This window comes from Streptomyces sp. bgisy100, assembly GCF_057709105.1.
In genome coordinates this window covers 1-57,671 of record NZ_JBYITE010000024.1, presented here as the reverse complement: position 1 = coordinate 57,671, position 57,671 = coordinate 1, and the positions used below count along the sequence as shown (strand labels likewise).

General features: G+C 72.3%; 39 protein-coding genes and 2 tRNA genes (1 of these 41 running past the window's edge). 22 read left to right on the top strand and 19 right to left on the bottom strand.

Annotation, left to right across the window (positions count from 1 at the left end; all coding sequences use genetic code 11):
* Nucleotides 1–519, top strand: the 3' portion of a protein-coding gene (locus AC3EQ1_RS17775) for an HAD family hydrolase (RefSeq protein WP_432095285.1). Its footprint begins 150 nt before the window's first position; 519 of the gene's 669 nt are visible here — the last part of the coding sequence; its start codon lies off the left edge, out of view; the stop codon is at nucleotides 517–519.
* Between the two features lie 189 nt (nucleotides 520–708).
* Here the strand turns inward: AC3EQ1_RS17775 and AC3EQ1_RS17770 are convergent, their stop codons facing one another.
* Nucleotides 709–1,572: a maleylpyruvate isomerase family mycothiol-dependent enzyme gene (locus AC3EQ1_RS17770; protein ID WP_432095284.1), complete on the bottom strand. Its 864-nt coding sequence runs from the start codon at nucleotides 1,570–1,572 to the stop codon at nucleotides 709–711.
* Between the two features lie 199 nt (nucleotides 1,573–1,771).
* Between AC3EQ1_RS17770 and AC3EQ1_RS17765 the strand changes: the two genes are divergently transcribed.
* Nucleotides 1,772–2,203 (top strand): hypothetical protein, encoded by a 432-nt coding sequence (locus AC3EQ1_RS17765; RefSeq protein WP_432095283.1) that lies wholly within the window; start codon nucleotides 1,772–1,774, stop codon nucleotides 2,201–2,203.
* A gap of 500 nt (nucleotides 2,204–2,703) precedes the next feature.
* Here AC3EQ1_RS17765 and AC3EQ1_RS17760 read toward each other — a convergent pair whose 3' ends face one another.
* The 5 genes from AC3EQ1_RS17760 to AC3EQ1_RS17740 form a co-directional block, all read right to left on the bottom strand.
* On the bottom strand, nucleotides 2,704–3,105 hold the full coding sequence (locus AC3EQ1_RS17760; RefSeq protein WP_432095282.1) for a hypothetical protein: 402 nt from the start codon (nucleotides 3,103–3,105) through the stop codon (nucleotides 2,704–2,706).
* 57 nt (nucleotides 3,106–3,162) lie between these two features.
* On the bottom strand, nucleotides 3,163–3,513 hold the full coding sequence (locus AC3EQ1_RS17755; RefSeq protein WP_432095281.1) for a hypothetical protein: 351 nt from the start codon (nucleotides 3,511–3,513) through the stop codon (nucleotides 3,163–3,165).
* A 150-nt stretch (nucleotides 3,514–3,663) separates the two neighbouring features.
* Nucleotides 3,664–8,700, bottom strand: coding sequence for a DUF6531 domain-containing protein (locus AC3EQ1_RS17750; RefSeq protein ID WP_432095280.1), 5,037 nt, complete (start codon nucleotides 8,698–8,700; stop codon nucleotides 3,664–3,666).
* Nucleotides 8,701–10,118: 1,418 nt separating this feature from the next.
* A tRNA-Ile gene (locus AC3EQ1_RS17745) sits at nucleotides 10,119–10,192 on the bottom strand.
* Nucleotides 10,193–10,369: 177 nt separating this feature from the next.
* Nucleotides 10,370–10,442, bottom strand: a tRNA-Asn gene (locus AC3EQ1_RS17740).
* 159 nt (nucleotides 10,443–10,601) lie between these two features.
* Between AC3EQ1_RS17740 and AC3EQ1_RS17735 the strand changes: the two genes are divergently transcribed.
* The 4 genes from AC3EQ1_RS17735 (at nucleotide 10,602) to AC3EQ1_RS17720 (ending at nucleotide 17,519) form a co-directional block, all read left to right on the top strand.
* A complete protein-coding gene (locus AC3EQ1_RS17735) occupies nucleotides 10,602–10,901 on the top strand; it encodes a YtxH domain-containing protein (protein WP_432095279.1) in 300 nt (99 codons plus the stop codon).
* A gap of 667 nt (nucleotides 10,902–11,568) precedes the next feature.
* Nucleotides 11,569–13,026: an FGGY family carbohydrate kinase gene (locus tag AC3EQ1_RS17730; RefSeq protein WP_432095278.1), complete on the top strand. Its 1,458-nt coding sequence runs from the start codon at nucleotides 11,569–11,571 to the stop codon at nucleotides 13,024–13,026.
* 900 nt (nucleotides 13,027–13,926) lie between these two features.
* A complete protein-coding gene (locus AC3EQ1_RS17725) occupies nucleotides 13,927–15,660 on the top strand; it encodes an ABC transporter ATP-binding protein (RefSeq protein ID WP_432095277.1) in 1,734 nt (577 codons plus the stop codon).
* A complete protein-coding gene (locus AC3EQ1_RS17720) occupies nucleotides 15,657–17,519 on the top strand; it encodes an ABC transporter ATP-binding protein (RefSeq protein WP_432095276.1) in 1,863 nt (620 codons plus the stop codon). Before AC3EQ1_RS17725 ends, AC3EQ1_RS17720 begins: the two co-directional genes overlap by 4 nt.
* Nucleotides 17,520–17,662: 143 nt before the next feature.
* Here AC3EQ1_RS17720 and AC3EQ1_RS17715 read toward each other — a convergent pair whose 3' ends face one another.
* Nucleotides 17,663–19,396 carry a S28 family serine protease gene (locus AC3EQ1_RS17715; protein ID WP_432095275.1) on the bottom strand — a complete coding sequence of 578 codons (1,734 nt, stop codon included), beginning with the start codon at nucleotides 19,394–19,396 and terminating at the stop codon, nucleotides 17,663–17,665.
* 152 nt (nucleotides 19,397–19,548) lie between these two features.
* Nucleotides 19,549–20,823 carry an MFS transporter gene (locus AC3EQ1_RS17710; protein ID WP_432095274.1) on the bottom strand — a complete coding sequence of 425 codons (1,275 nt, stop codon included), beginning with the start codon at nucleotides 20,821–20,823 and terminating at the stop codon, nucleotides 19,549–19,551.
* Between the two features lie 99 nt (nucleotides 20,824–20,922).
* Here AC3EQ1_RS17710 and AC3EQ1_RS17705 point away from each other — a divergent pair, with 99 nt between their 5' ends.
* The 4 genes from AC3EQ1_RS17705 (at nucleotide 20,923) to AC3EQ1_RS17690 (ending at nucleotide 24,221) form a co-directional block, all read left to right on the top strand.
* Nucleotides 20,923–22,008, top strand: a complete 1,086-nt coding sequence (locus AC3EQ1_RS17705; RefSeq protein WP_432095273.1) for a DUF5937 family protein — start codon at nucleotides 20,923–20,925, stop codon at nucleotides 22,006–22,008.
* Nucleotides 22,009–22,346: 338 nt separating this feature from the next.
* Nucleotides 22,347–23,078, top strand: coding sequence for an alpha/beta hydrolase family protein (locus tag AC3EQ1_RS17700; protein ID WP_432095272.1), 732 nt, complete (start codon nucleotides 22,347–22,349; stop codon nucleotides 23,076–23,078).
* A 202-nt stretch (nucleotides 23,079–23,280) separates the two neighbouring features.
* Nucleotides 23,281–23,832, top strand: a complete 552-nt coding sequence (locus tag AC3EQ1_RS17695; RefSeq protein ID WP_432095271.1) for a HEAT repeat domain-containing protein — start codon at nucleotides 23,281–23,283, stop codon at nucleotides 23,830–23,832.
* Nucleotides 23,833–23,933: 101 nt separating this feature from the next.
* Nucleotides 23,934–24,221 carry a hypothetical protein gene (locus AC3EQ1_RS17690; RefSeq protein WP_432095270.1) on the top strand — a complete coding sequence of 96 codons (288 nt, stop codon included), beginning with the start codon at nucleotides 23,934–23,936 and terminating at the stop codon, nucleotides 24,219–24,221.
* Nucleotides 24,222–24,269: 48 nt separating this feature from the next.
* On the opposite strand, the gene AC3EQ1_RS17685 is transcribed toward AC3EQ1_RS17690, so the two are convergent.
* The 6 genes from AC3EQ1_RS17685 to AC3EQ1_RS17660 all read right to left on the bottom strand — a co-directional run bounded on the left by AC3EQ1_RS17685 (nucleotide 24,270) and on the right by AC3EQ1_RS17660 (nucleotide 32,936).
* Nucleotides 24,270–25,634, bottom strand: coding sequence for an RNA polymerase sigma factor (locus tag AC3EQ1_RS17685; protein WP_432095319.1), 1,365 nt, complete (start codon nucleotides 25,632–25,634; stop codon nucleotides 24,270–24,272).
* 370 nt (nucleotides 25,635–26,004) lie between these two features.
* Nucleotides 26,005–27,927, bottom strand: coding sequence for a DNA primase (gene dnaG, locus AC3EQ1_RS17680; RefSeq protein WP_432095269.1), 1,923 nt, complete (start codon nucleotides 27,925–27,927; stop codon nucleotides 26,005–26,007).
* Nucleotides 27,928–28,062: 135 nt separating this feature from the next.
* Nucleotides 28,063–28,524 carry a GNAT family N-acetyltransferase gene (locus AC3EQ1_RS17675; RefSeq protein ID WP_432095268.1) on the bottom strand — a complete coding sequence of 154 codons (462 nt, stop codon included), beginning with the start codon at nucleotides 28,522–28,524 and terminating at the stop codon, nucleotides 28,063–28,065.
* Nucleotides 28,525–28,631: 107 nt separating this feature from the next.
* Nucleotides 28,632–29,894: an NAD(P)/FAD-dependent oxidoreductase gene (locus AC3EQ1_RS17670; RefSeq protein WP_432095267.1), complete on the bottom strand. Its 1,263-nt coding sequence runs from the start codon at nucleotides 29,892–29,894 to the stop codon at nucleotides 28,632–28,634.
* A 417-nt stretch (nucleotides 29,895–30,311) separates the two neighbouring features.
* Complete coding sequence (locus AC3EQ1_RS17665; protein WP_432095266.1) at nucleotides 30,312–31,667, bottom strand: deoxyguanosinetriphosphate triphosphohydrolase; 1,356 nt, start codon at nucleotides 31,665–31,667, stop codon at nucleotides 30,312–30,314.
* A 318-nt stretch (nucleotides 31,668–31,985) separates the two neighbouring features.
* The gene (locus AC3EQ1_RS17660; protein ID WP_432095265.1) at nucleotides 31,986–32,936 is read right to left on the bottom strand and encodes a sirohydrochlorin chelatase; all 951 of its coding nucleotides are present in this window, start codon (nucleotides 32,934–32,936) and stop codon (nucleotides 31,986–31,988) included.
* Between the two features lie 407 nt (nucleotides 32,937–33,343).
* On the opposite strand from AC3EQ1_RS17660, the gene AC3EQ1_RS17655 reads away from it, so the two are divergent.
* Nucleotides 33,344–34,180: a SanA/YdcF family protein gene (locus tag AC3EQ1_RS17655; protein WP_488187157.1), complete on the top strand. Its 837-nt coding sequence runs from the start codon at nucleotides 33,344–33,346 to the stop codon at nucleotides 34,178–34,180.
* Between the two features lie 375 nt (nucleotides 34,181–34,555).
* Entirely contained in the window at nucleotides 34,556–38,095 is a 3,540-nt protein-coding gene (locus AC3EQ1_RS17650; RefSeq protein WP_432095264.1) for an nSTAND1 domain-containing NTPase, read from the top strand.
* Here AC3EQ1_RS17650 and AC3EQ1_RS17645 read toward each other — a convergent pair whose 3' ends face one another.
* Nucleotides 38,096–38,395, bottom strand: coding sequence for an NIPSNAP family protein (locus tag AC3EQ1_RS17645; RefSeq protein ID WP_432095263.1), 300 nt, complete (start codon nucleotides 38,393–38,395; stop codon nucleotides 38,096–38,098).
* Between the two features lie 136 nt (nucleotides 38,396–38,531).
* Here AC3EQ1_RS17645 and AC3EQ1_RS17640 point away from each other — a divergent pair, with 136 nt between their 5' ends.
* Together AC3EQ1_RS17640 and AC3EQ1_RS17635 are read left to right on the top strand one after the other, a co-directional pair.
* Nucleotides 38,532–38,777 (top strand): hypothetical protein, encoded by a 246-nt coding sequence (locus AC3EQ1_RS17640; RefSeq protein ID WP_432095262.1) that lies wholly within the window; start codon nucleotides 38,532–38,534, stop codon nucleotides 38,775–38,777.
* Nucleotides 38,778–38,844: 67 nt separating this feature from the next.
* Nucleotides 38,845–40,938: a molybdopterin oxidoreductase family protein gene (locus tag AC3EQ1_RS17635; protein ID WP_432095261.1), complete on the top strand. Its 2,094-nt coding sequence runs from the start codon at nucleotides 38,845–38,847 to the stop codon at nucleotides 40,936–40,938.
* A gap of 286 nt (nucleotides 40,939–41,224) precedes the next feature.
* On the opposite strand, the gene AC3EQ1_RS17630 is transcribed toward AC3EQ1_RS17635, so the two are convergent.
* Together AC3EQ1_RS17630 and AC3EQ1_RS17625 are read right to left on the bottom strand one after the other, a co-directional pair.
* Nucleotides 41,225–42,205 (bottom strand): adenosine deaminase, encoded by a 981-nt coding sequence (locus AC3EQ1_RS17630; RefSeq protein ID WP_432095260.1) that lies wholly within the window; start codon nucleotides 42,203–42,205, stop codon nucleotides 41,225–41,227.
* A gap of 177 nt (nucleotides 42,206–42,382) precedes the next feature.
* Nucleotides 42,383–42,847 carry a gamma-glutamylcyclotransferase family protein gene (locus AC3EQ1_RS17625; RefSeq protein ID WP_432095259.1) on the bottom strand — a complete coding sequence of 155 codons (465 nt, stop codon included), beginning with the start codon at nucleotides 42,845–42,847 and terminating at the stop codon, nucleotides 42,383–42,385.
* A gap of 194 nt (nucleotides 42,848–43,041) precedes the next feature.
* On the opposite strand from AC3EQ1_RS17625, the gene AC3EQ1_RS17620 reads away from it, so the two are divergent.
* The 4 genes from AC3EQ1_RS17620 to AC3EQ1_RS17605 all read left to right on the top strand — a co-directional run bounded on the left by AC3EQ1_RS17620 (nucleotide 43,042) and on the right by AC3EQ1_RS17605 (nucleotide 48,350).
* Entirely contained in the window at nucleotides 43,042–45,390 is a 2,349-nt protein-coding gene (locus tag AC3EQ1_RS17620) for an ABC transporter ATP-binding protein/permease (protein WP_432095258.1), read from the top strand.
* 287 nt (nucleotides 45,391–45,677) lie between these two features.
* The gene (locus AC3EQ1_RS17615) at nucleotides 45,678–46,529 is read left to right on the top strand and encodes a hypothetical protein (protein WP_432095257.1); all 852 of its coding nucleotides are present in this window, start codon (nucleotides 45,678–45,680) and stop codon (nucleotides 46,527–46,529) included.
* The gene (locus AC3EQ1_RS17610) at nucleotides 46,529–47,578 is read left to right on the top strand and encodes a serine/threonine-protein kinase (protein ID WP_432095256.1); all 1,050 of its coding nucleotides are present in this window, start codon (nucleotides 46,529–46,531) and stop codon (nucleotides 47,576–47,578) included. The genes AC3EQ1_RS17615 and AC3EQ1_RS17610 overlap by 1 nt, the downstream gene beginning before the upstream one ends.
* A gap of 214 nt (nucleotides 47,579–47,792) precedes the next feature.
* A complete protein-coding gene (locus AC3EQ1_RS17605) occupies nucleotides 47,793–48,350 on the top strand; it encodes a GNAT family N-acetyltransferase (protein WP_432095255.1) in 558 nt (185 codons plus the stop codon).
* A gap of 207 nt (nucleotides 48,351–48,557) precedes the next feature.
* Here the strand turns inward: AC3EQ1_RS17605 and AC3EQ1_RS17600 are convergent, their stop codons facing one another.
* Complete coding sequence (locus AC3EQ1_RS17600; protein WP_432095317.1) at nucleotides 48,558–49,895, bottom strand: streptophobe family protein; 1,338 nt, start codon at nucleotides 49,893–49,895, stop codon at nucleotides 48,558–48,560.
* Between the two features lie 484 nt (nucleotides 49,896–50,379).
* Here AC3EQ1_RS17600 and AC3EQ1_RS17595 point away from each other — a divergent pair, with 484 nt between their 5' ends.
* Nucleotides 50,380–51,576, top strand: coding sequence for a DUF6777 domain-containing protein (locus AC3EQ1_RS17595; protein ID WP_432095254.1), 1,197 nt, complete (start codon nucleotides 50,380–50,382; stop codon nucleotides 51,574–51,576).
* 199 nt (nucleotides 51,577–51,775) lie between these two features.
* On the opposite strand, the gene AC3EQ1_RS17590 is transcribed toward AC3EQ1_RS17595, so the two are convergent.
* Nucleotides 51,776–52,555 carry a TSUP family transporter gene (locus AC3EQ1_RS17590; RefSeq protein WP_432095253.1) on the bottom strand — a complete coding sequence of 260 codons (780 nt, stop codon included), beginning with the start codon at nucleotides 52,553–52,555 and terminating at the stop codon, nucleotides 51,776–51,778.
* A 508-nt stretch (nucleotides 52,556–53,063) separates the two neighbouring features.
* Here AC3EQ1_RS17590 and AC3EQ1_RS17585 point away from each other — a divergent pair.
* The 3 genes from AC3EQ1_RS17585 to AC3EQ1_RS17575 are packed head-to-tail and all read left to right on the top strand — an operon-like array spanning nucleotide 53,064 to nucleotide 57,615.
* The gene (locus AC3EQ1_RS17585) at nucleotides 53,064–54,566 is read left to right on the top strand and encodes an NAD(P)/FAD-dependent oxidoreductase (RefSeq protein ID WP_432095252.1); all 1,503 of its coding nucleotides are present in this window, start codon (nucleotides 53,064–53,066) and stop codon (nucleotides 54,564–54,566) included.
* Between the two features lie 2 nt (nucleotides 54,567–54,568).
* Nucleotides 54,569–57,172 carry a nitrite reductase large subunit NirB gene (gene nirB, locus AC3EQ1_RS17580; protein ID WP_432095251.1) on the top strand — a complete coding sequence of 868 codons (2,604 nt, stop codon included), beginning with the start codon at nucleotides 54,569–54,571 and terminating at the stop codon, nucleotides 57,170–57,172.
* Nucleotides 57,169–57,615, top strand: coding sequence for a nitrite reductase (NAD(P)H) small subunit (locus tag AC3EQ1_RS17575; RefSeq protein ID WP_432095250.1), 447 nt, complete (start codon nucleotides 57,169–57,171; stop codon nucleotides 57,613–57,615). The genes nirB and AC3EQ1_RS17575 overlap by 4 nt, the downstream gene beginning before the upstream one ends.
* Nucleotides 57,616–57,671 lie beyond the last annotated feature (56 nt).

Here is a 57,671-nt window from a genome sequence, read left to right as displayed (position 1 = left end):
GCGCTGCGGACGCGGCCGATGGAGACCTTCGCGAAGGTGGCTCCGGACCAGGATCCAAGAGAGTGCCTGGCGGCGCTGCACGAACTGGAGGACGAGGATGTCCGGTCCGGCGTCTACGCGGCCTTCGATGGTGCGTCGGAGCTGCTGGGCGCTCTGCCCTCGGGGGCATGGGCGCTCGTGACCTCCAACTATGAGCACCGGGTGCGCGGGCGTTTCACTCGGACCGGTCTGCCGGTCCCGTGCGTCATCGTGGACGCCGCCGCGGTGGAGGAAGGTAAACCCTCGCCCGTGCCCTATCTGCAGGCCGCCGAGCAGCTCGGCGCCGAGCCGGCGAACTGCCTGGTCATTGAGGACGCCCCATCCGGAGTCGAAGCAGGGCTGCGAGCCGGCATGACGGTATGGGGCGTCAACACCGCGGCTGCGGTGGCTGGCGTGCACCGTCACTTCGCGAGCCTGCGCGACGCGGTCCCCGACATCCTCACCTTCGCCCAGCCGGAAGGGCCAGCCGAAATGGGATGACCACGTTGCGGCTGGTGTGATCACGGCACCGTCGAGCACGTCTTCGCGAGACGAAGCGCTGGAAGATGCTGCGCAACGTGGGGTGGGCGCCAGGCTGAAACCGCATTTGCCGAAGCTGGTCGCTGCGATCCGCCTGTGGCTTCGCACCTGAACTGCCATCCATAAGCCGCGGCCGGATTGGTGTCGGAGTCAGTAGACGATGGACACGATCTGGCAAGCGGCTTCGGCTAGTTGTCGGTCACCGTCGATCCGCGTCCTGGCGAAGGCGACCGCTGGCGAGATCCCACGGGTGCACAGCCGCCACGCGGTCCCCGCATCCAGGCTGACACGGGTGACGGGCCGACCAGTACCCGGCTCGGCCAGGGACCAGCGGCCGTCGATGGCCGTGGCGGTGACGGTCCAGGTGCCGCCGGCCGGGCCGCCGACGTGCACCTGGATCTGTGTACCGGACGGGGCAGGGGTGTTGCGCAGAGTGTGGGGCAGAGCTCGCATGAAGGTGTCCAGGACCACTGACAGGAAGCGCGGGTTGGGATCGGTGTCCTGACCGGTGGCATGGCGGATCTGCTGGCGATGAGTCCAGAACTCGGTGAAGTCCCGCGCACTGTCGAGCCACATGGGAGCGGGGTCGACACCGGCCCAGGACACTCCCAACGAAGCTTTCTCGGGGTCGGTGGTCTCGAAGAGGCGGACCACCTGCCCGCCGACCAGATCCAAAGTGTCGGTGAGCGCGGCGGCGCTGACCCGGCGGAAAGCGTCGACCCACTCCTGGTTGATGCGGTGGATGAACTCCTCCAGGGTATCGCCCGGTGCGAAGGCGAGTCCGCCCTGGTGGCCGTCACGGTCGCGACTGAGGCGTCCGTAGAAGTCGCCGAGAAGGTGCACGACAAGATCACGCACGGTCCAGCCCGGCACCGCCTCCTTACGCCAGTCGGCAGGTTCCAGCCCCCGCAAGGTGGCCATCAGCGCCGCCTGCTCCGGAGCGAACAGCAGACGGGCATCGATCGGCGAACCGAGCCACGAGTAGCCGGGAACCTCATTGAGCTGCGAGTTCATGGCCACAGGCTGCCAACCGGATGCTCGATCCACCAGTGATTATCACTCTTTGAGGCGACCTGGTTCGATCCATCGGTTCCAAGTTCCGTCAGGCACGCCTTGGCCTTGTAGCAGCCGGTGCTCGTCATGCTGTCCCTGCTCAGCTGGGTGCGATGTCGGCAGGGCTGTGCGACAGGTGTCGCGCACGTAGGGTTGGCCGGTGATAATCGAACTGCGGGAACGATGGGGCAGACAACCGTTATGGGTGAGATGGGCTCTCACCGCGTACTTGATCGGGTTCCTTGAAGGATTCTGCGCCCACGTTTTCGATCTGGCCCGTGGCGGCATCCACGCCTATACAGCGTTTGAGTGGATTCCCCTGCAGATATTCTTCGTCAGTCTGGTGGTTCTCGATCCATTGGTTGGCGTGTTGGTGGGACTCGTACGAAGGGAAGGCATCTGGCTGGCAGGCTCTGTGATGGGGATGGACGTGTGCGCGAACTGGATGGGCAACTGGCAGTGGCTGCGGGATGACCCTGCAGGGCTGTTGCGTCCTGACGGACTGCTGTTCATCAACCTATTCGGCCTGTTCGTCGCCGCGTTCTCACTTCCCTTGCATCACGCAATTTCCGGGACCGGGGCAACGCGCTAGAGGAATTCCAGCCTGCGTGTCACCAGCATCCCGGGGCAGCAGATCTGGAACGTCCCCCTGCAAGGCCCTTGGAGGGGGTCTCACGCAGTGAAGTGCTCAGCGGGGTAATACGCCTTGGCTTCCCGGATCTTCACCGGCCGCTGCCGACAAGGACCAAGCCGGGAACGGATGACGGGGATCAGCGGCTTGCGCCCTGCGGACGGACTTGAATCTTGGCGGCAACGAAGCAGCCATTCCCCACTCGTCAGGCACGAGCCGACGACAGATCACCACTTACAATCCGCATCATCCCGCAACAACCTGGCGCCATGTGAGCCACCTCGGAGGCCGGGGCTCGTCCTTGAGGCGAGACCCGGCCCTTGTGGCTGCCCGTCAGCGGGGCTGATTGGCCCTGCTCTTCCGACACCGCGCCGATGGCGACGAGCGGCACTCACCGTCCTCGTGGTGCTGGAACCACGGAGGAGTCCTCGCTATCCGAGCACTGTACGTACTGCAGGGGATCAGTGGCTGCACGCGAGCCGATCACGTGCCACGTCCCGGACTTCCTCCCAGCTATCCGTACGCAACTGTTCCAGAACGTCTCTCGGCACGCTCTTGTGGCGAGCGACGACGAGCCTGACCGACGCGTCAGGGTCCACCGCCAGTGCGGTCAGGAGGTCAAGGGTCAGCTTTCGCTTGCTCGCCACCATGGACCGCACCCTTGGATCAGGATCATCCGCCAGCACCCAGAGGATCTCCAAGGGAACCGTCTTGTTGTGCGCGACCCAGAAACGGGCCTCGGGATACCCTTCGATGACCTCCCGCCACACGTCGGGGGCCGCGGGCTCAGAACTCGCCCTACCGTATTCCTCAGGATCATCGCTGAAGCGCAGCCGGACGAACTCCTCGGCCGAATCGATCAACTCTCGATCCCCGCCTTTCCACGGCGTTCCCAAAGTCACTGCAGCCGAAGGAACAGATCACCCAACGAGGCCGCACACGGTCCGCAGTTGGGCCATGCGGTCGAGGTCGAGCCGCACATCGAACTCGACCAGATGTCCCAGTTCCGAGAATCCGAACACCGCCATCGGGTCACCGACGGCCCGAGCCGCACCCTCCTGCCCGAAGCGAACACGCAGCCCGTCCGCGTACAGGTGGACTCCACCCGCAGAGCTGACTTGGATGGACTCGTCGTACAGCATCAGTGGAACACCGGATTCCACGGCGCTGGGCACGAGCAGCGGGGCATCGCTGTCTTCCGGTCGGCCGACGTCGACCAGTACGAGTTCCACCACCTCGCCGCTGTCGCGATCCGTCTTGACCTCGACCAAGGATGCCCCTACATCCAGAACGACGGACTGCGGCGCCTCTCGAAGACGTGCGTAGCCCGGCCACTGAACGGTCAGAGGGACATACTCGTCAATTTCAACGGTGTGTCCTGCGCGGGGCTGTGCACCACGGATCGTGAACGACACCGGCCCTCACCCGAGCCTTCGAGCGTGCTTCAACACTGGGTTCTCCGTCAGCGTCCTGGGCTTGGCGATGATCAGCTCCCAACCATGACTCAACACCCTTCGACCGTACTGGACACCCTGCACGGTGGCGGCGTCGACTGCTCGAGTGAGACCGACCAGCATTTCCTCGGCTTTGAAGCTCTTGGAGAAGCCATTGTGCATGATCTCCTCGGCGAGGTGCTTCGTTGCATTCGGATGGACCCAGATCTGGCGGCCACTTGAGGTCAGCAGGTTGAAGGACTTGGGCAACACAGTTCCGGCATAGACGGGCTGAGTAGCCGCGATTCGCGTCCACACGGAGGCAGTGGCGTGCTCGGCTCCCTCCAAGGCGAGACGTCGGCCTCCCACTACGGGGAAGGGCACCATGCTGCCGTACAGGCCGGCGTTGTAGGCCGGCGGGCAGGTGATCTGGGCTTCGTTGACGTAGCTGAAGCCGCCGAGGGTGAGGCCGTCGAGGAAGCCGAGGCTTGCCTGACCGGTGACCTCGATGGCTCCGTGGGACACCTTGTCGGAAAGATTCTTGGCCGACCGGGCCACGGGCGGCAGGGCTGCGGTCTCGCGGTCCTCCTTGTCGCAATTGTTGTTCCAGCCCCAGTTGCCCGTGAACAGATCCTTCAGCTGCGTGGTGACGCTGCACATGCCGCTGGGGTCAATGCGGCTGGTCGGCATGTTTTCCACGTAGGCATAGGGCTGCGTGTAGGGCGTGTCGGGGTCGGGGGTGTACGGGTCGGGGCGGGTGAAGCGGCCGGTGGTGGTGTCGTACTGGCGAGCGCGCAGGTCGAGGTAGCCGGTGGTGGAGTCGTGGTAGGCGCCGGTGTACGAGGGTGTGGATGCCGGGGCGCCGGTGGTCTGGGTGTTCAGGGCACGGTTGCCGAAGGGGTCGTAGGCCCAGCGCTGGTAGCCCTTGCCGGTCTTGTCGGTGACGTCGAGGGGTGAGCCCAGGGTGTCGTGGGTGTAGGTGAAGACGGCGCCGGCGCCGGTCTTGGTCGCGGCGGTCTGGCCGAGCGGGTCGTAGCGGTAGGACTGCTGAAGCTTCCCGGCGCCGTCGTTCTCGGTGGCCAGGACGGGCAGCGGGGCGTTGGGGTCCCACTGGAGGCGCTTGGTGGCGTTGCCGGCCTTGCTGGTGGTGACCAGGTTGCCTTCGGCGTCGTGCTGGTAGGTGTAGGCCGTGCCGCCGACGGTGGCGGCGGAGACCTGTCCGGCCAGGTCGTAGGTGTAGGTGTTGGCTCCGGCTTTGGTCTGGTTGCCTTCGCCGTCGTAGTCGTAGCCGGTGGTGGTGTCTCCGGTGGTGGACGAGGTGAGCTGGTCGGCGGCGTCGTAGTCGTAGCTGGTGGCCGTCGTGCCCAGCGTCGAGGTGAGGCGGTTACCTGCCTTGTCGTAGGTGTAGCTGGTGGTGCGGGAGGCGGGGCAGCCGCTGACATGCGGCTGCGGAGCGCAGCCGGAGGTGATCCGCCCGGCCTTGTCGTAGGTCAGGTCGTAGCCGCCTGCGGCCACCCCGGCTCGGGTGGTGTCGATGCGGGTGGGCTGCCCGGCCGGGGAGAGGGTTTGGGCGGTCTTGGTGACCACCGCCCCGGCCTTTGTGGAGGTGACGGACGTCAGCCGAGCAGCGGCGTCGTAGGCCCGGTCCTCGGTCAGGGAATTCGGCAGCTTGGTGCGGGTGAGGTTCGCCTCCGCGTCGTAGGCGTAGTTGGTGGTGGTGGAGTCGGCGGCCATGGTGGCGGTGCGGCCGTCGGCGTCATAGGTGTAGGTGGTGGTGTTGCCGTCGGCGTACTTGCGGGTCAGCATCTGGCCTGCGGCGTCGTAGGTGTAGGCGAAGCCGCGGGTCTTGGTTAGGCGTCCGGCGTTGTCGTAGGCGAAGTCCTCTGAGAGGACGCCGTTGTTGCGCTGGGTCATCTGTCCGGCGGAGTCGTACTGGTAGGTGACGTCCGGTGTGGAGTCGGAGTAGTCCGCCTTGGTCAGCAGGCCGCGGGCGTCCCAGGTCTGGGTGGTGGTGCCCCGGGGCGTGGTTTTCTTGGTGAGGTTGCCGTCGGCGTCGTGGGTGTAGGACGTCTTGTGGTCGAGCGGGTCGGTGACGGAGTTCAGCCGTTGTGCCGGGTCGTAGCCGTAGGCCGTGACGTGCCCGGCGGGGTCGGTGCGCCGGACGCGGTTGCCGGCCTTGTCGTAGGCGTACGTCATCTTGCCGTCGTCGGGAGCGGTCACCGAGGTCAGGCGGCCGAGGGCGTCGTAGCCGTAGTCAGTGGTGCGCTGTGCCGGGTCGGTGACGGAAGCGACGTTGCCGAGGGCGTCATAAGTTCGCTTTGCGACGTTGCCGAGCGGGTCGGTCAGGCTGACAGGTCTGCCGCCGGCGTCGTAGCCGGTGACCCAGGTGTACTTCGCCGGGGTGCCGCCGGAGACGTTGCCGCGGGCGCTGACCATCCGCACCTCGCGGTCGTCATCGTCGTAGGCGTAGGTCGTCTTGTTCCCGAGCGGCGTGGTGACGGAGGTGCGGTTGCCTGCTGCGTCGTACCCGTAGGTTGTGACCTTGCCCAGCGGGTCGGTCACCGTCGCGAGCAGGTCGGCGGCGGTGTAGGTGTACTTGGTGACCTTGCCGAGCGGGTCGGTGACCTGGGTGACGTTGCCGTTGGCGTCATAGGCCGTGGCCGTGGCACGGCCCAGCGGGTCGGTGACCTTGGTGGGCCGGTTGAGGTCGTCGTAGGCGGTGCTGGTCACGGCACCCGTCGGGTCGACGGCCTTGGTGAGGTTGCTGGCCGCGTCGTAGGCGTACGTGGTGGTGTACTTCGCCGGATCCGCGCCAGAGGCATTGCCGTTGGGCGAGGTGATTGAGACAAGGCGGCCCGCCTTGTCGTAGCTGTACGTGGTCTTCCCGCCCGCCGCGTCGGTCGCGGCGACGACGTTGCCATTCGTGTCGTAGGCGGTGGTCTCGGCGGAACCGCCCGGAGCGGTCACCGAGGTGACGCGGTTGAACTTGTCGTAGCCGAGTTCAGTGACACCGCCCGCCGCGTCGGTCACCTTGGTCTGGTTGCCGTTCGCGTCGTAGTCGTAGGAAGTGGCCTCACCGGCAGGGTCCGTGGTCTTCGCCAGCCGTCCGGAGGTGTCGTAGGCGTAGGTGGTGGTGTATTTGGCCGGATCCGCGCCGGAGGCGTTGCCACGCGGGTCGGTGCTGGTGAGCACACGTCCTGCCGCGTCGTGGGTGTAGGTGGTCTTCGCGTTGGACGGCGCGGTGCGTGAGGTCAGGTTGCCCTTGTCGTCGTAGCCGAGCGAGGTGACCTTGCCCCGGGGAGAGGTGGTCGTGTCCACCTGCCCCAACGTGTTGTACGTGAAGGCAGTCTTGCCGGCCGGCCCGTCAATGGAGGTCAGCCGCCGGTCCGTGTCGTAGCTGTAGGTCGTCTTGGCACCACGCCCGTCCTTGTGCGTGGAGACGTTGCGGGCGGAGTCGTACGTCCACGGCTGGGTCACGCCTCCACTGCTGCGGCTCAGCAGGCCGCCGGCGGAGTCATAGGTCATGGTCGTGCGCCGGCCCGCCGGATCCGTGACCGCCGTCAGACGCAGCTTCGCGTCGTACTGGTACGACGTGACCTTGCCGAGCGGGTCGATGCGGTTTCGCAGCACGCTGCCGTGGTACAGGTCGGTCCAGATGCCTCCGGCCGCATCCTGGTAGTCGGTCTCCAGCGTCGCCCGGGAAAAGGTGGCCTTCTTACCGTCGGCGTCAGTGTGCTGGGTGACGCGGCCGCTGCTGCTGTACTGGACCTCCATCGTCGTGCGACCTGCCGCGTCGGTGACGCTGGTGAGCTGGCCCTCCGAGTCGTACCCGTAGGTAACGGTCCCGCGATCGGTTCCCTTCACAGAGGTGAGCAGACCGCCGGTGTAGCCGTAGTCGACGCTCTGGCCGCCAGGAAGCTCGACCGCCTCCAGCAGATGACTGTCCGGATCGACGGTCAGCTTGACCACGCGACCGGCAGCATCCGTCACCGACGTAAGATCCGCACCCGAGTACGCGAAGGTCAAGCCGACACCGCTGACGTCCCGCCAACCGGTTAGTTGACCCGTGCCGTTGAACGTCAATTTCTCTCTCGTGCCGCTGGCCAGCGTGAACCCACTGGTGGCCGAACCAGCCAGAGTCGCCGTGACACCGAGCGACGAGGACTTGTAGGCGCCAGAGGTACCGTCCTTGGCGAAGGTGATGCGGGCCCCGCTGTCGGCGACGTAGACCACCTTGCTGTCCGACACCTGAAGGTGCACGTCATAGGCGGAGGACCAGCCCTTGCCCAGGATCCCTGATGCTGTGTTGTTGGACGAGTACGTCCTCCGCAGCGCAAAGGGCACACCAGGCGCAGGCAGTTGGGCGTCCACCGAGGATTCCGTCTGGGCGCCGGTGGCCGTATTGACGGGGTCACCGAGGTAGCCCTGGAAGGGCAGCCGGCCCGTGGTGTCCAGGCAACCGCATCCGTAGGTCTCGGCGTCGGAAACGGACAACGGCCGCCCCTCGGCCGCGATGTTCGGTCCCTTCGCCTTGGCGCTCCAGCCGGTGGCGCAGCCGCTGCCGAGCGGGTCCGCATGCGTTCCCCGGTTGGCCGAAACGGCGATCTTCACGTAGTACTCGACACCGCGGGTCAAGATCGACGGGTCGGAGACACCCCAGTTGAACGTCTTCCCGGAGTCGTCACTCGAGCCGTCCGGGTCCGAGTCGCACCACTGCTTGATCAGCTTGTTGTCCGAGGCCCGGTACAAGGCCTTGTGAATCGACTCGGTGCCTACAGGGGTGTCGTACTTGACGTTGCCCCACTCCACGTCGAAGCCGAACCAAGGGTGAGGGGCAGCCCGCAGGTTCTTCGGGGCTCCCAGCGCCGCCCCAGCAGCAGGGCCTCGCTCCCGCTTGGCGCCCTTGGCGTCGGGCACGGCGGCGTCGCTCTCCAGCGTCCTTTTCCCGGGGAGGCTGACGCTCGTGCCGGGCGCCTTGGGCTCCCGCAATTCGTCGACCTGAGCGCGCCGCTCCTTGAGCGTCATACGACGCTCAGGCTTCAACGGCTTCGACGTCCTAGCAGCCTGAAGGCCCTTCACCGTGACAGCCCCGCCCGCAGCCGCAGCCACGCTTCCCGCCGTCAATGTGCCCCCACCCAACAACGCCAGGAGCACCAAGAGAACAACTAATGATCTAGCGGCACGCACCGCTACCCCCTCCGCCGCGCCTCCATAAAAGAGGCACAAGATCTGCAAAGGGGAGACACTTATCATGCAAGACGCGTACATGCCAAATATGGTGTGGCGCCCACTCGTAGGTGACAGGGGAAGACGTCCGAGCATCACACGGCGCGGGAACACGCCACGGGCAGCGGCGCCAAACGGATTTACGCGCTCGGACCTGCACCTGGCGGTGGTCGGCACAGCGCTCGGCGAAGACGAAATAGGTTCGGCTGACCGTGCTACAGGCAGCCCTGCCCTCCATGGGCAACCCGGAAGATCGGCTGGATCCGGTCGAAGGTCGTCACACGAACACGCTCAAGACGACATCGCGTCGCCCGCTCTGCCGATAAGGGCTTCGGAAGAGGCGAGCAGTCGCTCCGCCGATGATGCCGACGGGCCGTTCGTGCCGCTGGAGCCCGAAGGGCGCCCGTTGATGCACGGCGGGTGATCTAAGCGATTTGCTCAAGTACTTGGGCCCGGCCGAACTGGCCACCGGAATCGCACTGACCGGCCGTCACAACAACAAGGTGCACCCGGGAGTGCTGAAGCCAGACGGCCGCATCAGCGTCTGGAACCGTCCGTGGGCACCCCGAACTCCGCGGCCCGGGCAGCCACCGGAAGCGACGACGTCGACGGCTGGACGTTCTGGCGACTGACAATCGCCGGCGTCGAGCAGACGCTCTCTCCATTCCGCACCGCACACGTACCGCCGGGCACAGCGGCCGAGCCGCCCTGGGGCGCCCACCCAGGGCTGGTAGACCCGCGGGCGGAAACCCCGTATGCGGGGCCCTGGCCATGGCCCGTGCGTCGGGGTAACGGTCCTCGCGGACGCTGGTCGCCCGGACGCGAACCTCTCTCGTCTCGCCCATTCACCTCGGTGCGGCCCGGGGCCCAACGACTGGTAGGCCACCAGGTCATCACGAACGGCCCCAGCTGCCGACCGGACAGGTGCTCCCGGACCCCCTTCCGACAAGCCTCGGACCATCTGGCCGATGGAGGTGTCGACAAGGGGGCAGATGTTCGGCCTGATGCGCGGTGCGTCACACGCAGGGGCCGTGGGACCGCCGTGGGATCATCGTCGTGACTCCACGCCGACGCCCCAGCTAAAACCCCAGGTCAAGAGGTTGGGGACCGGCGAGGCGGAGCGGGAGCGTTCGCTTCACCTCACCGATGAGAGGCAAGCGCCGCACGCGAAGACACCTCTTCAGTCGCGTTTTCGCAGGTCAGAACGTTTTTCTCGGTGGGGCGGGTGGGACTCGAACCCACGACCGACGGATTATGAGTCCGCTGCTCTAACCGGCTGAGCTACCGCCCCGTAACGGCGCGCCGCGCACAACTGTGCGCGCCGTCTGCCGCAGCATAGCTGCTCATAGGATCTGCCGCCCGTGTGGGCCACAGTGCCTCGCATGGAGGACATCGATCACGCTCCCCGCGGTTCCCGGGTTCGCGACGCCATGAAAAAAGGCCCCGCTAGCGGGGCCTTCATCATGGGCTCCCCCGACTGGACTCGAACCAGTAACCTGCCGGTTAACAGCCGGCTGCTCTGCCAATTGAGCTACAGGGGACTGCTCTGCTCGGACCCGCCTGACCGGTTTCCCGGGGGCGTTCCCTCGCTGCGAGCAATACATTAGCGCATGCCAGGGGGTGCTTTGAAATCGGTAACCGCATCGGCACCCACGAGGCGGGGCATGCGCTCAGTACGCATCGAGTGAAGGGTGGAAGCCATGCTGTACCGGCTCACGTTCATCTCCGGTCTTGCCGTCGGTTACGTGCTGGGCGCGCGGGCCGGTCGGGAGCGGTACGAGCAGCTGCGGAAGACCGCGCAGCGGGTCGCCCAGAACCCCGCGGTCCGCAATGCCGCGGAGTCCGCGGCGCAGAACGGACGGTCCGCAGCTTCGAAGGCCGCCGGCACCGTCTCCTCCAAGGTCGGGCATCGTCTGCCCGACTCCGTGGCGGACCGGGTCCGCTCCCTCCGGGACCAGCGCGGGGCGAGGGAGGACGACTGGGGCACCAGCAACACCTGACCCCCGAGGGGCCGAGGCCCCGGGCGGCTCGTCGGCCTGAGCCGCTCGTCGACGGGCCGCTCGTCGACTCGGGCCGCTCGTCGGCCTGGGCGATTGAGGGGCTGGGCGGTCGAGGGCTGGACGATTGAAGGGCTGGGCGATTGAGGGCTGGGCCTGGACCCGGCCCCGACGAGCCCCCGCCAGGGGCCGGTACCCAGTGGCCTGCACCCAGAAGGCCGGCACCCAGGGGCCGGCGCCGGAGGTGAGGGGCGAAGGTGCGGGCCGGAGGTGCGGGCCGGAGGTGCGGGCCGGAGGTGCGGGCCGGAGGTGCGGGCCGGAGGTGCGGGCCGGAGGTGCGGGCCGGCGCCCGAGGTCCCCGGGTGCCGTTCCGGCCCCCGGACTCCGCGCCGTACCGAGTGACGTCTTCCTCACCGGACCCCGCGCCGTCCCGACTGAGCTCACCCTCAGCGAACGCCGCACCACCCCCGAGCGACGTACCGGGACAACCGGGGCGCGGGGGCGGGGCGCGGGGGGGCGAGGTCTCGGGGGCCGGGCCGGGGCCCGGGGCTCAGGCGGGCCGCGTGCCGGTGCGGGCAGGCGTCCGCCCTGGCCTGCACCGAGTGGTTCCAGCCGCCCGGGGCGGTCCGGATGACGGCACGGGGCCCGAGGTAGGGCATCATCGAGCGACATGGGGATAGTCGCCGGGTTGGACAGTTCTTCCGACTACACACGCATCGTCGTCTGCGACACCGAAACCGGTGCCGTGCTCAGGCAGGGGTATGCCCCGCATCCCGAGAGTGACGGTGACCCCGGCGGCAAGCGGACCGAGATCGACCCGCAGGCCTGGCTCGTGTCGCTCGGCGAGGCCGCCGGCAGCGGGGTGCTGGAGGGCGTGCAGGCCATCGGGGTGTCCGCGCAGCAGCAGGGGATGCTGGCCCTGGACGTCGAGGGCGGACTCGTCCGGCCCGCGCTGCTCGGCAACGACAAGCGCGCCCAGTCCTCGGCCGCCGACCTCATCGACGCCCTGGGCGGGCGTGCGGCCTGGGCCGAGGCCGTGGGCTCCGTTCCGCAGGCGTCGCAGCCGCTGGCGAAGCTGCGCTGGATGGCGCGGTACGAGCCGGAGGCCGCGGCCCGCACCGCGGGCGTCCTCCAGCCGCACGACTGGCTGGTCTGGCAGCTGCTCGGCCGGCCGCCGCGGCGGACCACGGACCGGGGCAGCGCCTCCTCGACCGGCTACTGGTCGGCGGCCACCGGTTCGTACCGCCCGGACCTGGTGGAGCTGGCCCTCGGCCGACAGGTCGTACTGCCCGATGTCCTCGGGCCCGCCGAGCCCGCCGGGACGACCCCGGAGGGGCTGCTGATCGCGGCCGGTACGGGCGAGACGATGGCGGCGTCGTTCGGGCTGGGCGTGGGCCTCGGGGACGCGGTGGTGTCGCTCGGCGCCTCCGGTTCGATCTTCGCGGTGCACCACGAGGCGCTGGCGGACTCCACCGGCACCATCACCTCGTTCGCCGACGCGACCGGCATGCACCTGCCCGTGGTGCACACCAGCAACGCCGTGCGCACCCTGCGTGGCGCCGCCGAGCTGCTGGGCACGGACCTGGAGGGCCTGTCGGCGCTGGCGCTGAAGTCGACGCCCGGCTCGCACGGGCTGGTGCTGCTGCCCTACCTGGAGGGCGAGCGGACGCCGCACCTGCCGCACACCGCGGGGACCCTGGCCGGGCTGCGGCGGGAGAGCATGAAGCCGGAGAACCTGGCGCGGGCCGCGTTCGAGGGCATGCTGTGCGGGCTGGCCGACGCGCTGGACGTGCTGCGCGGGCGCGGGGTCGCGGTGAACCGGGTGTTCCTGCTGGGGGCGGCCGCCGAGCTGCCCGCGGTGCAGGCGGCGGCTCCGGCGCTCTTCGGCGCGCAGGTGATCGTGCCGCAGGCCGCCGACTACGCCGCGCTGGGCGCCGCCCGGCAGGCGGCATGGGCGCTGGGGGTTGCACAGGGCTACCTGTCGCCGCAGCAGCCGCCGCTGTGGCAGGGCGCGACGGCGCAGGTCTTCGATCCGGGCGAGGAGCTGGCGGTGGGCCAGGCGGTCCGGCAGCAGTTCATCGCCGTGCGGGAGCAGACCCACCCCGGGGCGTTCCAGAACGTGTTCTAGCGCCGCCCCCACCCCTGCCCGCCGTCGGCCGCCCGCTGCCCGCCGGGTCCGGTGATGTGCGGCGCCCTCGGGTGTGCGGTGCCCTCGGATGTGCGTGGCTCTCAGGTGAGCCGTGTTCGCCGGGTGCGCTGTGGTCCCGGAGGCGCTGTAATCCCGGGTGCGCTGTGGTCCCGGTGGGCTCCGGGTACGCCGTGTCGGCAGGTGGCGCGGGCCGGCACCCGCTTTCCGGGGCGGTGGTTTCCGGTCATACCTCGCGCGGTCCGTGCGGGGGTCCCGGTGGGCGGCTCCCGGCCCGGCGGGGCGGCCGTGGGCAGCCTCGGACGGCCGGGACCGCTCGCCGGACAGGCGTACCGAGCGGTCCCGCCGCGCCCGGCCTCCCCGCGCAGGCGCCCGGCACCGTCCCGCGCAGGCGGCCGCCCCAGCCGGAGGCGTCCACCACCGTCCGGCCGAGGCGTCCGCCCCACCCGTCCGCCCGGGCCCATGCGTCCGTCGGGTCCGGCTGAAGCGTCACCCCACCCGCCCCGGTCCTCCGTCACGACGGCCGGGGCCGGTCGGTGCAGCCGGGGACCGGGGTGCGGCCGGCGACCGGTCGGTGCGGTGGGATCGACAAAACGACAAGCCCGGCAGGCGGCCGCCGCACCCGCCCCAGGCGCCGCCGCGGGCCGGGGCGAAACGTTCATGGCCTCCCGGGCGATGCATCCGTAGCACCCGGCCGTCGCATGCGCGGCGTCCGGCCGGTACGTCCCTCCTGCCGAACAGCCGCACGGCCGCACGGCCGCACGTCCGTAACAAAGCGTTTGACCTCAACTGCTGTTGAGGCCGCAAGGTGTCCGAGGCCTGCCGGTTCCGGCCGGCTCCGTGCACCCGCCGAACGACCGTCATGACCGAAGAGAGCCCGTTGTGCTGATCCGACTCCTCAGACCCCATATGGGGCCCTATCGACGACCCGTGGCGCTGCTGGTGCTGCTGCAGTTCGTGCAGACGCTCGCCGCGCTCTATCTGCCCGCACTCAACGCCGACATCATCGACGACGGTGTGGTGACCGGGGACACCGGCTACATCCTGGAGACCGGCGGCGTGATGATCGCGGTCTCGCTGCTCCAGGTGGCCTGCTCGATAGGTGCCGTCCTCTACGGCGCGCGGACCGCCATGGCCGTCGGCCGGGACATCCGGTCGTCCGTCTTCGACCGGGTGCAGAGCTTCTCCGCCCGCGAGGTCGGCCGGTTCGGGGCGCCGTCGCTGATCACCCGCACCACCAATGACGTCCAGCAGGTCCAGATGCTGGTGCTGATGAGCTTCACGCTGATGGTCACGGCGCCGATCATGTGCGTCGGCGGGATCGTCATGGCGCTGGGCCAGGACGTGCCGCTGTCCTCGCTGCTGCTCGCCGTCGTCCCGGTGCTGGCCGTCCTGATCGGGCTGATCGTGCGGAAGCTGGGCCCGCAGTTCCGCACCATGCAGGGCCGGCTCGACACCGTGAACCGGGTGCTGCGGGAGCAGATCACCGGCATCCGGGTCATCCGCGCCTTCGTCCGGGACGACCACGAGCGGCAGCGCTTCGACCGGGCCAACGCCGAGCTGACGGACGTCTCGCTGCGCACCGGGCGGCTGATGACCCTGATGTTCCCCACGGTGATGACGGTGGTGAACGTCGCCGGGGTGGCCGTGCTGTGGTTCGGCGCGCACCGGATCGACAGCGGCAGCATGCAGATCGGGGCGCTGACGGCGTTCCTGAGCTATCTGATGCAGATCCTGATGGCCGTGATGATGGCCACCTTCATGTTCATGATGGTGCCGCGCGCCGAGGTCTGCGCGGAGCGCATCCAGGAGGTCCTGGCGACGGAGTCCAGCGTCGTGCCGCCCGCCGAGCCCGTGACGTCGCTCGGCCGGCGGGGCCATCTGGAGCTGCGCGGCGCGGACTTCCGCTACCCGGGCGCCGAGGCCAAGGTGCTGCGCGGCGTGGACCTCGTGGCGCGGCCGGGCGAGACGACCGCCGTCATCGGCTCCACGGGCAGCGGGAAGAGCACGCTGCTCGGCCTGGTGCCCCGGCTGTTCGACGCGACGGGCGGCTCGGTGCTGGTCGACGGGGTGGACGTGGCGTCGATCGCTCCGGAGCTGCTGGCGGAGACCGTCGGGCTCGTGCCGCAGAAGCCGTATCTGTTCTCCGGGACCGTGGCGTCCAACCTGCGCTACGGCCGGCCGGACGCCACCGACGCCGAGCTGTGGCACGCCCTGGAGGTCGCCCAGGCCAGGGAGTTCGTGGAGCGGCTGGAGGGCGGGCTGGACGCGCCGATCGCCCAGGGCGGCAGCAATGTCTCCGGTGGCCAGCGGCAGCGGCTCGCCATCGCGCGGGTCCTGGTGCGGCGGCCGGAGATCTACCTCTTCGACGACTCGTTCTCCGCGCTCGACTACGCCACCGACGCGGCGCTCCGGGCCGCGCTGTCCCGGGAGACGTCCGGAGCGACGGTGGTGATCGTCGCGCAGCGGGTGAGCACCATCCGCGACGCGGACCGGATCGTGGTCCTCGACGAGGGCCGGGTCGTGGGCACCGGCACCCACCCGGAGCTGATGGCCGGCAACGACACCTACCGGGAGATCGTGCTCTCCCAGCTCACCGAGCAGGAGGCGGCATGACCACCCAGGCACCGGCACCGCGCCGCGGCCCCGCCCCGGCCGTGGGGCCGGCCCGTTTCATGGGCGGCCAGCCGGCCGAGCGGTCCATGGACTTCGCCGGTTCGGGCAAGCGGCTGCTGCGCCGGCTGCGGCCGGACCGGGCCCGGCTGTACGGGGTGCTGGCCATGGGCGTGGCGAGCGTGGCCCTGTCCGTGCTCGGGCCGAAGCTCCTCGGCGACGCGACCGACTTGGTGGTCGACGGCGCGGTCCTGCCGCCGCACCGGGGCGTGGACTTCGGCGCCGTGGCGGGGGTGCTGCTGTGGGCGCTCGGCGTGTACGCCGCGTCCGGGCTCTTCGGCGTCGTCCAGGGCCGGCTCGCCATCGGTGCCATCAACCGCACCGTCTTCCGGCTGCGCGAGGACATCGAGGCGAAGCTGTCCCGGCTGCCGCTGTCGTACTTCGACCGGCAGCCGCGCGGCGAGGTGCTGAGCCGGGCCACCAACGACATCGACAACATCGCGCAGACCCTCCAGCAGACCATGGGCCAGATCGTGAACTCGCTGCTCACGATCGTCGGTGTGCTGGTGATGATGTTCTGGATCTCCCCGCTGCTGGCCCTGGTGGCGCTGATCACCGTTCCGGTGTCGGTGTTCGTCGCGACGGCCGTCGGCAAGCGGGCGCAGCCGCAGTTCGTCGCCCAGTGGAAGACCACGGGGAAGCTGAACGCACACATCGAGGAGATGTACACCGGCCATGCGGTGGTGAAGGTCTTCGGACGGCAGGCCGAGTCCGCCGAGGCGTTCCGGGAGCAGAACGAGGCGCTGTACCGGTCGGGCTTCCGGGCCCAGTTCATCAGCGGGATCATCCAGCCCGCGATGATGTTCATCGGCAATCTCAACTATGTGCTGGTGGCGGTGGTCGGCGGGCTGCGGGTGGCGTCCGGTGCGCTGTCGATCGGGGATGTGCAGGCGTTCATCCAGTACTCGCGGCAGTTCAGCCAGCCGCTGACCCAGGTGGCCAGCATGGCGAACCTGGTGCAGTCCGGGGTGGCGTCCGCCGAGCGGGTCTTCGAACTGCTGGACGCGGCCGAGCAGGACCCGGACCCGGTGGCCCCGGAACGCCCCGCCGAGCTGCGCGGGCGGGTCACGCTGGAGCAGGTGGCCTTCCGCTACGAGCCGGACAAGCCGCTCATCGAGGATCTGTCGCTGGCCGTGGAGCCCGGCCAGACGGTGGCGATCGTCGGGCCGACGGGCGCGGGGAAGACCACCCTGGTGAACCTGCTGATGCGGTTCTACGAGGTGAGTGGCGGCCGGATCACCCTGGACGGGGTGGACGCGGCCCGGATGTCGCGGGAGGAGCTGCGGTCCGCGGTCGGCATGGTCCTCCAGGACACCTGGCTGTTCGGCGGCACGATCGCGGAGAACATCGCGTACGGGGCGCGCGGGGCGACCCGGGAGCAGGTGGAGCGGGCCGCCCGGGCCGCGCACGCCGACCGCTTCATCCGCACCCTGCCCCACGGCTACGACACGGTGATCGACGACGAGGGGACGGGGGTGAGCGCGGGTGAGAAGCAGCTCATCACCATCGCCCGTGCCTTCCTCTCCGATCCGGTGATCCTGGTCCTGGACGAGGCCACGAGCTCGGTCGACACCCGGACCGAGGTGCTGATCCAGAAGGCGATGGCGACGCTCAGCCACGGGCGGACCAGCTTCGTCATCGCGCACCGGCTGTCCACGATCCGCGATGCCGACGTGATCCTGGTGATGGAGAACGGCTCGATCGTCGAACAGGGCACGCACGAGCGGCTGCTGGCCGCCGGCGGGGCGTACGCCCGGCTGTACACCGCGCAGTTCGCGCAGGCGGTGGCGGAGGTCGACTGACCGGCCGGGAGCGCGGGGCCGCGGAGTACGGGGCCGCGGAGTACGGAGGGCCGGGCGGTCCGTCGGCACGGGTGATGTGTCCGTGTCCGGTGGGCCGCCCGGCCGCGTTTCCAGGTCCGGGGAGCCCCCGTTCGGCGGGGGTGTCAGTGCTGCCCCGCCCAGCGGCGTACCGTCGCGGTGGCGTCGGCGGCGTCCTCGGGGGTGAGGTCGGCGATTCGCGCACGGTGGTTGGCGCCGGGGGCCAGCCGGACGGCGCTGTCCCGGCTGCCGCTGCCCAGGCGGAACGGTTCCGCCCGGGCGGTGTCGTTCTCGCCGTACACGAAGAGCAGTTCCCGGCCGTGGCGCCGTACCCACCGGTCGATGTCGGGCATCGCGTCCGGCTGGAAGCGCAGCGGGATGTCCCGCGGCACGTAATTGCGCACCTGCTGGATCCCGGGGTGGCGCAGGAGGCCGGCCAGGTGCGCGGTGTCGAACTGGACGTAGCCGAGCTGGGTGCCCAGCTGGTGGAAGTACGGGAGGACGGAGGCGAGGCTGCGGTCGGTGTAGACGGGGAAGCGGGAGACGCCGTCGACCCACCGGTACAGCTCGTCGGTGGTGGCGGTGGGCGCGGGCACCGACGCGCACCCGTCGGCCCCGCTGTACATCCAGAACATCAACGGCAGGCGCAGGACGGCCAGTTCGTACGCCTTGTCCGCGCTGCCGAGCGTGTGGAAGGTCTGCCCCTCCTCCCGGGCCCACCGGTCGTAACGGCCGGCCATCTCCTCCCGGCGCACCAGCGCCTCGCGCTGCGCGGCCCGCAGCGCGGAACGGCAGGCGGGGGTCCCGACCTGGCCCAGGAACCGGTCGTACGCGGTGTCGTCCCGGTCGTCGGTGTTGTTGGGAGCGCCGTACACGACGGTGCCGTCCGCGTCGTGCGGGTAGAAGCGCCGGTGGTAGACGCCGGCCATGCCGCCCTTGCTGCCTCCGGTGGTCAGCCACGCGCCGCTGTAGAGCTTCTTGAAGGCGCGGATGATCCGGTGGTGGTCGCCGGCAGCCTGCCGGATGTCCAGCTTCGACCAGTCCGGCCGGTCGGGCCGGTCGGGCCGGGAGGTGCCGAAGTAGCGGTGCTCGGTGGAGATCTGGTTGCCGTCCACGAGCCGGGTGGGCTCGGCGCGGAAGGCGGGGTCGGAGCCGACCTCGTAGCCGGTCGTGTACAGCACCGTCGGGCGGCGGAGGGACTTGTGCAGCAGGGTCAGCCGCTGCTCGAAGGTGCCCTTGCCGGGGTGCCGGTGATCGACGGGCTGCCGGTAGCCGAGCTCGAAGAAGCGGTAGCCGGTCGCCGCCGGGCGTTCCGCGACCACGCGCATGCCGGGGAGGGCTTCGATCCGGCTGCGGATGTCGGTGGGGTCGGGCGTGGCGGCGGGCGCCGCGGGCGCGGCCTCGGGTGTGGCGGCAGGCGCGGACTCGGGTGTCGCGGCGGGCCGGGGCGCTTCCGCAGGGGGAGCCGTGGGCCGGAGCTTGGGCGGGGCGGACGGCGTTCCGGCCAGGGCCGGTCCGGCCGAGCCGGAGAGGAGCAGCCCGGCCAGCAGGGAGAGCGTGAGCAGCCGTCGGGCCGGCACGGGGAGGTGCGGGCGCCGGCGCGGTGCCGAACGATGCGGTGCCGAGCGGTGCGAAGTCCCGGGGAGCCGGGGCGTCCCCGTCGCCGGGTCCGCTGTCCGGTGGTCCCGGGCGGTGCCGTGCCGCCCGGCCGGGACGTGGCGGAGTGCGGGCGGGTGGCGTTGAGAGGCGTGATGGTCCGCGACGTCGTGGGCCGGCGAGGTCCGGCGGCGCGGCTGGTGCTCGGTGGCGCGGGGTGGTGTGCCGTGTCCGGTGGGGCTGCCGGGTGTCCTGTTCGTCATGGGTCCAGCCAAGCCGTCGCCACCGGGGGCCCGGATCCCCCGGGAAGCGGGACGCCCTCCCCCACGCGGGGGAGAGTGCGCCCCGCATCACCCGGCGAAGTCCGGCACAGGGAACCGGAGAACGTCCACCGGAAGCCCGAGAACGTCCGCGGTCACCGCACGCGATCGCCCGGTGCGACGGCCGGGCTCACGGGCTCGGGCCCGCCCGGCGGCAGGGACCGCTGCGCCGGTCCCCGGTCCTTCTCGGTGGCGACGGCGGAGGCGGACAGGAGCGTCGCGGCGGTGAGGCTGCCCCAGAGGGCGGCCGGGCCGTGGGGTGCGAGGGCGGTGATGACCGCCGGGGAGACGGCGAGGCCGAAGCCCGTGGAGAGTTCGAAGCGGGCGAGGGCGCGTCCCAGGACATGCGGCGGGGCGAGGGCGGTGACGAGCGCGGTGGCGCTGCCGGCGTAGATGATCTCGCCGAGGGTGCAGACCACGGACACCGCGGCGACGGCCGGGGCGCCCCAGCCGGGTCCCAGTGAGGTGGCCGCGAGGAAGCCGAGGTAGGACGCGGCGAGGACCACGCCGCCGAGAGCCAGCACGGTCCGCCGGGAGAAGCGGGACATCAGGACGGTGACCGGGACCTGCAGGGTGACCACCAGCACCGTGTTGGCCACGAAGACGGCCGCCGACCACACCGGGGACGCGTGCAACTGGGTCACCAGGATCAGCGGTAGCGCGATTTCGGGGACGTTGAGGCAGAAGACGTAGACCACGTTGGCGGCCAGCAGCGCACGCATCCGCGGTGCCGGCCCGTCGGCGCCGCCCTCGGCCGGGGCAGCAGCCGTCCGCGCGTGGAGACGGACCGACCACGCCAGGGCCGCCGCGGCGAGATAGGCGAGACCGGTGAAGGCTGCCAGCGACCGCAGTGCACCGGTGCCGCCGGCCAGGCAGGCGGTGGCGAGGAGCGCGCCCACGCCCAGGCCGGCGTTGCGCAGGGCGCGGCCCGCCGCGAGAGCGGCGTCGCGTTCCCGGCCGTGGGCGACCGTGGCCACCAGCGCCGCGTGGGCTGCCGGCCAGGCCTGGTTGCCGAGGCCGAGGAAGAGCGCCGCCGCCGCGAACGGCCAGACGTGCCCCGCCGGGGTGGCCAGCAGCAGCGCCACGCCCAGGGCCCGCACCAGCATCGACGCCGCCACGACCGTGCTGCGCGCCCCTCGGTCCAGCCAGCGGCCCACCGCGGGCATGCACGCCAGGCCCACGACTATGCCGGCGGTCATGGCGATGCCGGTGGCCGGTGCGGACAGCCTCAGCACCGTCACTCCGTAGAGCAGCAGAAAGGGCCGCAGCAGGCCGGTGCCGAGCGCGTCCACGGCCAGAGCGACGGCATAGCGGGGGCCTCCGGAGGCGCGGACGAGGGCACGGGGCCGGGTCCGGGTGGTGGTTGTCATGGCGCCAACGGTGCGTTCGACCGCCGGGCAGGCCATGTCGCTTGACGGACACCGTCAACCGACGTCGGCGCCGGGCGGCCGGTCGGTGATGCTGAGGGGATGACGTTGAGGATCGACATCAGCGGCCTGCCGTCCGAGGGCCTGCGCTTCGCCGCCTCCCCGCTGGCCGAGCTGACCGCGATGCTGCACGTGCTGGCCGAACCCGGGCACCATCCGCAGCTCGCCGACTGGGCCGCGGACGTCCGGTCCGGGCTGCGGCCGGAGCTGGACGAGCGGTTGCGGGAGGCGGAGTTCCTCTGGCGTTCCTCACAGGCCGACTTCCTGCTCCCCGCCCGGCCCCGGCCGACCCTCGCCGAGGAGTTGGACGACGTGGACCGGATCGACGACGCGACGTATGTGACCGCCGCGCTCGTCACCACGTGCGGCGGCAGCCGGGACCGCTTCGCCGCGTCGTCGCCGCTCACCGACGCGACCGCGCGCGGGCGGGCCCTGGACCTGGCGCAGGCCCGCGGCGCACGGCAGGAGGCCTTCGCGGAACGGCTGCTCGCCGACCCGGCGGCCGTCCGGGCGCGGGTGCGGCACACCCTCGAACAGTGCGCCGAGGCCTTCTTCGACGGCGCGTGGGCGGACGTCGCCGTGCAACTCGCCACCGATCTGCGCCTGAAGAACGACCTGCTGCGGCGCCACGGCACCGGGGCGGCCCTCGCCTCGGTCTCCGGCGCGGTCGCCCTGGCACCGGACGGCGACTGCATCGTCGTGGACAAACTCCAGGACAAGGCGACCTCCGCCCACGGCACCGGGGTCACCTTCATCCCCAGTGTCTTCGGCAGCCCGCACCTGGTGGTGGTCCACGCGTCCGGGTGGCAGCCGGTGGTGCAGTACCCCGTGGCCGAGCCGAATCCGGCGGAGCCGGTGTCGCTGGAAACGGTCACCCTGCGGCTGGAGGCACTCGCCCATCCGGTACGGCTGCGGCTGCTGCGCACCCTGGCGCGCGGCCCGCACACCACGGGCGAGCTGGCCCACACCTGGGAACTCTCCCTCCCGGAGGTCTCCCGCCACCTCGCCGTGCTGCGCCGCGCCGGCCTGCTCACGACCCGGCGGCACGGCCGCTACGTCCGCAACACCCTCCGGCTGCCCGAGCTGACGGCGCTGGGGGCCGACCTGCTGGCGGCCGTCCTGCGCTGAGCGGCTTCGGTTCCGCACCCCCTGATCGCCGAGTGGCCGGGGCGTTCCGCCACGGCCCGGGCCGGGATCCGCTGCATAAGGCCCTGCTGCCGCCCGTCCGCAGCCGCACCAGCCCGGGCAGCGTCCGCGCCCGGCACCACCCGCCAACGTCCGCCCGCGGCAACGTCCATGGGCGGAAAGCGGGGACGTCCGCGGTGATCACTGTGGTACGTTCAGCGCCGCCGTGCGCCGCTGTGAACCGAGGAGGTGGGACCGATCAACGCTGTGACAGGTCGGGGCTCCCTCCCTCGCATGGCCCGGGGAGTGCCCGCAGAAGGCATCCCGAAAGGCTGAACGCCATGCGCTTCACCTCTGAGACGTCGTCCGACGGCGTCACCGAACAACTCTTCACCCTCGGCGAGATCCCCGGTGTGCTGTGGACGCCCGACGGCGCCACCGGCTCCCGCCCGCTGATCCTGATGGGACACGGCGGCGGACAGCACAAGAAGGCCCCGGGCGTCGTGGTGCGGGCGCGCCGCTTCGTGGCCGAGTGCGGTGTCGCGGTGGCCGCCGTCGACGTGCCCGGCCACGGCGACCGGCCCAAGGACGAGGAGCTCAACCGGATCGCGACCGAGAACCAGGCTCGCATGGAGGCCGGCGCGGAGCCGGCTCCGCTGATCGCCGCCTTCCAGGCGCTCGTGGCCCGCCGGACCGTCCCGGAGTGGCGGGCGGTCCTCGACGCGGTCCGGGAACTCGCACACGTCGGCGCCGGCCCGGTGGGCTACTGGGGAGTGTCCCTGGGCTGCGGGCTCGGCGTTCCGTTCGTCGCCGCCGAACCCCGGGTCCGCGCCGCGGTGCTGGGCCTGGGCGGCGTCCGGGCCGTGGCCGAGGAGGCCGCGCGGATCACCGTCCCGGTGGAGTTCCTGGTGCAGTGGGACGACGAACGGGTGCCGCGGGCGGAGAGCCTGGCGCTGTTCGACGCCTTGGCCTCGGGCGAGAAGACCCTGCACGCCAACCCCGGCAAGCACGGCGAGATCCCGGCCTTCGAACTGGACAGCGCGGTGCGGTTCTTCGCCCGGCACCTCTGCTGATCCCGGCACCCTGCTGGTCCCGGCACCTCTGCTGATCCCGATACCTCTGCTGCCCCCGTCCCGCCACCCCGCTGGTCCCGCGCCCGGTCCGCCGAACGAGCAGGCGCCGGACCGGGCGCGGGGCCCGGCGCCTGGAGCACCGTTCCGACGGACGTACCAGCGCGGTGGCCACAGCCCGGTACGAGCTGCTCCAGGAGGTTTTGTGGGGAGCGAGATCGATGACGAAGCGCTGGTCGAAGAACTCATCCATATTGCGGGTGGTCCGGGATATGGCAGGGAAGAGCGGCAGCGGAGGGTGGAAAGCCGGCTCCCGGACGCGAAGGAACGCATTGCCCTGCTGCTGCGCCTGCTGGCCCAACGGTCCGATTGGATTCGATTCAACACCCTGGAAAACATCGCCGCCGACCTGGACGACGTGCCCGGCTTCGGTCGAGTTCTGATTGACGTTGTCAGATCAGGGGAAGGGCCGGGCCACCTGGAAGACCACATCGAGATCCTGGGGGAATTGTCAGAGCCGACAGCAGTTGATGCCATCATCCAGGCGTTCACCGAACGGGAACACTCCGACGGCCCGTCCTACTGGCTGTGCCTGAAGTGCGTCCAGGCGCTCGGTGCCATTGGAGATCCACCAGCTCGGGACTTTCTGCGGGGCATTGCGGAAGGAGACCATCCACCACGCCTGAAGTGGGAGGCCGCTGTCGAACTCGAAATCGAGGATGAGCTGGGCTTTGATGAGGACGAGATGTGCGGTTGAGGCAGGCCTCCACGTTCGGTGAGAACGCCTGCCCCGGTGAACCTTCCGCGCCGGTCCCGCGTCTTCCCCGGGACCGCATCACATGCCCAGGAGAACAGACCATGGCCGACCAGGACGTTGAGCAGCCCGACGAGCGGGGTTACATCCCGGAACCCTGGTGGGCGGGCCTCGGGACGTGGGGGGCTGTCGCACTGATCGCCATCGGGGGCCTCGCGGCGGCCTGGGTCTTTCTCCGGCTGCCCGGCACCCCGGAGGAGCCGGCGTCCGGCTACTACGGGGCCTCCAAGGTCATAGCCATCGGCGTGGTGATTGTGGGATGCGGCTGGCTCGGCCGCCGTCGCACCCGGGCCGCAGCCGTCGAGGAGACGAACGAGCCGGAACGTGCCTGACGCCGCCGGCCGGTGAGTGACATCGGACGGCGGTGAGTCGGAGCCGAGTTAGTCCAGATAACCCCGCAGCTGGTCGGCGTAGGCGTGGTCACGGAGTTTGCTGAGTGTCTTGGACTCGATCTGGCGGATGCGTTCGCGGGTCACGCCGAAGAGCCGTCCGATCTCCTCCAGGGTGCGAGCGCGGCCGTCGACCAGCCCGTAGCGCAGTTGCACGACCTTCCGTTCACGCTCCCCCAGGGTGGACAGCACCGCGTCGAGATGCTGCCGGAGCAGCAGGAACGCGGCGGACTCGACGGGTGAGGCGGCGTCACCGTCCTCGATGAGATCGCCGAACGCGACGTCATCCTCCTCCCCCACGGGCGCGTGCAGCGACACCGGTTCCTGGGCCAGCCGCAGCACCTCGCCGACCCGTTCCGCGGAGAGGTCGAGATGGGCGGCCACCTCTCCGGGAGTGGGTTCGTATCCGCGCTCCTGGAGCATCCGGCGCTGGACCCGCACGACCCGGTTGATCAGCTCGACCACATGCACCGGGACCCGTATGGTCCGGGCCTGGTCGGCGAGGGCGCGGGACATGGCCTGACGGATCCACCAGGTCGCGTACGTGGAGAACTTGTACCCGCGGGCGTAGTCGAACTTCTCGACGGCCCGGATCAGTCCGAGGTTGCCCTCCTGGACGAGGTCGAGCATGGTCAGGCCCCGGCCGACGTAGCGTTTGGCGACGGAGACGACGAGCCGGAGGTTGGCCTCGATGAGCCGGCGTTTGGCCATCCGTCCGAGCACCACCAACCGGTCCAGATCCAGGGCCAGTCGGGAGTCGAGCTGCGCGGCGAGGGTGCTGCTCAGCTTCTCCTCGGCGAAGAGCCCGGCCTCGACGCGGCGGGCGAGTTCGACCTCTTCGGCGGCGGAGAGCAGGGGGATCCGGCCGATCTCGCGCAGGTACTGGCGGAAGAGGTCGGAGGAGGGGCCGGAGGTGTCGGCGCGCTGGGGCGGCGGCTCGGGGGTGATCTCCTCGACGACGATCTCGGCCGTGGACGGCTCGGATCCGGGGTCCGGGTCTCCGGCCCCGGCCGCCGTCCCGGTCGTCGGAGCGGCGACGGGGCCGGCCCCGGAGGCTTCACGACCGGCATCGGTGCCGGTGTCCTCGCCGGACCTGAACCCCGGCTCGGTTGTGGCCCTGGTCGCCGCCCCGGCCCCGGACCCGTTCGTGAACTCGGCATCGGACTCGGCCCCGGACCCGTTGATGAACTCGGTCCCGGGCTCGCTCTCGGCCTCGGTGGACGCCTCCGTGCCGGCCGCGGCCGTCCGGGCAGGCCCGGGGCCGGACCCTCCGGCCCGTGAGGCGCGTGCCAGGTCGGGCCCGGAGGCGGCCGGGCCGGCTTCCGGGTGGTGCGGGGGCAGGGTCTGCGGCGGCACCTTGCTGACCGCACCGGTGAATGTCTGGGATTGCACGGGGGCGACCTCCAGGGTGATCGCTGCCGGGCCGGGGGCGTTCCGGCAGCGGAACGGTTGCGGCTGCGCCACCCTCCGCTCCGGACATTCGGACAGACATCCGCAGGAGGCCCCGGCCGGGCGGCCGGGCGCACCGCGCCCCGCGGACTGAGGCACCGGCCACCAGTGTGGGGTAAGACGTACACCCGCCACGAGGGTCGTGCAGCAACTTTTGAGTCCGGTCCGTGACCGGGCGGCTACGGCGGGGCGCGGGTTCTCCGCAGGGAAGGTGCCGACGATTCGCCGGGGAACGGCCGCCGGACGGACGGCCCGCCGCACGAACGGCCGCCGGCCGCTACAGCGCCGCCGCCCCCCGCTCGCGGAGGGACTGGCCGTACTGCTGGAGGACCCACAACTCGTTCTGCACGGTGGCCACATGGCCGGGGTCCGCCTGCGAGCCGAGGCGCTGGAGCGCGCCGCGGATGTCGGTGATGCGCTGGTTGACCGCGGCGAGGCGGACGGCCACGAGCTGGACGCCCGCGTAGACCTCGTCGGCGTCGCGCCGGGTGTGCAGGGGCTCCACGGCCAGTTCGGTGACCATGGCGCGGACGGTGTCGTCGGGGGCGGCGTCCCGGACCCGTGCGAGGTACTCGCGGTCCGCTGCCGCCGCTCCCCCGGCGTCCTCGATGGTCTGCCGCACGGTGGCGTAGGGCGGGGCGGTGAACTCGTCCGCGCCGTAGGCGTCGAAGGCCGGGGAGACCAGGTCGGGGCGCTGGAGGGCGAGCTTCAGCAGTTCCCGCTCGACCCGGTGGGCGGGGCTGCGCAGATTGAGGGCCGGGCCGCGCGGGCCGGGCGGGGTCGCCGGCTGCGGCGGCCCGTCCTGCGCCGGCCGGCCGTCGCGCCGGCCGTTCCGGCCGTCGGGGGAGGCGGGGCCGCGCTGCCCCCGCTCCCGGGCCCAGCGGGCGAGCTGGCCGACGCGCCGGACGACGAACTGCACGTCGAGGATGCCCAGCATGCCGGCCAGCGTGACCGCGTACTCGTGCTGGATGGAGCTGTTCTTGATGCCCGCGACGATCGGGGCCGCCGCCTCCAGCGCGGCGGCGCGCCCCTCGGCGGTGTCGAGGTTGTACCGGTCGACGACGTGCCGGATGGCGAACGCGAACAGCGGGGTGCGGGAGTCGACCAGGCCCTGCACGGCCTCGTCGCCCTTGGCGAGCCGGAGTTCGCAGGGGTCCATGCCGTCGGGGGTGATGGCGATGGAGGTCTCGGCGGCGAACTTCTGGTCGTCCTCGAAGGCCCGCAGCGCCGCCTTCTGGCCGGCCGCGTCACCGTCGAAGGTGAAGACCACCTCGGCTCCGGAGTTGTCCATCAGCAGCCGGCGGAGGATCTTGATGTGGTCCCCGGCGAAGGCGGTGCCGCAGGTGGCGATGGCGGTGGTGACCCCGGCGAGGTGGCAGGCCATGACGTCGGTGTAGCCCTCGACGACCACCGCGCGGCTGCTCTTGGCGATGTCCTTCTTGGCGAGGTCGATGCCGTAGAGGACGTGCGACTTGCGGTAGAGCGGGGTCTCGGGGGTGTTGAGGTACTTCGGCCCGTTGTCGTCGTCGCGGAGCTTGCGGGCGCCGAAGCCGATGACCTCGCCGGTGATGTCGCGGATCGGCCACATCAGCCGGCCGCGGAAGCGGTCGATGGGGCCGCGGCGGCCGTCCTGGGCGAGGCCGGAGAGGATCAGCTCCTTGTCGCTGAAGCCGCGGCCGCGGAGGAAGCGGACGAGGTGGTCCCAGCCCGCCGGGGAGTAGCCGACGCCGAAGTGCTGGGCCGCCGCCTGGTCGAAGCCGCGCTCGGCGAGGAACTTCCGGCCGATCTCGGCTTCGGGGCCGTCCAGCTGCTCGACGTAGAACTGCGCGGCGATCCGGTGCGCCTCGACCAGGCGGATGCGCTCGCCCTGCTGCCGGCCCGGGGTGTAGCCGCCCTCCTCGTAGCGGAGGGTGATGCCCGCCTGGGCGGCGAGCCGCTCGACCGACTCGGAGAAGGAGAGGTGGTCGACCTTCATCACGAAGTCGAGGGTGTCTCCGCCCTCCTGGCAGCCGAAGCAGTAGAAAAGCCCCTTACTTGGACTCACCTGGAAGGATGGCGACTTCTCGTCGTGAAACGGACAGAGGCCCTTGAGGTTGCCTCCGCCGGCGTTGCGCAGCTGGAGGTACTCGGAGACGACGGCGTCGATCGGGACCGCGTCCCGGACCGCCTTCACATCGTCGTCGTTGATCCTGCCTGCCACGGGTGAAGTCTACGGCGACGGCTCGCGGTCCCCGACGGCGACGGCTCCCCCGCTGCCCGGCGGCGGCTCCCGCCCGGCACCACAACGGCTCCTCCGCCGCGCTCCCACGGCTCCCGGCGCCCGTCCCGGCCGGGTTCAGTCCGTGAGCTCCCGCACGAAGACGTAGTGGGCGCCGCCCGGGTCGAGGACGAACTCCTCACCCAGCCGGGTGAAGCCCTGCCGCTGGTAGAAGCCGGTGGCCGGGGTGCGGCCGTTGCACCAGGCATGGCGGACGCCCCGGGCCCCGATCTCGGCCAGCCCCGCCGCCAGCACGGCCTGCCCGTACCCCTGGCCGCGGACCTCGGGGTCGCTGGCCAGGCCGCGGAAGCGGTAGGCGGGGGTCCGGCCGCCGGGGGCGGCGGCCTCGGGGAGCGGGTCCGGGAAGAAGGTGCCGCAGGCCCGCAGGGCCCCGCTCCCGTCGTAGGCGGCGATGTGGAACACGTCCGGGTCGGAGTCCTCGGGGAAGACCGCGGTCTCCGCGGGCAGGCCGGCGCGCAGCACCGACCGGCGCAGCTCGAAGATCTCCGACACCGGGACGACAGCTGTGGGAATCGCCATGGCCCCCACGCTACGTGATCTTCGTCCTGGGTCCTGTCGTCGGACTCCCGTCGTCCGCCCGGAGGGCGGGCTCCGCGGCGGAGCAGACCGGAGTTCGACGACAGGGCCTAGGCGACCAGGGACGACAGCGGCACCGAGGGGTCGGCGAGGGCCTCCGGGTCCAGCCGGTTCCCGGCGCGGATGAGCTCCTGGATCTGTCCGGTGACGTCCCACACGTTGACGTTCATGCCGGCCAGCAGCCGCCCCTCGCGGAGCCAGAAGGCGATGAACTCCCGCTTGCCGACGTCGCCGCGGACCAGCACCTGGTCGTAGACGCCGGGCGGCGCGTACCCGGAGTACTCCAGCCCGACGTCGTACTGGTCGGAGAAGAAGTACGGCACCCGGTCGTAGGAGACCGGGTTGCCCAGCATGGCGCGGGCGGCGGCCGGGCCGCCGTTGAGGGCGTTGGCCCAGTGCTCGACGCGGAGCCGGGTGCCGATGGTGGGGTGCTGGGCGGCGGCGACGTCGCCGGCCGCGTAGACGTCCGGGTCGGAGGTGCGCAGCGACTCGTCGACGGCGATGCCGCCGCCGTGGGCCCGGTCCACGAGCTCCAGCCCGGCGTACTCGGCCAGCGCGGTGCGCGGGGCGGCGCCGATCGCCGCGAGCACGCCGTGGGCCGGGTGCTCCTCACCGGTGTCGGTGCGGGCCGCGAGCACCATGCCGTCCTGGCCGACGATCTCGGTGAGCCGGGAGCCGAAGTCGAAGCGGACGCCGTGCTCCTGGTGCAGATCCGTGAAGAGGGCGCCCAGTTCGGGCCCGAGGACGGAGTGCAGCGGGGTGGCGAGCGGTTCGACGACGGTGACCTCGGCGCCGTAGCCCCGGGCCGCGGCGGCGACTTCGAGTCCGATCCAGCCGGCGCCGGCGATGACCAGATGGCCGTTGTCCCGCCCCAGTGTGGCGAGGACCTGGCGCAGCCGGTCGGCGTGGGCGAGCCGGCGCAGATGGTGCACGCCGGCCAGGCCGGTTCCGGGGATGTCGAGGCGGCGCGGCTCGGCGCCGGTGGCGAGCAGCAGCTTGTCGTAGTGGACGCGGGTGCCGTCGCCGAGGGTGACGGCCTTGGCCGCGCGGTCGAGGTTCACCGCGGGCTGGCCGAGGTGGAGTTCGATTTCGGCCTGGGCGTACCAGGCGGGCTCGTGGACGAAGACGCTCTCCCGTTCGGCGGCCCCGGTGAGGTAGCCCTTGGACAGCGGGGGACGCTCATACGGGTGGTCGCGCTCGTCGCAGATGAGGATGACCCGTCCGGTGAACCCCTCCGACCTCAGGGTTTCGGCGGCTTTCGCCCCTGCCAGCCCTCCTCCGACGATGACGAACGTCTGATGTGCGTCGACCACTTGGTGCCTCCTAGCTGCCGGGCCTTAAGCCAGTCTCCATGGTCCCCCGCTCTTCTCGCCTCAGGCGAGCCTCCCGCACGGAGCGTGATGCGGGAAGAGGCACCCCTCCGCGCCGGTGGCCCGTGCCCCGTCCGGCCGTTCGGGTGCGGTCCGGCCGTTCGGGTCGGGGTGCTGTGACGGTGTGTCGGTTCGGGGCGGGGGCCGTGGGAGGTGTCGGTTCGGGGCGGGGTGCCGTGGGGGTGTGTCGGTTCGGGGCGGGTGTCGGTTCGCGGGGTGCCGCGGGGGTGTCGCGGGGTCGCGGCCGGGAGGTGAGGCCCGGGAGCTGGTGCGGCCCCGACGACCTGTCGTGGGCTCGGCGACGGCCCCCGGCCCGCGCCGCGGCTGTCCGTCCCCGGTGATCAGCGGCCCCCGGACGGTTCAGCGCCCCCGGGTGAGGCGGGCGTGCAGGCTCCGGGCCGTGGCGTCGGTCAGCGCGGCGACCTGGTCGACGACGACGCGCTGCCGCGCCCGGTCGTCGGCGGCCGTGTTGTACAGCGCGCGGAACTGCGGGTCGAGGCCCTCGGGGGCGCGGGCGCTGAGGGCCTCGGCCAGCTCCCCGAGGACGACGCGCTGGTCGGCCCGGACCTGTTCCTGCTCGTCGCGCTGCATCACATAGAGGTCGGCGACGGCCTTCAGCACCGCGCACTCCAGCCGGGCGGCCCGCGGGACGACCAGTTCGGCGGCGTAACGGGTGAGCCGGCCCGGCCCGTACACCTTGCGGGTGGCGCTCTCCGCGGCGAGGCAGAACCGCCCGATGAGCTGGCTGGTCGCGTCCTTGAGACGGGCCTGGGCGAGGGCCGAGCCGTCGTAGCCGTGCGGCCACCACTCCTGCTCCATCAGCCGGTCCAGGGCCTCGGCGAGCTCGTCCGGTTCGGTGCCGGGCGGGGCGTACCGGGCGACGGCGCAGGCGAAGACCTCCCGGCGTTCGGGCTCGGCGAGCAACAGTCCGGGGTCGAGGTGCCCGGCGTGCAGCCCGTCCTCCACGTCGTGGACGGAGTACGCCACGTCGTCCGACCAGTCCATGACCTGGGCCTCGAAGCACTGCCGGTGCTCCGGCGCGCCCTGCCGCAGCCAGTGGAACAGCGGGAGGTCGTCGGCGTAGACACCGAACTTCGGCGACTCGGGGTCGGTGGGGTGACCGCCGCGCGCCCAGGGGTACTTGGTGGCGGCGTCGAGCGCGGCGCGGGTGAGGTTGAGGCCGACGCTGACCTGCTCGCCGTCCGCGTCGCGCACGAACCGCTTGGGCTCCAGACGGGCGAGCAGCCGCAGCGACTGGGCGTTGCCCTCGAAGCCGCCGCAGTCCTTGGCGAAGTCGTTGAGGACCTGTTCGCCGTTGTGCCCGAACGGCGGGTGGCCGAGGTCGTGGGCGAGGCAGGCGGTCTCGACGAGGTCGGGGTCGCAGCCCAGCGCCGCGCCGAGCTCCCGTCCGACCTGGGCGCATTCGAGGGAGTGGGTCAGCCGGGTGCGCGGGCTGGCGTCCCAGGACAGCGACCGGTCGCCCGAGGCCGGGTCGTGGGGCGCCGAACCGGGGGTGACCACCTGGGTCTTCCCGGCCAGCCGGCGCAGCGCGGCGGAGTGCAGGACCCGGGCCCGGTCGCGCTGGAAGGCCGTGCGGCCGGGGCGCTTGTCGGGCTCGGGGGCCCGGCGCCGGACGTCCTCCCGGGCGTAGGGGCCGTACTGCTCCTGTGCGGTCTCCCGCGCGGGAAAGGAGCTCACCCGGTCGTTTCCTGCCATAGAGGGACGGTAACGGGCCGGGCCGACATCCGGAGCACCGCCTGTCGCTCGGGGGAGGAAACGGTTCCGCACCGCTCTCCGTCCTCGGCCCTTTCCTCGCTGCCGTCCCGCGGGGTCCGGCGCGCCCTCGTCCCGCCTGCGGTCGTGGGGCCGACGGTCGTGGGGCCGCCGTCGTCCCGCCCACCGTCGTCTCCGCTGCCCGCTCGGTGCGGCCCCGGACCGGAAGGTCCTGCGTGTCCCGGGGCCGGAACTGCGGTGTCCCGGGGCCGGGGCTGTCACGCGGGTCGGGGCTGTCACGCGGGTCGGGAGACCGGAGCGTCACGCCGCGGCCGGGCGGCGCTCCACCGTCCGTACGGGTGCGGTGGCCAGCGCCTCGTCGTAGCGGTGCAGCAGCAGCCGGGCCATGGCCGGGTGGGCGCCGAGTGGCGCGGCGGCGACCCCCGGGGCCTCGGCGGCGCTCCGGGCGGCGAACCGGCCCGGGGCGGTGTAGTAGGAGGCGACGGCGATGCGCTCGTGGCCGCGGGCGCGGAGTTCGGCCACCGCGTCGGGCACGGTGGGGCCGGCGGCCGAGGCGTAGGCGGGCAGGACGGGCACTCCGCCGAGCCGGGCGGAGAGCAGTTCGGCGGTGGCCGCGGTGTCGACGGCGGAGTCGGGGTCGCGCGAGCCCGCGGCAGCCAGCACCACGGCGCCGCGGCTCGCTTCTGTCCGGTCTCCTGTCGGTTCGGTGCGGTCTGCGTCCGTGCCCTTGGAAGGGCCGGCGGTGCTGTCACCCGGGTGGCGACCGGGTATCACGGCAGCACCGCCCGGGTAGTGGCCGGAATCCGTAGCCCCCGCGGCGGGCCAGCCCGCTTCGACGAGCCGGCCGTGCAGCGCCTCGGCGAGCAGCGGATGCGGGCCGAGCGGCGCGGCGATCCGGGCGCGCAGCCCGGCCGCGGCGGCGAGGGCCTCCGGGATGTCGTGCTTCACATGGTGTCCGCGGCCGAGCAGCAGCGGCACCAGCACGGCCTCGCCGCGCAGGGCGGCCAGCGTGTCGGGCAGCAGCGGCGCGTTGAGCTCGATGTGCCCGAGCCGGACGGGGACCTCGGGCCGCAGGGCCCGGACCCGGTCGAGGAGAGCCCGGACGGTGCGCAGGGCGCGCGGGTCGCGGCTGCCGTGGGCGACGGCGACCAGGGCCGGGGGCCGTCGGCGGTCGCCGGGCGGCGGATGCCGCAGGCTGCGGGCGCCGGCGTGCGGCAACTGGCTGCTGAGCTGTGCGGTGATGCGGAACATGAGCTGCGCCGTACTGTCGAGGGGGACCGGAACCGGCCGGCCGGGCCTCCGGGGCCCGCTGCCGGGGTGGGACGTGGGTGGCCGAGGGGTGCCCGCGGGCGGTGTCGACGCCGTCATGCAGGAAGTCTGGCCACCGGTCGTTGCCGGGCGGTTGCGGCCGGATGACACCTGGTTTCGGAGGCCTCACGGGACGGCGAACCCGATGGGGAAGCCCGGCCCCCGTAGGCCCTGTCGCCCGACGCCACGGAGCAACGCCCTCCGGGCGGGACGACGGGGGTTCGACGACAGGACCCAGGGCCCGCGGACCGCCGGTCGCCCCGCGGACCACTCCGTCGATCACTCTACGAACCGTTTCCGTCCGTCCGTCGTCCTTCCCGTGGGTGGGGAAGCGACCAGGGGAGGATCGGATGGGCGGGCCGCGGCTGCCGCAGTTCCGGGGAAACGGTTCGGCCGGGAGGCCGCGCCCCGGGGTCCGAGGACCACGGCCCGGGCTCCGCAGAGCGTGGCACGGACTGCGGAGAGCGTGGCTCGGCGTCCGGAATCCCGGACTGCGGAGAGCGTGGTACGGGCTCCGGCGGCTGTGCACCGGGTGGCGGACCTGGCCCCTCCGCAAGAGGCGCCGGGCCGTGCGGGCCGCCGTGCTGGCCGGTGTGCTGGCGCTGTTGCCGATGACCTGGCTGTACGCGACCACGTCCGACCGGATGCGCGACACCGGGAGCGCCCCGTCCGCGCCGGTGGCCGTGGTCTTCGGCGCCGGGCTGTTCGGCGGCCGCCCCACGCCGTACCTCGCGCACCGGCTTCAGGCGGCGGCCGAGCTCTACCGGCAGGGGAAGGTCCGGGTGGTGCTGGTGACCGGCGACAACAGCCGGACCGACTACGACGAGCCGGACGCGATGCGCGGCTATCTCGTGCGGCACGGGGTACCGGGGCGCCACATCGTCAGCGACTACGCGGGCTTCGACACCTGGGACTCCTGCGCCAGGGCGAAGCGGATCTTCGGGGTGGACCGGGCGCTGCTGGTCAGCCAGGGGTTCCACATCCGACGCGCGCTGGCGCTCTGCGGGGCCGCGGGCATCGACGCGTACGGCGTCGGGGTGGCCGAACCCCAGGACGTCACCTGGTGGTACGGCGGCACCCGCGAGATCGCCGCCGCGGGCAAGGCGGCCCTGGACTCGGCCCTGCGCCCCGAGCCGCACTTCCTCGGCCCCCGCGAGCACGGGGTGACCCGCGCGCTGGGCGGCTGAGGTGCCGGCCGGCAGCGATCGGCTCCTGAACGGACCGGACGCCGAAGCTGACGCCATACCGCGCCTGCACGGCGACTCCCCCCGCCCCCGGATGCTCCGTGAAACGAACGCCTTCACCATAGATGAACGCGGTCAGGGCGTCGCCCGGGCACCTGTAGTACGGCGCCGCGCGAACACCCAACTTCCTGAGCAGCAGGTGTCCGATCCGTACACCTGCTGGGCGGAGGGAGCCACCAACAGCCATGGCTTGTTGTGTCACATGCTGTTGTGATCGGCTTCGCCAGGCTCGATGATGTCCTGCGGCGACGGGGAGCGGGGGCGTGGGATGCTGCGAGGAAGTGCTGACGCGCCGGCGGCCGCCGCATGAGACAGCGCGTGCAGCTCGCTCTGCAGATCATGCTGGTACTTGTCGCGAGTCTGCTGGGCATCGTCACCAACTACGCCACCAATACAGACAACGCGCCCTGGCTGTTACGCGTCATTCAGCAGGCATCCGTACCAGCCATCGGGCTGCTGATAACCGCCATGGTCGTCGGGCAGATCGTCATGTACCGGCTGGAGAATCCCGCACCGCCGCGCGCGGACTGGCCGCGCGACCGGGTGCCGTACCCCGGTCTTGACGCCTTCGGCGAGGACGAAGCAGCGGTCTTCTTCGGACGCGAAGCGCAAGCCGCCGAGCTGACCCGCAGGCTGCATGCGTCGTCGCAGCAGCCAGCCGAACGGTTCCTGATGCTCGTCGGAGCTTCCGGAAGCGGCAAGTCCTCTCTGGTCAGAGCGGGTGTGATGCCACGGCTGCGGGAGCGACGCTGGACAGTCCTGCCGGCCTTCTCCCCCGGGCCGAACCCTCTTTTCTCCCTGGCTTCCGCCATCGTTGGGGCCAGCGGCGGGGCAGAGCCGGTGAGCGCCGTCCTGCGGCGTCTGCGCCAGGAGCCGAACGCGCTCGTCAGCGAGTTGACACGGCTGCCCGGCGGGCGCTTCCGCCGCACGCTCATGGTGATCGACCAGTTGGAAGAGGTGGTTACTCTCGCCGGTGAGCGAGAGCGGGCGCAGTTCCTCGAAGCACTCCGCACCTGCGTCGAGCAGGACTCCGGTGTCCGCGTGCTGGCCACACTCAGGGTTGACTTCCTGGGCAGACTCCTGGGCACCGGGTACGCAGAGATCGTTCAACACCCCCTCACCATCGGAACATTGAGCAGGGGCCAGTTGGCCCAGGTAGTGGAGCGCCCGGGAGCTATGGCGGGGCTCTCCTTCGCTCCTGGAGTGGTCGACACGATCGTTGACGAAACGGGCGCGGACGATGCCTTGCCACTGCTCGCCTACCTCTTGCAGGAGCTCTATTTCGCCGCGGGCCCAGGGGGGACGGTCACCGCGGATCTGTACCGCGGTCTCGGTGGTGTGGCCGGCGCTCTCGCACGGCAGGCGGACCACACGGTGGCCGAGCTCGCCCCGGCGGAGGGCATCGACTTCGTCCTGCGTGTCCTCCTCAGGTTCGTCACTGTCCAGGGGCAAGAAGCTGCCCGCCGACGTGTACTGCTGTCCGAGCTCACGGACCGGGAGCGTCACATCGTGGACGCATTCGTCGACGCGCGGTTGCTCCGGTCCGACGTGGGCGACGACACGTTGTTCGGCCAGGATCCCTGTGCCGAGGTGACGCACGAGGCCCTGTTCCGCCAGTGGGCTCCACTGCGGCAAGAGGTCGAGGCACGTGTCGAGCGACTGCGCGAACGAGCCGAACTGGAGCGGTGGGCCGAAGACTGGGAACACTCCGGCCGCAGCAACGACTATCTGCTGACGGGGGAACGACTGTCCCTGGCCCAAGGCTGGCTGGAAGCCTTGGAGGAGGCAGGGCAGGCATCGGAACCTGCCCGCGCGCTGGTGCGGTCCTCCCAGCAATGTGATCAAGCCTTTCTCCGCCGGGTCTCGGACAGCATCGGTCGGCAGGCCCTCGGCGGTGCCGAGACCCACCCGGAGCAAGCAGTTCTCCTGTCGCTCGCCGCCCTCGGCGAATGCGCCCCGACCCCGTCGGCGCGCCGGGCCCTGATGACCGCTCTGGCGGCCAGCCATCTGCGTACCCGGCTGGACGGGCATACGGACACGGTCCGAGACATCGCCTGGTCCCCCAACGGGAACCGTCTGGCCACCGCGTCGCGGGACGGCACGGCCCGGGTCTTCGATGCCCGTTCCGGGCGGTCCCTGCTCGTCCTTCCGACCGACGGCGCGATGGTCGAGTCGGTCGCCTGGTCGCCCGACTCCTCCCACATCGCCACCGCTGGCCGGGACCGCGTGGTCCGCATCTGGGACGCCTCCTCCGGCAATCCCGACCTGCTGTTGACCGGCATGACGGACGTCGGCAGGCAGGTGGCCTGGTCGCCCGACGGACGACACATCGCGGCCACATCGAAGGACTGCGTCGTACGCGTCTGGGAATCCGGTACAGCCACTCCGGTGCGGGAACTACGCGGGCACTGCGACGATGTCTGGGGCGTTGCATGGTCCCCCGACGGCACCCGCCTCGCCTCCGCCTCCCACGACCAGACGGCGATCGTGTGGAACCTGGCAACGAGCACGGCAGTGGCGCAGCTGACCGGCCACTCGGATTTCGTCGAGGGCGTGGCGTGGTCGCCCGATGGACGCTGTGTCGCCACTGGATCGGGCGATCACACCGCCCGCATCTGGGATGCGGAGACCGGTGAGCTGCGGCTCCTGATACGCGGACACACCGACTACGTATGGAACCTGGCATGGTCCCCGGACGGCCGGATGCTGGCCTCCGCCTCGTCAGATCGGAGCGTGCGCATCGTCAGCACCGAGGATGCGAAGGTCCTGGCCGTACTGCGTGGCCACACCGACACCGTATGGGGAGTGGACTGGTCACCCACGGGCACACAGCTCGCCACCGGCTCGACCGACGGCACAGGATTCATCTGGGACCTGCGGCCCCGAGGAGCCGAGCAGGTGCTCGTCCACGGGCACACCGGCCCCGTGAATCAAGCAGCGTGGTCCCTTGACGAAAGCCGTATCGCCACCGCCTCCGACGACGGTACGGTGCGGCGCTGGGACGCGACGACCGGGACTCCCAGCACACGGACGTTACTCCTCGGCGACCGGGTGTGGTCTGTGGCCTGCTCGCCGCTGGACGATCGGCTTGCACTCGGCACCAACGACGGCCTCTTCCGCATCATGGACGACACCGGAAGCGTTCTGTTCGAGCACCGTGGCGAGGTCGTGGAGGCGTGCTCCTGGTCCCCGGACGGCAGCCGGATCGCCACCGGCGGGCACGACGGCGCCGTTCGCGTCCACTCGGCGCGGACCGGCACCGAACTGCAGGCGCTGACCGGACATCAAGACTGGGTCGGCCGTATCGCATGGTCGCCCACCGGCAGGATGCTCGCCAGTTCGTCGGACGACCGCACCTGCCGACTGTGGGACGTCGCCGAGTGCCGACAGCTCACCGTCCTGCGCGGCCACGAAAACTACGTGGACGATGTCACCTGGGCCCCGGACGAACTACGCGTTGCGACTGCGTCCGGTGACTGGACCGCCGCCGTGTGGGACGTGGCCACGGGACGCCGCATCGACCTCATGAAGGGTCACGAGGGCCGGGTCCGCGCCATCGCATGGTCTCCCGACGGAAGGTTCATCGCGACCGGCTCGGACGATCGAACCGTACGGGTCTGGTCCTCGACCACTTTCCAGGAGATCGCGGTCGTCGGCGTGCACCAGGACAAGGTCACCTCGGTTGCCTGGTCGGGGGACAGCACCCGGCTGCTCACCGGGTCCTTCGACGGAACGGCCCGCGTATGGGCCGCCGACCCTGACTTCGACCGGCTCGAAGCACAAGCCCGGGGGCGGGTCTTCCGCACGCTCGGCGAGGAAGAGCGGCGTCAGCACCTGCTGCCGCTCACCCCGCCATAGTCAGTACCGCTCCTCGACCAAGCGGTCTTCGGTGTGCAGCAGATAATCGTCCGGATCGAGGCCCATCTCCTTGCGCGCCGTCGACGCCCAGTACATCGCGTTGCGTTCAGCGAACGTCTCGGGGCCGTCATAGGAGATCAGCCATATGAACTGGTTACGCTCGCGGTCGATCCAGGCGCCACCGATGCCGAACCCCAGCTCCAAACGGAGAGGAACGATCTCCGCACGCCACCGCTCCACCCACTCGTCGAGCAGGCCCTCCCGGACCGTGTACGTGCGGAGCTGGGTGGTCCTCGGCATCTGGGCGTCCCTCCCGGGGCAAGGCGCGGCGTTGGTCCTCAGGCTATCCAGGCCATGGGCAGCGGGCGGCCGGAGCCGTACGGACGACGCGCAGCGAAGCGATACAGCACCCCGACAACGTCCCACCACACTGATCATGGCATGTCGCGTGCCGGTCGACGAGCGCCCCTTCATGCCCGATGTCGCCATCTGGATCACGGATCAGTTGACGCTGGTCGACGGCAGGCTGCCTGCCGCGCAGCCGCTCTTCCCCGTATCCAGCAGGACACTCCATGACACCACGGCCCCATGTGTGGGGACCTTCGGCGGTTGGTGGCGCCCGACTGGAGACCACTGGCGCCACCGGCCCCCACTCCTCACCCCGCCCCCGCGCGCCCGCTGAGGTGACCGTGCGCCGGGTGTAACCCGGGGAGTCCCGGGCCGTAACACCCCCGACGCACGCTGGCCGCATGCGCACCGAGACCGCGGCCCCCGTCGACACCCACTGTCCGTACTGCTCGCTGCAGTGCGGCATGGGACTGCAGCCCGGGGCGGGCGGGGTGGAGGTGGTGGAGCGGACCGCGTTCCCCGTCAACCGGGGCGCCCTGTGCGGCAAGGGCCGGACCGCGCCCGCCGTGCTGTCCTCCCGGGTGCGGCTGACCGAGCCGCTGGTCCGCTCCGCCGCCGGGGAGCTCGAACCGGCCGGCTGGGAGGAGGCCCTGGACCGGATCGCCGATGGTCTCGCCGGGGCGCGCGCCGGGCACGGGCCGGACGCGGTCGGGGTGTTCGGGGGCGGCGGGCTGACCAACGAGAAGGCGTACGCCCTCGGGAAGTTCGCCCGGGTGGCGCTGGGCACCTCGCAGATCGACTACAACGGGCGCTTCTGCATGGCGTCGGCCGCCGCCGCGCACCAGCGGGCGTTCGGGCTGGACCGCGGGCTGCCGTTCCCGCTGGCGGACATTCCCGGCGCGGGCTGTGTGATCCTGGTCGGCTCCAACCTCGCCGAGACCATGCCCCCGGCCGTCCGCTACCTCACCGAGCTGAAGGAGAACGGCGGGACCCTGATCGTCATCGATCCGCGCCGGACCCGCACGGCCGAGCAGGCCGACCTGCACCTCGCGCCGCGACCCGGCACCGATCTGGCCCTCGCGCTGGGCCTGCTGCACCTGGTGGTCGCGGAGGGCAGGCTGGACGAGGAGTTCATCGCCGCCCGGACGTCCGGCTGGCCCGAGGCCCGCGCCGCGGCGATGGCGCACTGGCCGGAGCTGGTGGAGCGGATCACCGGGGTGCCGCTGCCGCAACTGCGCCGGGCGGTGGCCCTGTTCTGCGACGCGTCCGCCTCGATGGTGCTGACCGCCCGCGGCCCCGAGCAGCAGTCCAAGGGCACCGACACCGTGGGCGCCTGGATCAACCTCTGCCTGGCGACCGGGAACGCCGGGCGCCCGCACGCCGGTTACGGCTGCCTCACCGGCCAGGGAAACGGGCAGGGCGGACGCGAACACGGCCAGAAGGCCGACCAGTTGCCCGGCTACCGCAAGCTCACCGACCCGGCCGCGCGCGCCCATGTGGCGGGCGTGTGGGGCGTGGACCCCGACGAGCTGCCGGGCCCCGGCCGCAGCGCCTACGAGCTGCTGGACGCCCTGGGCAGCGAGGTGAAGGCGCTGCTGATGATGGGCTCCAACCCGGTGGTCTCCGCGCCCCGCGCCGCCCACATCGAGGAGCGGCTGCGCTCCCTGGACTTCCTCGCCGTCGCCGATGTCGTGCTCTCCGAGACCGCGCAACTCGCCGACGTGGTGCTGCCGGTGACGCAGTGGGCGGAGGAGACCGGCACCACCACCAATCTGGAGGGCCGGGTGCTGCTGCGCCGCAGGGCGCTCGACCCGCCGCCCGGGGTCCGTTCGGATCTGGACGTGCTGGGCGGCCTCGCGGCCCGGCTGGGCCGGGAGAAGGGGTTCCCCACCGATCCGGAGGAGGTCTTCGACGAGCTGCGCCGCGCCTCGGCGGGCGGCCCCGCCGACTACTCCGGCATCACCTACGGCCGGATCGCCGCGGAGGACGGGGTCTTCTGGCCCTGTCCGGACGCCGCCCGGCCGCACCCCGGCACGCCCCGGCTCTTTCTCGACCGGTTCGCCACGGACGACGGGCGGGCGCGGTTCGTCCCGGTGACGCACCGGCCCGCCGCCGAGGAGCCGGACGCCGACTACCCCGTGCTGCTGACGACAGGCCGGGTGCTGGCCCAGTACCAGTCCGGGGCCCAGACCCGGCGCGTCGACGAGCTGAACACCGCCGCTCCGGGGCCGTTCGTGCAGCTGCACCCGCAGCTCGCCGAGCGGGTGGGGGTGGCCGAGGGCAGCCCGGTGGCGGTGGTCTCCCGCCGCGGGCGGGCGGTCGCACCGGCCCGGATCTCGACCGACATCCGCCCCGACACGGTCTTCATGCCCTTCCACTGGCCGGGGGCCGGCCGGGCGAACTCGCTGACCAACCCGGCGCTCGACCCGACCTCCCGGATGCCGGAATTCAAGGTCTGCGCGGTCCGGCTGGAGGCAGCGCCGACGGACGGCTGACCCCGGTGGGAGGTGTGGTGCCGGGACCGTACGTGTACGTGTCCTCCAGTCGCCCGCGGACCGGCCGGGGACGGCGAACCAGCCGGGGACGGCGGACCGGCTCCCCCGGCGGACCGGCTCCCCCGGTGAACCGGCCGGACCGGCACGGGCAACGCGGTAGCAGCACAGCCCTCGCCCCTCCGGCCGGTGTGCCGGTCCGCCAGCAAGCCGGTGCGCCAGTCCGCCGGTCCGTCGATGTCAATGGGCGCAGCCGACGTCAATGGGCGTCAGCGGGCGTCAGTGGGCCTCAGTGGGCGTCGATCTCCCGCAGATACGCCGCCTTGGCCGGCTCGTCCAGGAAGGACGCCCGGAAGGAGTTGCGGGCCAGAGTGCGCACCGTCTCCTCGTCCAGCCCCAGGGCGTCGGTCACGGCCACCATGTTGTCGTGCAGGTAGCCGCCGAAGTAGGCCGGATCGTCGGAGTTGACGGTGACCAGCAGCCCGGCGTCCAGCATCAGCCGCAGCGGGTGGTCCTCCAGCCGGTCGATGACGCGCAGCCGGACGTTCGACAGCGGACAGACCGTCAGCGGCACCTGGTCGGCGACGAGCCGGGCGACGAGGGCCGCGTCCTCCAGGGACCGCACGCCGTGGTCGACCCGGTCGACGCCGAGCACGTCCAGCGCCTCCCACACATAGGACGGCGGGCCCTCCTCCCCGGCGTGCGCGACGCACTTGAGTCCGGCCTCGCGGGCCAGCGCGTACACCTCGCGGAAGGCGGACGGCGGGTTGCCGACCTCGGCGGAGTCCAGCCCGACCGCGGTGATCCGGTCCAGGTGGGGGCGGGCGCTCTCGAAGGTCGCCACGGCGGACTCCGGGCTCTCGTCCCGCAGGAAGCACATGATCAGCCGGGTGGTGATGCCGTGCTTCTCCGGTGCGGCGTCCAGCGCACGGGCGAGGCCGTTGATCACGGTCCCGATGGGCACCCCGCGCGAGGTGTGCGCCTGCGGGTCGAAGAAGATCTCGGCGTGCCGGACCCCCTGCTCCCGGGCACGGGCCAGATAGGCGTCGGCCAGGTCCGCGAAGTCGTCCTCGGTGCGCAGCACCGCCATCAGCGCGTAGTAGAGGTCCAGGAAGGACTGCAGGTCGGAGAAGGAGTAGGCGGCGCGCAGCTCGTCCTGATCGGCGTACGGCAGCCGGATCCCGTTGCGCTCGGCGAGCGCGAAGGCGAGCTCGGGCTCCAGGGTGCCTTCGATGTGAAGGTGCAGTTCTGCGGTGGGGATCGGGCGCACGGGCGGGAACACCTGCTCTGTGTTGCGGGGACGGTCCGGTACCGGGGGCGGGGCCGGGGTGCGTGGCTGGGGTGCGTGGCTGGGGGTTACGGGGCTGTGGGGTTACAGGCCCAGGGGGCGCGGGGCTGTGAAGGTGCGGCCGCCCCGGGAGCGGAATGGATCGTTCAGGGTAAGGAGTCAATCAGGGTAACGCGCCGATCCGTACGGCCAGTCGCCGCCGCGCACCTGCCTGCCGGACGTGCGCAGCCGCCTGGCCACCGGTTCCGCGGCGAGGTAGACCCAGGCGCGGGCGGCCCCGCCGGCGGTGGGCAACACCTCGCGGACCACGCGTTCGTAGATGTTCGCGGGGTCGCCGGGGGCGAAGTCCTCCAGCTCGTCGAGGGCCGCGAGCAGCCGGTCGTAGTGGGCGGCGGCGGGGGTGACGAGCTCGCCGCGGATCTCCCCCCGCGGGTCCTCCACGGCGTACGGCCAGCCGGGCCCCTCGTAGAGCACGGCTCCGCGCATCGACCCCGGCTCCTCGGCGACGGTGCGGCCGAGGAGGAAGCGGTCGTGGTTGACCTGCCCGGGCCGGAGCGTGCCGTAGACGAAGAAGGGCAGCCGCTCGGGGGCGGCCGGGTCCCCGGGGGTCGGTCGGGTCGTCATGGCAGGGGTACCTCCTCGGGGCCGGGGCGCTGGGACCAGCCTGCACCGGGGCGTCCCGACGACGGAGAGCGGGGCCCTCTCCCGCGGCCCATGCCCCTGACCGGGCGCTTTCTCCCCTGTCGGGCGGCTTCCCGCAGCACGGCCCGGCGGGCGCGGAAAGGCGTCCGTGGGGCCCCAGCCGTAAAATCCAAGACATGGGAGAGCGGCCGTTCGCGCCCGCCGCGCCGGAACTCGTCCTTGAAGCCGACGGCGACTCCCGGGTGATGAGTCCCAGCCGGTCGTACCACGTGGGGCGCGATCCCTCGAGCGACATCGTGCTGAGCGATGCCAGGGTCTCCTGGCACCACGCGGTGCTGCGGCCCTCCGCGGGCCACTGGATGCTGGAGGACACCGGCAGCACCAACGGCACGTACGCGAACGGGGAACGCGTCCGGCAGTCGGGGGTCGGGCCCGGCACCGTCATCCGCTTCGGCAGTCCCGCCGACGGCCCGCGCGCGGTGCTCAGCGGGCTGCCGCCGCCCCGGCAGTACGCGCGGCCGCCCGCGGTCTCCCACCCCTCGGCCACCAACACCTTCCGGCGGCCGACCTCGGTCCGTCCGCTGCCCCCGGAGCGCACCGTGCGGATCGGCCGGGCGGCCGGGAACGACCTGGTCGTCGCCGATCTGTCGGTGTCGCGGCACCACGCCGAGCTGCGGGCGACCGGGGTCGACGGCGGGCACGAGATCGTGGATCTCGGCAGCCACAACGGCACTTATCTGAACGGGCAACGAGTGCTGCGGGCCCTGGTCCGGCCCGGGGACATCATCGGCATCGGGCACTCCGCGTTCAGCCTGGCCGGGAAGGAGCTCCAGGAGTTCGTCGACACCGGCGAGGTGTCGCTCGCCGTCCAGGACCTCACGGTGCGGGTCGACCGCGGGCGCCGGACGCTGCTGGACGACGTGTCTTTTCCGGTGGGCGAAAAGTGCCTGCTCGCGGTGGTCGGACCGAGCGGCGCGGGGAAGTCGACCCTGCTCAACGCGCTGACCGGGCTGCGGCCGGCGGACCGGGGCACGGTGCTCTACGACGGCCGTGATTTGTACCGGGACTACGCGGAGCTGCGGCAGCGCATCGGGCTCGTCCCGCAGGACGACATCCTGCACACCCAGCTGACGGTGCGCCGGGCCCTCGGCTACGCCGCCCGGCTGCGCTTCCCCGAGGACACCGCGAAGGCGGAGCGGCAGGCCCGGGTGGACGAGGTGATCCACGAGCTGGGTCTGGACCAGCGGGTGCGGCAGCACGTCCACAGCCTCTCCGGGGGCCAGCGCAAGCGGGTCAGCGTGGCGCTGGAGCTGCTGACCAAGCCGTCGCTGCTCTTCCTGGACGAGCCCACGTCCGGTCTCGATCCGGGCATGGACCGCTCGGTGATGCACATGCTGCGGGGGCTGGCGGACGACGGGCGCACCGTCATCGTGGTGACGCACAGCGTGCTGAGCCTGGACGTGTGCGACCGGCTGCTGGTGATGGCGCCCGGCGGGCGGATCGCCTATTACGGGCCGCCGGAGGAGAGCCTGCCGTACTTCGGCTTCCGGGAGTGGCCGGAGGCGTTCGAGGCCTTCGAGAACGACACCGGGCGGGACTGGGCCGGGCAGTTCCGCGCCTCCGCGCAGTACCGGCAGTACATCGTGGCCGCCACGGAGCAGCCGCAGCGCCCCCGGGAACCGGCGCAGAGCTCGGTGGCGCCGCCGAAGGCCCAGAGCTGGGGGTCGCAGCTGTGGACGCTGATCCGGCGGTACGCGGCGGCGCTCGCCGCAGACCGGACCTTCCTCGCCGTCATGGTCGTGCTCCCCTTCGTGATGGGCGCGATGGCGCACGCCCTCGCCGGCAGCCGGCTCGGCCGGCAGGAGGCGATGAACACGCTTCTGATCCTGTGTGTAGGCGCCGTCCTGACCGGCGCCGCCAACGCGGTGCGGGAGCTGGTCAAGGAGAGAACGATCTATCAGCGGGAGCGGGCCGTCGGGCTGTCCCGCTCGGCGTATCTGATGTCCAAGGTGGTGGTGCTGGGGCTGATCACCGTGGTCCAGGCGGTGGTGCTGACCGTGGTCGGGCTGTTCGGGGTGGACCTGAACGCCCCCGGCGGCGAAGGGGTGTTCCTGCCGGCCGGCGTCGAGATCGCGCTGGCCGTGGCGCTGCTGGGGTTCACGGCGATGATGCTGGGCCTGTTCGTGTCCGCCCTGGTGCGGAAGGAGGAGGTCACCATGCCGCTGCTGGTCCTCCTCGCGATCGTGCAGGTGGTGTTCTGCGGGGCGTTGCTGAAGCTGAGCGGGGTGCCGGGGCTGGACCAGCTGTCGTGGCTGGTGCCCGCGCGGTGGGGGCTGGCCGCCATGGCCGCCACGGTCGACCTGCAGCGCATCGTGCCGCAGAGCGTGGCGTCGGACCCGCTGTACGACCACGCGGCGGGGATCTGGGTGCTCGACATGGGCATGTTGGTGGTGCTGTCGGCGCTGCTGGGTTACGCGGTGACGAAGCTGCTGCGCCGCCACGAGCCGAACGTCATGCGGGAGTAGCGGGTGGTCGTGGTGCGCAGCGGAGTACCGGGCGGAGCGGGCGGAGTGCCGGTCGGGTGCGGCGGCATGCCGGTCGGGTGCGGCGGCGCGCCGGTCGGGTGCGGCAGCCCGCCGGACGGGTGCGGCAGCCCGCCCGGCCGGCGGGAGACGGAGCGGGGCGCGGAGCACGGCCGGGGGCGGGACGGAGCACAGCGCGGACGGCAGGGCGCAGGGAGCGGACGGCAGAGTGCAGGAAACGGACGGCAGAGTGCAGGAAGTGGACGGCAGGGCGTAGGAAGGAGCCGCCGATGACGACCGAGGCCGACTTCCGTCCGAGCCATGTGGTCCCCCGGGAGGGCATGGCCACCTGGTCGGCACCGGACGGTGCCCGGCCATCGGTCCCACTGGACCCGTTGCTGCCCGTCCAGGTGATCGACCGCCGGGGGGACTGGGCGCTGGCGCTGTGTTCCAACGGCTGGTCGGCGTGGGTGGACGGGCGACTGCTGGTGTCCGTGCCGCGCCACCCGCCGGCGCCCGGCCGCCCCGCCGTACGGGAGGCGGACCCCCGGCCGCTGCTGGAGCGGGTGGCCGACGAACTGGCCGAGTACCGGCGCCTGGTGGCGGAGCTGGCGGCCGGGCGGCTGGACAGCGGCGCGTTCCGGCAGCGGACCGAGGGCCGCCGGGTGGGCGTGGTCGTGGACGGCGAGTCGGTCTGGCTGTACGACGCGCGCCACGAGCGGTGGTGCTACTGCGACGGCACCTCGCTGCAGACCTTCGCCACGCCGGAGGGGCCGGTGCGGGGCGGGCCCTCACCGCCGTCGTCACCGCCGCCGTCGTCACCGCCGCCGTCATCACGGCCGCCGCAGTCACCGTCGGGGCCGACGTCGCCGGGGCCGGGGTCGCCGGAACCGGGGCCGCCAGGGCCGACGTCGCCGGGGCCGGGGCCTTCGGGACCGGGCTCGCCGGCGACGGGGCGGGCGTCGCCGCACGGCCCCGGAGGGACGGACACCGTGCCGGGAGCGGGGGCGGGGGCGGAGGCCGGACCCGCCGACGGCTCTTTCGACGACTCCTTCGACGACTCCGCCGAACGGACGCGGATCGTCGAGCCGGAGGCGCGGGACGCTCCCGGCCACCCGCGGAACCGGTGGGGTGAGGGCTGATGGCCGAGCGGGAGCAGGGTGAGCCGGGTCCGTTCGCCGCTTCCGGTGTCCGTCCCGGTGCGTCCGAGGGCCCCGGCCGCCGGGTCGCCGCGTACCGGCTGGAGCAGGAGATCGGGCGGGGCGGCATGGCCGTCGTCTACCGGGCGGAGGACCTGCGGCTGGGCCGCACGGTGGCGGTCAAGCTGCTCGCTCCCGAACTCGCGCGCAACGAGACGTTCCGCCGGCGGTTCGAGCTGGAGTCCCGGGTGGCCGCGGCGATCGACCATCCGCACATCGTGCCGGTCTTCGAGGCCGGTGAGACGGACGGCGTGCTCTTCATCGCCATGCGCTATGTCGAGGGCCGCGACCTGCGGGCGCTGCTCGACCGGGACGGCCCGCTGTCCATCGAGGACGCCTGCCGGATCGCCGTCCAGGTGGCGTCCGCCCTGGACGCGGCCCATGCGCACGAACTGGTGCACCGGGACGTCAAACCCGGGAACATCCTCGTCGCCGAGGGCACCGACGCCGACCACCCCGAGCACGTCTATCTGACCGACTTCGGGCTGACGAAACGGGCGCTGGCCCTCAGCGGGTTCACCAGCGCCGGACAGTTCGTGGGGACGCTGTCCTATGTGGCGCCGGAGCAGATCTCCGGCCGCCCGGTCGACGGCCGCTGCGATGTCTACAGCCTGGCCTGCGTCGTCTTCGAGGCGCTGACGGGCGCCCCGCCGTTCCGCCGCGAGGACGATATCGCGCTGCTCTGGGCGCACCAGAACGACCCTCCGCCGGTGCTCTCCGAACGACGGCCGGAGCTTCCCCCGGCCGCGGACGAGGTGATGGCCAGAGCCCTGGCCAAAGCGCCCGACGACCGCTACGGCACCTGCCGGGAGTTCGTGTCGGAGCTGCGCGCGGCGGGCCGGACCGTACGGCCCTCGGACACCGGGCACCGGCGGCCCGCTGAGCGGACGCCGACCCGGCTCGATGCACGGCCGGGCACACCGGAACCGCCGTCGGCCCCGCCACCGCCACCACGCTGGGCGGCACCGGTCTTCGCCGTGCGGCGCGGCTGAACACAGCACGGCCCGACGGCGACGGCGACCGCGACCGCGACCGCGACCGACACAACCACGGCCACGGCCACGCCCGTCCCGGAACAGCGGCGCAGCACCCCGGACCGCGGCCCTCCAACTCCAGCCCGCAATCAGGGATTTACCTGGTCGGGCGGCCCGTCGGCGGTCTCCCGGCCCTGTGCAATGATCAAGCAGAGTCCGAGGGGGAATCGTCATGACCGTCACCGTCCGGCTGGCCGCCACGGCGTCCCGGCCCGCGCTGCTGCTGCGCCCCTGGGAGGACGGTGACGCGGACGCGCTGATCGAGGCGTACCGCGACCCCGCCGTGGGCCGGGCGAAGACACTGCGCGTGACGAACCACGCGGACGCCCGTCGCTGGCTGGACATCGAACGGCAGGGCTGGGCCGACGGGCACCACCTCTCCTTCGCCGTGCTCACGGCCGCGGCGGACGGCGGAGACGAACCGGTGGGATACGTGGTGCTGAAGCGTCCGGATCCCGCCGGGCCACGAGCCGAGGTCGGCTACTGGACCATGCCGCGCGCCCGCGGCCGGGGAGTGGCACCCCGCGCCCTGGAAGCGCTGACGCACTGGGCCTTCGAGACCTTCGCCGCCGAGGGACTCAAGGAGTTGGAACTGCTGCACCAGGCGGACAACACCGCCTCCTGCCGGGTGGCGGAGAAGGGCGGTTTCCCCTTCGTCCGGGTACTGCCGCCCCGGCCGCCGCAGTTTCCGCTGGACGAACACCTGCACCTGAGGCGGGCCCCGGCCTGAACATCCGGGCCGGGCGCGGGCGGCCCGGCCTGCCGGGACGAGGCCGTCGCACCGGACCGGTGCGGCACCGACGCCCGAACACCGTGCTGCCCCGAACACCGCGACGCCCCGAACACCATGACGCCCCGAACACCGCGACATCCCGAACACCATGACGCCCCGGGCCCAACCGCGGTCCGCCGGCTCCGGAGCGGAACGGCCCGCGCCTCACCGTCCGGACGGGCCGTCCGTGCCCTGCCCCGGGGCCTCCTCGCCCCGCGCCTCGACCGCGCCGTGGTGGCGTACGCGCAGGGCGAGCAGCCCGCCGAGGAAGCCCGCGGCCAGGCCCCACAGCGCGCCGAATCCGATCAGCGGCAGGAAGTTCGCCCGCAGGGAGACCTCGCCGCCCAGTCCGCCGCCGAGGTCCCCGACACCGATCACGGTGAGTCCGTACTGCGCGAAGATCCTGGTCAGCAGCCCGATCACCAGCATGGTCAGGGCCATCGCCAGACCGAGGTGCCAGGCGTGCTGCCAGGGCCGGATCCGGGCGGGTGAGCGGACCGCGGTGAGGAAGCCCGCCCCGAGCAGCGCGATCACGGCCACGACGACCAGCACCCAGGCCCGGTCGTCGCGTTCGGCCACCGCGGCCAGATCGAGCGTCGCGTTCCGGCCGCCGGACGTGCGCAGCACCTCGTCGAGCACCCGCGGCATGGGCAGGCCGATGCCCTCGGCCACCCGGCCGTCCCAGGAGCCGCCGATGCCGACGCCGAACGCCAGCCACACCAGGTTGGGCAGCCCGAGCAGCATGGCGGCCAGGGTCTCCGCGGAGTGCCCGCGGGTGGCGGCCACGACCAGCCCGACGACCACGCCGATCACCACGTAGAGCAGCAGCACCGCCACCATCGCGAACGCGGGCGGCCGCACGGACTCCTGGAAGTGCAGCAGCCGGGACGGCAGGGGGGCGCGGTGGGAGACGAGGAAGGTGAGAGCCAGCACGGCCAGCAGCCACAGCAGGCCGAACCCCAGGGTGGCCGGGACGTCGGCCCGGAAGCCCACGGTCGGGTTGGCGTCGAGCAGGTCGCCGAGGTCCTCGGCCAGGCCGCCGCCCAGGGACACTTCGAACGTGTGGCGGGCGAGGAGGGCGAGCAGCACCAGCATCAGGCACCACAGCACCGTCGTCCGGACGACCCGGTCGAGCACCTCGCGGCCCGTGGCCACCGCCCGGTGCCGCAGCGGCAGCAGGAAGAGCACCGCCATGACGAGGGCACCGGCGAGCGTCACCGACAGCGGGACGACCTCGATGGCCGCGTCCGTCTGCGCCAGGAACCCGGCGTCGCCGGAGAGTTGCACATCGCCGCCGACCGCCATGACGACCATGGCCACGACCACCCGGGGGTACGCCTCGCCCGGCAGGTCCGGGGCGCCCGCCGCCCACAGGCCGAGGCAGGCGACGACCAGCATCGTGACCGCACCCGCCAGCACCACCACCAGCGCGTCCAGCCAGGCGCGCACGGGCAGCAGGGCCGGTGGTTCGCTCCCCGTGTCACCCGGGGCGGGGCGTCGCATCTGGCTCACGCAGTCTCCTACGGACTCACGCCACGTCCTACCGACTCACATCGTCCACGGACTTCACGCTGTCTGCCTGCGGACCCGCGCCGCCTCCCGCCGACGGGAGCGTCGCGGGGCGCCCCGACCGGATGGCCCGATTCCTCGCCCCACCGTAAGCACGGGGCCGCCGCCCCGCTTGCGGACCGTGAGGATGTGCCGCACACAATGAGACGAAACAGACCATTGGGGTAACGGGTGTCTCCCTGAAGCCCGCGCCACGGGCGCTCCGGGTACCCCGCGCGTCGCCCCTCCCCGCGGAACCACGCCTCGGGCCCTCCCGGGAGCCCGGCGCCCCGCACGCTGCCCGGGTACCGGCGCCCTCCGGCGTTCCCGAACGGCGCTCCGCACCGGGACGTGGCCGGGACGCCGTACTGCTCGGAGGGGTCGTCGGCTGTCCGGAGGTTGGCCGCACAGACCGGGACCACGCCGGGAAGGAGAGCCCGTGACCTCCCCACCCCCGCCCGGCCGCCGTCCTACGGGCCCGCCGTCGGGGCCACTGTCCGGCCGGCCGGCGGAGCCCGGCTCGTCCGGTCCGCCGGGCGCCTCCGGCCCACCGGGCTCGTCCGAGCCTCCGGAGCCGCTCATTCCGGGACCGCCGGAGGGCCCGCCGCCCGGCGGCTCCGGGGGATTCGGCGGCGGTCCGGAGGGGCCGGGAGAGCCGGGCGGCGGCGGTGCGGGCGGGCGCGGACCGCGGCGCCCGTGGTGGCGCTCGGTTCCCCATCTCGCCGCGCTCGCGGGACTGCTGGCGGCGGCCGTCGCGGTGATCCTCGTCCTCACCCGTTCGGCCGACGAGCCCGGCACGGGCGAGGTGTTCCTCCAGGCGGCCACCGACGGGGGCCGCGACCCGTTCACCGCGTCCACCGCCGAGGACTCCTCCGCCCCGGGACGTCCCACCGCCACCCCGAGCGCGCCGTCCGCGACCGGCGGCACCCCGAGCATCACCGGCTCGACGCCCGGCCTCTACGGCGGCACCCGCAACGTCGCGAGCTGCAACGTCGAGCAGCAGATCGACTTCCTGTCCCGGAACCGGGACAAGGCCGCGGCGTTCGCCGGGGTCGTGGGCATCCCGCCGAGCCGGATCCCCTCGTACCTGCGCTCGCTCACCCCCGTGCAGCTGCGCATGGACACCCGGGTGACCAACCACGGCTACCGGAACGGCGAGGCCACCGCCTACCAGGCGGTCCTCCAGGCCGGAACGGCCGTCCTGGTCGGTCCGCACGGGCTGCCCCGGGTGCGCTGCGCCTGCGGAAACCCGCTGCAGCCGCCGGTGGCCGTGGAGCGGAACCCGAAGCAGGCGGGGCAGGCCTGGCCCGGTTACCAGCAGTCGAACGTGGTCGTCGTGGCCCCCGCGTCCCGGGTGATCGACGTCTTCGTCCTGTTCGACCCGGAGACGGGCACCTGGTTCGAACGCCGCCGCGGCGACGACACGGCGCGGAACGACCGGCGCACGGGCCGACCCTCCGACATCCCGGCGGCCTCCCCCGCGCCGCCGACCCGGGACGCCTCACCGCCGACCCGGGCGCCCCGGACCCCGGAGCGGTCCGAGCCTCCGGACACCGCCACGTCCCGGCCTCCCGAGACCCCGACGAGTGCGCCGACCGGCCCGGACAGCCCCGCTCCGGACGGCACACCACCGTGACCGTGACGGGCCGCCCGCGCCCGGGAGCCTGGCGGAGCGCCCGGCGAAGAGTCCGGCGAGGAGCCCGCAGCAGAACCCGGCAGGAGCACCCCGGGGAGCGCACCGGCCTCATCGCCCCGGCCCTGAAGCATCGGCCGGGATGATCGCGCCCCGCCCGGCGTGAAACGCAGACGGGGCCGAAGGCCCCGCAGCGGCCCGGTCAGGCCATCCACTGATCCCAGGCCAGCTTGCACACCAGGCCCACCACCACGACCACCAGGACGCCCCGCACGAAGCCGCTCCCCCGCTTCAGCGCCATGCGCGCGCCCACCGTGCCGCCGGCCAGGTTGAAGACGGCCATCAGGGCGGCGAGCCGCCAGAGCACCGTGCCCTGGACGGAGAACATCGCCAGCGCGCCCAGATTCGTGCAGATATTGACGACCTTGGTCGTGGCGGAGGCCGTCACCAGGTCCATGTGGAGGATCGCGGCGAGGGCGATGACCAGGAAGGTGCCCGTTCCGGGGCCCAGCAGGCCGTCGTAGAAGCCGATGCCCAGCCCCGCCACCAGGACGGCGGCGACAACGCGCTGCCGGGTCGCCGGGCCGGGCGCGGGCGCCGTGCCGAAGGCCGGCCGGAGCAGGACGAACGCCAGCACTCCGAGGAGCACCACCATGATCAGTGGCCGCAGCACCGCGCTGTCGATGCCCGCCGCGAACGAGGCTCCCGCGAGCGATCCGGCCAGCGCCGCCAGCCCGATCCGCACAGCCGTCCGGACGTCGACCGGGGCCCTGCGCACGTAGGTGACCGCGGCGGCGGAGGTGCCGACGACCGCGACGGCCTTGTTGGTGCCCAGGACGTACACCGGCGGGAGGTGCGGCAGGCCGACCAGCAGGGCCGGGAGTTGGAGCAGACCGCCGCCGCCCACCACCGCGTCGATCCAGCCCGCCGCGGCGGCCGCGAGGCACAGCAGGAGCAGCGTTGTCAGAGATATGTCGGGCACCGCGGCAGCCTACGGTGCCACCGGGCCTCGGTTACGGACCCCCGGGCCTCGGTTGCGGGCCACCTGACCTCGGTTACGAGCCACCTGACCTCGGATATACGGGCCACCGGTCCTCGGATGCGTGCCACCGGTCCTCGGCCACCGGCCGCCCGGCCCGGTCGTCCTCCGAGCGGGCGGCCTGCTCCGCGACCTTCCTCGGCCACCGCTCGCCCGGGCCGGTCCCTTCCCCCGCTCGCCGAGCCCGAGGCGCGCCCGGCCGACGGTCCGGGAGGCCCGGCAGCGCGGCCGGCCAGGGAAGGCAGCGCCGCCGATTCGGGAAGCGCGACAACGCGGCCCGTCCGGTTCCCTACCGATTCCCGGTGCCGGAAGCCGCCACGGGCCCGCCCCCGCGCGCCGTCGTCCCCGGGAACGGGCTCACAGTTCCCCGCGGGCCGCGCTGAGGGCAGCGTTGCGCACGGGAAACAGGGGTGATGCGGGCGGGAAACGCACACCCCGCAGGCTTCGGAGCATGGCACCCGCGCAGCACGACCCCGCCCGCCCCGCAGGCCACCGCATCACGGTGGTCGGCGGCGGCATGGCCGCTGCCCGCCTGGTGCAGCAACTGGCGGCGCGCGGCGGTGCGGACGGCGGTACCCCGCCGGCCGTCACGGTGATCGGTGAGGAGACCCACGCGCCGTACAACCGGGTGCTGCTCGCCGACGTCCTGGCCGGCCGGTACGCGCCCGAGGTGATCGGGCTGCCCGCCCCGCCGTCCGCGGCGGCCTGGCTGACCGGCGTCCGCGCCGTGCGGCTGGACCGCGCGGCGGGCGAGGTGCACTGCGACGACGGGCGGCGCGTGCCGTACGACTCGCTGGTGCTGGCCACCGGCTCGAACCCGGTCCTGCCCCCGCTGCGCGGCCTGTTCGGCCCGGACGGCCATGACCTCCCCGAGGGGGTGCACGCCTTCCGCACGCTGGACGACTGCCTCGCGCTGGCCGCCGCCGTCCGGCCCGGCACCCGGGCCGTGGTCATCGGTGGCGGGCTGCTGGGAGTGTCCGCCGCCCGCGCGCTGGCCTCCCGCGACGCGCAGGTGGTCCTGGCCCAGCAGGGCGAGCGCCTGATGGAGCGCCAGCTCGACGCGGGCGCCTCGCGGCTGCTGCACGGGCATCTGACGGAGCTGGGGGTCGAGGTGCACACCGAGTGCCGGGTCCGGGGTCTGCGCCTGCGGCCCGTCGGGAGCGGAGGACCGGACCGGGCCGTCTCGGCCGTCGAACTCGCGGACGGCTTCCGGCTCGACGCCGATCTCGTCGTCCTCGCCTGCGGGGTCCGCCCCCGCCTGGGCCTGGCGCGGGCCGCCGGCCTGCGGACCGGCCGCGGCATCGTCGTCGACGACCGGCTGCGCACCTCGGACCCCCGGATTCACGCCATCGGCGACTGCGCGGAGCACAACGGCGTGCTGTACGGCCTGGCCGGACCGGCACAGGAGCAGGCCGACGCGCTCGCGGCCCTCCTCACCGGAGGGGCCGGGGACAACACCCCCGGGTACACCGGAACCCGTTCGCTGACCCGGCTCACGCTCTCCGGGCACGGGCCCCGAGGGAGCCGTGCCACGGCACCGGACGCCGACGTTCCCACCACGGGAACCGCCCCCGACGCCACCGTTCCCCCCACGGGAACCACCCCCGACGACCCCGGCACAGACGTCGGCCGCGCAACCGCCACCGGACCGGCCACCGCGGCCACCACGACCACCGCGTCCGCCCCGCTCCCCGAACCGGACACCGCCCCCCGGCCGTTCGACCTCGCCGCCTTCGGCGAGACCGAACCCGCCCCCGGCGACGACGTCATCCACCTCTCCGACGCCACCCGCGGCGCGTACCGCAAGGTCGTCGTCCGCGGCGACCGGCTCGTCGGAGGCATCCTGCTCGGCGATCTCGGCACCGTCGGCGCGCTCGCCCGCACCTGGGAGGGCGACGAGCCGCTGCCCTCCGCCCCGCTGCTCCACCTGCTCACCAACGATGGAGGCTCCTGATCATGGCGCTCGCGTCCCTGCCCACGATTGTGCTGATCGGCCACGGGATGGTCGGCCAGCGCTTCCTCGAGGCCCTCGCCGACCGCGGAGTCACCGACCGGGCGCGCGTCGTCGTGCTGTGCGAGGAGCCCCGCGCCGCCTACGACCGGGTCCAGCTGACCTCGTACTTCTCCGGCCGGACCCCCGACGACCTCTCCCTCGTCGAGGCGGACTTCATGGCACGCCACGGCATCGAGCTGCACCTCGGCGACCCGGCGGAGTCCATCGACCGCGCCGCGCGCACCGTGACCTCGCGCGCCGGGCTGACCATCGGCTACGACACCCTCGTCCTGGCCACCGGCTCCTACCCGTTCGTGCCGCCGGTCCCGGGCAAGGACGCGACCGGCTGCTTCGTCTACCGCACGGTCGAGGACCTGCTCGCGATCGAGGAGTACGCGCAGGGCCGGACCACCGGCGCCGTCGTCGGCGGCGGACTGCTCGGGCTGGAGGCCGCCGGGGCGCTCAAGGGCCTCGGACTGGACACCCACATCGTCGAGTTCAACCCCCGTCTGATGCCCGTCCAGGTGGACGAGGGCGGCGGCGCGGCGCTGCGGCGCACGGTCGAGGAGATGGGGCTGACCGTGCACACGGGCGTCGGCACCCAGGAGATCACCACGGACGGGGACGGCGCGGTCACGGGCATGTCCCTGTCCGACGGCTCCGAGCTCACCACCGGGCTCGTCGTCTTCTCCGCCGGGGTGCGCCCGCGGGACCAGCTCGCCCGGGAGTGCGGGCTGACCGTCGGCGAGCGCGGCGGCATCGGCGTGGACGAGCACTGCCTGACCTCCGATCCGTCGGTCTACGCGATCGGTGAGTGCGCGCTGGCCGCCGACGGCCGGGTCTACGGCCTCGTCGCGCCCGGCTACGAGATGGCCGAGACCGCCGCGGACGCCATCGCGGGCCGGTCCTCGGACGCGTCGGGCTTCACCGGGGCCGACACCTCCACCAAGCTCAAGCTGCTCGGCGTGGACGTCGCCTCGTTCGGCGATGCGCACGGCACCGCCCCCGGCTGCCTCGACGTCGTCTACGCCGACTCCCGCGCCGGGGTCTACAAGAAGCTGGTGATCGGCGCGGACGGCACCCTGCTGGGCGGCGTGCTGGTCGGGGACGCCGACGCGTACGGCATGCTGCGCCCCCTCACCGGGACGGTGCCGCCGCTCTCGCCCGAGCAGCTGGTGCTGCCGGCCGGCGCGGGGTCGCCCGCCGCGCTCGGCCCGTCGGCGCTGCCCGACGACGCGGTCGTCTGCAACTGCCACAACGTCACCAAGGGCGCCATCCGCACCGCCGTCACCGAGCACCGCTGCACCGATGTCCCGGCCGTGAAGAAGTGCACCAAGGCGGGCACCGGCTGCGGCAGTTGTGTGAAGGTGCTCACCACCCTCGTCAACGACGAGCTGGAGGCCGGCGGCATCACGGTCGACAAGGGGCTGTGCGGCTGCTTCGAGCAGACCCGGGCCGAGCTGTACGAGATCGTGCGGGTCCGCGGCCTCACCACGCACGCCCAGGTGCTCGACGAGCACGGGCGGGAGGCGGCCCGCGGCGGCGACGGCTGCGAGATCTGCAAGCCCACCCTCGGCTCGATCATCGCCTCGCTCGCCCCCTCGATCGGCGCGGACGGCTATGTCCTCGCGGGTGAGCAGGCCGCCCTCCAGGACACCAACGACCACTTCCTCGCCAACCTCCAGCGGAACGGCTCGTACTCGGTGGTGCCCCGGATCCCCGGCGGGGAGGTCACCCCCGAGAAGCTCATCGTGATCGGCGAGGTCGCCCGGGACTTCGGCCTCTACACCAAGATCACCGGCGGGCAGCGCATCGACCTGTTCGGCGCCAGCGTCGACCAGCTGCCGCGGATCTGGGCCCGGCTGGTCGACGCCGGCTTCGAGTCCGGACACGCCTACGGCAAGGCGCTGCGCACGGTGAAGTCGTGCGTGGGACAGACCTGGTGCCGCTACGGGGTGCAGGACTCGGTCCGGATGGCGATCGACCTGGAGCTGCGCTACCGGGGGCTGCGCAGCCCGCACAAGCTGAAGTCGGCGGTGTCCGGGTGCGCCCGCGAGTGCGCCGAGGCGCGCGGCAAGGACTTCGGGGTGATCGCCACCTCCAACGGCTGGAACCTCTACGTCGGCGGCAACGGCGGCGCCGACCCCCGGCACGCCGATCTGCTCGCCCAGGACCTGTCCGACGCCGAACTGATCCGGCTGATCGACCGGTTCCTCATGTTCTACATCCGCACCGCCGACCGGCTGGAGCGCACCTCCGCCTGGCTGGAGCGCATCGAGGGCGGGCTGGACCACGTACGGGACGTGGTGGTCCACGACTCCCTCGGCCTCGGCGACGAGCTGGAGCAGCTGATGGCCGACCACGTCGCGGGCTACCGCGACGAGTGGGCGGCGACCCTCGACGACCCCGACCGGCTGCAGCGCTTCGTCTCCTTCGTCAACGCACCCGGCACGCCGGACCCGTCGGTGCGGTTCGTCCCCGAACGCGACCAGGTGAAGCCCGATCTGACCGTGCTGGCCGGTCCCGTCCTTCCTGTCCGGACCCTCGAAGGGAGCTCTGCCCGATGACACTCGCCCCGGAACACCCGCTCACCCCCGAACGGCTCACCGCGCGCGTCGAACTGCTCGTCGACCAGCGATGGCTGGCCGTCTGCGACCTCGCCGCGCTCACCCCCGGGCGGGGAGTCGCCGCGCTGCTGCCGGACGGCCGGCAGGTCGCGGTGTTCCTGGACCGCGGGGGCGCCGTGTACGCCATCGGCAACCAGGACCCGTTCACCGGTGCGTACGTGCTCTCCCGCGGGCTGGTCGGCCGGACCGCGGGGGACGGCGAAGCCGCTGCAGAGGAGGGCGGGGATTCCACGACGGAGGGCACCGACGGCCCGGGCGCGGTGGACGGCGCGCGGGCGTTCGTGGCCTCGCCGCTGCTCAAGCAGCGTTTCTGCCTCACCACCGGCCGCTGTCTGGACGACGCGTCGGTGACCGTGCCCGCGTTCGCCGTCCGGACCGGCTGACCCCGGCCCGGCCGGCCGGCCGCACGCCGGAGTCGGTGGCCCGGGCGGTGCCGCCC

What these genes read in the sequence shown, in the direction of transcription:
- AC3EQ1_RS17770 (WP_432095284.1), bottom strand. Translation starts at nt 1,572, where the DNA reads ATGAACTCGCAGCTCAATGAGGTTCCCGGCTACTCGTGGCTCGGTTCG.
- AC3EQ1_RS17750 (WP_432095280.1), bottom strand. Translation starts at nt 8,700, where the DNA reads ATGACGCTCAAGGAGCGGCGCGCTCAGGTCGACGAATTGCGGGAGCCC.
- AC3EQ1_RS17735 (WP_432095279.1), top strand. Translation starts at nt 10,602, where the DNA reads ATGCTGTACCGGCTCACGTTCATCTCCGGTCTTGCCGTCGGTTACGTG.
- AC3EQ1_RS17730 (WP_432095278.1), top strand. Translation starts at nt 11,569, where the DNA reads ATGGGGATAGTCGCCGGGTTGGACAGTTCTTCCGACTACACACGCATC.
- AC3EQ1_RS17720 (WP_432095276.1), top strand. Translation starts at nt 15,657, where the DNA reads ATGACCACCCAGGCACCGGCACCGCGCCGCGGCCCCGCCCCGGCCGTG.
- AC3EQ1_RS17715 (WP_432095275.1), bottom strand. Translation starts at nt 19,396, where the DNA reads ATGACGAACAGGACACCCGGCAGCCCCACCGGACACGGCACACCACCC.
- AC3EQ1_RS17710 (WP_432095274.1), bottom strand. Translation starts at nt 20,823, where the DNA reads ATGACAACCACCACCCGGACCCGGCCCCGTGCCCTCGTCCGCGCCTCC.
- AC3EQ1_RS17705 (WP_432095273.1), top strand. Translation starts at nt 20,923, where the DNA reads ATGACGTTGAGGATCGACATCAGCGGCCTGCCGTCCGAGGGCCTGCGC.
- AC3EQ1_RS17700 (WP_432095272.1), top strand. Translation starts at nt 22,347, where the DNA reads ATGCGCTTCACCTCTGAGACGTCGTCCGACGGCGTCACCGAACAACTC.
- AC3EQ1_RS17690 (WP_432095270.1), top strand. Translation starts at nt 23,934, where the DNA reads ATGGCCGACCAGGACGTTGAGCAGCCCGACGAGCGGGGTTACATCCCG.
- AC3EQ1_RS17675 (WP_432095268.1), bottom strand. Translation starts at nt 28,524, where the DNA reads ATGGCGATTCCCACAGCTGTCGTCCCGGTGTCGGAGATCTTCGAGCTG.
- AC3EQ1_RS17665 (WP_432095266.1), bottom strand. Translation starts at nt 31,667, where the DNA reads ATGGCAGGAAACGACCGGGTGAGCTCCTTTCCCGCGCGGGAGACCGCA.
- AC3EQ1_RS17660 (WP_432095265.1), bottom strand. Translation starts at nt 32,936, where the DNA reads ATGTTCCGCATCACCGCACAGCTCAGCAGCCAGTTGCCGCACGCCGGC.
- AC3EQ1_RS17655 (WP_488187157.1), top strand. Translation starts at nt 33,344, where the DNA reads ATGGGCGGGCCGCGGCTGCCGCAGTTCCGGGGAAACGGTTCGGCCGGG.
- AC3EQ1_RS17645 (WP_432095263.1), bottom strand. Translation starts at nt 38,395, where the DNA reads ATGCCGAGGACCACCCAGCTCCGCACGTACACGGTCCGGGAGGGCCTG.
- AC3EQ1_RS17640 (WP_432095262.1), top strand. Translation starts at nt 38,532, where the DNA reads ATGGCATGTCGCGTGCCGGTCGACGAGCGCCCCTTCATGCCCGATGTC.
- AC3EQ1_RS17635 (WP_432095261.1), top strand. Translation starts at nt 38,845, where the DNA reads ATGCGCACCGAGACCGCGGCCCCCGTCGACACCCACTGTCCGTACTGC.
- AC3EQ1_RS17625 (WP_432095259.1), bottom strand. Translation starts at nt 42,847, where the DNA reads ATGACGACCCGACCGACCCCCGGGGACCCGGCCGCCCCCGAGCGGCTG.
- AC3EQ1_RS17620 (WP_432095258.1), top strand. Translation starts at nt 43,042, where the DNA reads ATGGGAGAGCGGCCGTTCGCGCCCGCCGCGCCGGAACTCGTCCTTGAA.
- AC3EQ1_RS17615 (WP_432095257.1), top strand. Translation starts at nt 45,678, where the DNA reads ATGACGACCGAGGCCGACTTCCGTCCGAGCCATGTGGTCCCCCGGGAG.
- AC3EQ1_RS17610 (WP_432095256.1), top strand. Translation starts at nt 46,529, where the DNA reads ATGGCCGAGCGGGAGCAGGGTGAGCCGGGTCCGTTCGCCGCTTCCGGT.
- AC3EQ1_RS17605 (WP_432095255.1), top strand. Translation starts at nt 47,793, where the DNA reads ATGACCGTCACCGTCCGGCTGGCCGCCACGGCGTCCCGGCCCGCGCTG.
- AC3EQ1_RS17600 (WP_432095317.1), bottom strand. Translation starts at nt 49,895, where the DNA reads ATGCGACGCCCCGCCCCGGGTGACACGGGGAGCGAACCACCGGCCCTG.
- AC3EQ1_RS17585 (WP_432095252.1), top strand. Translation starts at nt 53,064, where the DNA reads ATGGCACCCGCGCAGCACGACCCCGCCCGCCCCGCAGGCCACCGCATC.
- nirB (WP_432095251.1), top strand. Translation starts at nt 54,569, where the DNA reads ATGGCGCTCGCGTCCCTGCCCACGATTGTGCTGATCGGCCACGGGATG.
- AC3EQ1_RS17575 (WP_432095250.1), top strand. Translation starts at nt 57,169, where the DNA reads ATGACACTCGCCCCGGAACACCCGCTCACCCCCGAACGGCTCACCGCG.